This window comes from Vibrio sp. 10N.247.311.12, assembly GCF_041467515.1.
Lineage (GTDB): Bacteria > Pseudomonadota > Gammaproteobacteria > Enterobacterales > Vibrionaceae > Vibrio > Vibrio crassostreae_C.
In genome coordinates, this window is sequence record NZ_JBFSUV010000042.1 from 1 (window position 1) to 48,157 (window position 48,157).

Annotated in this window: 38 protein-coding genes and 4 pseudogenes; 21 read left to right on the forward strand and 21 right to left on the reverse strand. The window is 43.8% G+C overall.

Annotated elements, in window-relative coordinates; all coding sequences use genetic code 11:
* Positions 1 to 85: 85 nt before the first annotated feature.
* The 3 genes from AB6E30_RS17295 to AB6E30_RS17305 form a co-directional block, all read right to left on the reverse strand.
* Positions 86 to 535: a TerB family tellurite resistance protein gene (locus tag AB6E30_RS17295; RefSeq protein WP_102428587.1), complete on the reverse strand. Its 450-nt coding sequence runs from the start codon at positions 533 to 535 to the stop codon at positions 86 to 88.
* Between the two features lie 153 nt (positions 536 to 688).
* The gene (locus AB6E30_RS17300) at positions 689 to 2,716 is read right to left on the reverse strand and encodes an alkaline phosphatase family protein (RefSeq protein WP_372104584.1); all 2,028 of its coding nucleotides are present in this window, start codon (positions 2,714 to 2,716) and stop codon (positions 689 to 691) included.
* A gap of 24 nt (positions 2,717 to 2,740) precedes the next feature.
* On the reverse strand, positions 2,741 to 3,271 hold the full coding sequence (locus tag AB6E30_RS17305) for a hypothetical protein (RefSeq protein WP_029235374.1): 531 nt from the start codon (positions 3,269 to 3,271) through the stop codon (positions 2,741 to 2,743).
* Between the two features lie 80 nt (positions 3,272 to 3,351).
* Here AB6E30_RS17305 and AB6E30_RS17310 point away from each other — a divergent pair, with 80 nt between their 5' ends.
* From AB6E30_RS17310 to AB6E30_RS17320, 3 genes are all read left to right on the forward strand, one after another.
* Entirely contained in the window at positions 3,352 to 4,680 is a 1,329-nt protein-coding gene (locus AB6E30_RS17310; protein WP_372083127.1) for a MipA/OmpV family protein, read from the forward strand.
* A 198-nt stretch (positions 4,681 to 4,878) separates the two neighbouring features.
* Positions 4,879 to 8,946 carry an ATP-dependent RNA helicase HrpA gene (gene hrpA / locus AB6E30_RS17315; RefSeq protein ID WP_050648750.1) on the forward strand — a complete coding sequence of 1,356 codons (4,068 nt, stop codon included), beginning with the start codon at positions 4,879 to 4,881 and terminating at the stop codon, positions 8,944 to 8,946.
* A gap of 143 nt (positions 8,947 to 9,089) precedes the next feature.
* Positions 9,090 to 9,584 carry an outer membrane beta-barrel protein gene (locus tag AB6E30_RS17320; protein WP_274134781.1) on the forward strand — a complete coding sequence of 165 codons (495 nt, stop codon included), beginning with the start codon at positions 9,090 to 9,092 and terminating at the stop codon, positions 9,582 to 9,584.
* A 153-nt stretch (positions 9,585 to 9,737) separates the two neighbouring features.
* On the opposite strand, the gene AB6E30_RS17325 is transcribed toward AB6E30_RS17320, so the two are convergent.
* Positions 9,738 to 10,520 (reverse strand): hypothetical protein, encoded by a 783-nt coding sequence (locus tag AB6E30_RS17325; protein WP_102321035.1) that lies wholly within the window; start codon positions 10,518 to 10,520, stop codon positions 9,738 to 9,740.
* Positions 10,441 to 11,232: a hypothetical protein gene (locus AB6E30_RS17330; protein WP_372104587.1), complete on the reverse strand. Its 792-nt coding sequence runs from the start codon at positions 11,230 to 11,232 to the stop codon at positions 10,441 to 10,443. The genes AB6E30_RS17325 and AB6E30_RS17330 overlap by 80 nt, the downstream gene beginning before the upstream one ends.
* A 545-nt stretch (positions 11,233 to 11,777) precedes the next feature.
* On the opposite strand from AB6E30_RS17330, the gene AB6E30_RS17335 reads away from it, so the two are divergent.
* The 7 genes from AB6E30_RS17335 to pheT all read left to right on the forward strand — a co-directional run bounded on the left by AB6E30_RS17335 (position 11,778) and on the right by pheT (position 22,154).
* Positions 11,778 to 12,563 carry a TetR/AcrR family transcriptional regulator gene (locus AB6E30_RS17335; RefSeq protein WP_372104590.1) on the forward strand — a complete coding sequence of 262 codons (786 nt, stop codon included), beginning with the start codon at positions 11,778 to 11,780 and terminating at the stop codon, positions 12,561 to 12,563.
* 171 nt (positions 12,564 to 12,734) lie between these two features.
* Positions 12,735 to 15,179: an RND family transporter gene (locus AB6E30_RS17340; RefSeq protein WP_372104593.1), complete on the forward strand. Its 2,445-nt coding sequence runs from the start codon at positions 12,735 to 12,737 to the stop codon at positions 15,177 to 15,179.
* Positions 15,180 to 15,223: 44 nt separating this feature from the next.
* Positions 15,224 to 16,015, forward strand: coding sequence for an outer membrane lipoprotein-sorting protein (locus AB6E30_RS17345; RefSeq protein WP_372104596.1), 792 nt, complete (start codon positions 15,224 to 15,226; stop codon positions 16,013 to 16,015).
* Positions 16,016 to 16,024: 9 nt separating this feature from the next.
* The gene (locus AB6E30_RS17350; RefSeq protein ID WP_372104599.1) at positions 16,025 to 17,233 is read left to right on the forward strand and encodes a hypothetical protein; all 1,209 of its coding nucleotides are present in this window, start codon (positions 16,025 to 16,027) and stop codon (positions 17,231 to 17,233) included.
* 203 nt (positions 17,234 to 17,436) lie between these two features.
* Positions 17,437 to 18,546: a GGDEF domain-containing protein gene (locus tag AB6E30_RS17355; RefSeq protein ID WP_372104602.1), complete on the forward strand. Its 1,110-nt coding sequence runs from the start codon at positions 17,437 to 17,439 to the stop codon at positions 18,544 to 18,546.
* Between the two features lie 218 nt (positions 18,547 to 18,764).
* The gene (gene pheS / locus AB6E30_RS17360; protein ID WP_004734764.1) at positions 18,765 to 19,748 is read left to right on the forward strand and encodes a phenylalanine--tRNA ligase subunit alpha; all 984 of its coding nucleotides are present in this window, start codon (positions 18,765 to 18,767) and stop codon (positions 19,746 to 19,748) included.
* 18 nt (positions 19,749 to 19,766) lie between these two features.
* Positions 19,767 to 22,154: a phenylalanine--tRNA ligase subunit beta gene (gene pheT, locus AB6E30_RS17365; RefSeq protein ID WP_372104604.1), complete on the forward strand. Its 2,388-nt coding sequence runs from the start codon at positions 19,767 to 19,769 to the stop codon at positions 22,152 to 22,154.
* A 182-nt stretch (positions 22,155 to 22,336) separates the two neighbouring features.
* Here pheT and AB6E30_RS17370 read toward each other — a convergent pair whose 3' ends face one another.
* Together AB6E30_RS17370 and AB6E30_RS17375 are read right to left on the reverse strand one after the other, a co-directional pair.
* Entirely contained in the window at positions 22,337 to 23,959 is a 1,623-nt protein-coding gene (locus tag AB6E30_RS17370; protein ID WP_372104607.1) for a UvrD-helicase domain-containing protein, read from the reverse strand.
* A 3-nt stretch (positions 23,960 to 23,962) separates the two neighbouring features.
* Complete coding sequence (locus tag AB6E30_RS17375; protein ID WP_372104610.1) at positions 23,963 to 25,663, reverse strand: ATP-dependent endonuclease; 1,701 nt, start codon at positions 25,661 to 25,663, stop codon at positions 23,963 to 23,965.
* A 344-nt stretch (positions 25,664 to 26,007) separates the two neighbouring features.
* Between AB6E30_RS17375 and AB6E30_RS17380 the strand changes: the two genes are divergently transcribed.
* Together AB6E30_RS17380 and AB6E30_RS17385 are read left to right on the forward strand one after the other, a co-directional pair.
* Complete coding sequence (locus AB6E30_RS17380) at positions 26,008 to 26,217, forward strand: hypothetical protein (protein WP_372104613.1); 210 nt, start codon at positions 26,008 to 26,010, stop codon at positions 26,215 to 26,217.
* A 305-nt stretch (positions 26,218 to 26,522) separates the two neighbouring features.
* Positions 26,523 to 27,449 (forward strand): hypothetical protein, encoded by a 927-nt coding sequence (locus tag AB6E30_RS17385; RefSeq protein ID WP_372104615.1) that lies wholly within the window; start codon positions 26,523 to 26,525, stop codon positions 27,447 to 27,449.
* Positions 27,450 to 27,651: 202 nt separating this feature from the next.
* Here AB6E30_RS17385 and AB6E30_RS17390 read toward each other — a convergent pair whose 3' ends face one another.
* Positions 27,652 to 28,215 (reverse strand): hypothetical protein, encoded by a 564-nt coding sequence (locus AB6E30_RS17390; RefSeq protein ID WP_050645430.1) that lies wholly within the window; start codon positions 28,213 to 28,215, stop codon positions 27,652 to 27,654.
* 70 nt (positions 28,216 to 28,285) lie between these two features.
* Positions 28,286 to 29,794, reverse strand: coding sequence for a DUF3360 domain-containing protein (locus AB6E30_RS17395; RefSeq protein WP_102321477.1), 1,509 nt, complete (start codon positions 29,792 to 29,794; stop codon positions 28,286 to 28,288).
* A gap of 317 nt (positions 29,795 to 30,111) precedes the next feature.
* On the opposite strand from AB6E30_RS17395, the gene AB6E30_RS17400 reads away from it, so the two are divergent.
* From AB6E30_RS17400 to AB6E30_RS17410, 3 genes are all read left to right on the forward strand, one after another.
* A complete protein-coding gene (locus AB6E30_RS17400; RefSeq protein ID WP_017059071.1) occupies positions 30,112 to 30,450 on the forward strand; it encodes a hypothetical protein in 339 nt (112 codons plus the stop codon).
* Positions 30,451 to 30,533: 83 nt separating this feature from the next.
* Positions 30,534 to 31,406 carry a patatin-like phospholipase family protein gene (locus tag AB6E30_RS17405; protein WP_102321478.1) on the forward strand — a complete coding sequence of 291 codons (873 nt, stop codon included), beginning with the start codon at positions 30,534 to 30,536 and terminating at the stop codon, positions 31,404 to 31,406.
* 15 nt (positions 31,407 to 31,421) lie between these two features.
* Complete coding sequence (locus AB6E30_RS17410) at positions 31,422 to 31,790, forward strand: hypothetical protein (protein ID WP_372104618.1); 369 nt, start codon at positions 31,422 to 31,424, stop codon at positions 31,788 to 31,790.
* Positions 31,791 to 31,957: 167 nt separating this feature from the next.
* Here AB6E30_RS17410 and AB6E30_RS17415 read toward each other — a convergent pair whose 3' ends face one another.
* The 3 genes from AB6E30_RS17415 to AB6E30_RS17425 all read right to left on the reverse strand — a co-directional run bounded on the left by AB6E30_RS17415 (position 31,958) and on the right by AB6E30_RS17425 (position 34,879).
* Positions 31,958 to 32,638 (reverse strand): haloacid dehalogenase type II, encoded by a 681-nt coding sequence (locus tag AB6E30_RS17415; RefSeq protein WP_017065459.1) that lies wholly within the window; start codon positions 32,636 to 32,638, stop codon positions 31,958 to 31,960.
* Between the two features lie 197 nt (positions 32,639 to 32,835).
* Complete coding sequence (locus AB6E30_RS17420) at positions 32,836 to 33,639, reverse strand: MetQ/NlpA family ABC transporter substrate-binding protein (RefSeq protein WP_076646636.1); 804 nt, start codon at positions 33,637 to 33,639, stop codon at positions 32,836 to 32,838.
* 331 nt (positions 33,640 to 33,970) lie between these two features.
* Positions 33,971 to 34,879: a dienelactone hydrolase family protein gene (locus AB6E30_RS17425; protein ID WP_017059076.1), complete on the reverse strand. Its 909-nt coding sequence runs from the start codon at positions 34,877 to 34,879 to the stop codon at positions 33,971 to 33,973.
* Positions 34,880 to 35,287: 408 nt separating this feature from the next.
* On the opposite strand from AB6E30_RS17425, the pseudogene AB6E30_RS17430 reads away from it, so the two are divergent.
* Positions 35,288 to 35,888: pseudogene (locus AB6E30_RS17430) on the forward strand (type II secretion system protein).
* Between the two features lie 11 nt (positions 35,889 to 35,899).
* Here AB6E30_RS17430 and AB6E30_RS17435 read toward each other — a convergent pair.
* Positions 35,900 to 36,355, reverse strand: a complete 456-nt coding sequence (locus AB6E30_RS17435; RefSeq protein WP_017059083.1) for an Lrp/AsnC family transcriptional regulator — start codon at positions 36,353 to 36,355, stop codon at positions 35,900 to 35,902.
* A gap of 142 nt (positions 36,356 to 36,497) precedes the next feature.
* Here AB6E30_RS17435 and AB6E30_RS17440 point away from each other — a divergent pair, with 142 nt between their 5' ends.
* Positions 36,498 to 38,309 (forward strand): PLP-dependent transferase, encoded by a 1,812-nt coding sequence (locus tag AB6E30_RS17440; RefSeq protein WP_372104621.1) that lies wholly within the window; start codon positions 36,498 to 36,500, stop codon positions 38,307 to 38,309.
* Positions 38,310 to 38,425: 116 nt separating this feature from the next.
* On the opposite strand, the gene AB6E30_RS17445 is transcribed toward AB6E30_RS17440, so the two are convergent.
* Positions 38,426 to 38,668 carry a hypothetical protein gene (locus AB6E30_RS17445; RefSeq protein WP_017059085.1) on the reverse strand — a complete coding sequence of 81 codons (243 nt, stop codon included), beginning with the start codon at positions 38,666 to 38,668 and terminating at the stop codon, positions 38,426 to 38,428.
* Positions 38,669 to 39,075: 407 nt separating this feature from the next.
* Between AB6E30_RS17445 and AB6E30_RS17450 the strand changes: the two are divergent.
* A pseudogene (locus AB6E30_RS17450) lies at positions 39,076 to 39,387 on the forward strand (biotin/lipoyl-binding protein); the annotation flags it as partial.
* Positions 39,375 to 40,190: pseudogene (locus AB6E30_RS17455) on the forward strand (DUF2955 domain-containing protein); the annotation flags it as partial. The pseudogenes AB6E30_RS17450 and AB6E30_RS17455, both read left to right, overlap by 13 nt.
* Here AB6E30_RS17455 and AB6E30_RS17460 read toward each other — a convergent pair.
* Positions 40,187 to 41,071, reverse strand: a complete 885-nt coding sequence (locus AB6E30_RS17460; RefSeq protein WP_017059087.1) for a LysR family transcriptional regulator — start codon at positions 41,069 to 41,071, stop codon at positions 40,187 to 40,189. The pseudogene AB6E30_RS17455 and the gene AB6E30_RS17460 overlap by 4 nt on opposite strands.
* 164 nt (positions 41,072 to 41,235) lie before the next feature.
* Between AB6E30_RS17460 and AB6E30_RS17465 the strand changes: the two genes are divergently transcribed.
* Complete coding sequence (locus AB6E30_RS17465) at positions 41,236 to 41,736, forward strand: nuclear transport factor 2 family protein (RefSeq protein ID WP_372104623.1); 501 nt, start codon at positions 41,236 to 41,238, stop codon at positions 41,734 to 41,736.
* 197 nt (positions 41,737 to 41,933) lie between these two features.
* The gene (locus AB6E30_RS17470; RefSeq protein WP_017059089.1) at positions 41,934 to 42,680 is read left to right on the forward strand and encodes a nuclear transport factor 2 family protein; all 747 of its coding nucleotides are present in this window, start codon (positions 41,934 to 41,936) and stop codon (positions 42,678 to 42,680) included.
* 156 nt (positions 42,681 to 42,836) lie between these two features.
* On the opposite strand, the gene AB6E30_RS17475 is transcribed toward AB6E30_RS17470, so the two are convergent.
* The 6 genes and pseudogenes from AB6E30_RS17475 to AB6E30_RS17500 form a co-directional block, all read right to left on the reverse strand.
* Positions 42,837 to 43,811 carry a GGDEF domain-containing protein gene (locus AB6E30_RS17475; protein WP_136982574.1) on the reverse strand — a complete coding sequence of 325 codons (975 nt, stop codon included), beginning with the start codon at positions 43,809 to 43,811 and terminating at the stop codon, positions 42,837 to 42,839.
* A 330-nt stretch (positions 43,812 to 44,141) separates the two neighbouring features.
* On the reverse strand, positions 44,142 to 44,390 hold the full coding sequence (locus tag AB6E30_RS17480) for a hypothetical protein (RefSeq protein ID WP_372104626.1): 249 nt from the start codon (positions 44,388 to 44,390) through the stop codon (positions 44,142 to 44,144).
* Positions 44,391 to 44,768: 378 nt separating this feature from the next.
* Complete coding sequence (locus tag AB6E30_RS17485) at positions 44,769 to 45,938, reverse strand: MFS transporter (protein ID WP_372104628.1); 1,170 nt, start codon at positions 45,936 to 45,938, stop codon at positions 44,769 to 44,771.
* Between the two features lie 128 nt (positions 45,939 to 46,066).
* Positions 46,067 to 46,405: pseudogene (locus AB6E30_RS17490) on the reverse strand (LysR substrate-binding domain-containing protein); the annotation flags it as partial.
* Positions 46,406 to 46,493: 88 nt separating this feature from the next.
* On the reverse strand, positions 46,494 to 47,219 hold the full coding sequence (locus AB6E30_RS17495) for a metallophosphoesterase (RefSeq protein WP_372104631.1): 726 nt from the start codon (positions 47,217 to 47,219) through the stop codon (positions 46,494 to 46,496).
* 79 nt (positions 47,220 to 47,298) lie between these two features.
* Positions 47,299 to 47,793: a YcxB family protein gene (locus AB6E30_RS17500; protein ID WP_017059097.1), complete on the reverse strand. Its 495-nt coding sequence runs from the start codon at positions 47,791 to 47,793 to the stop codon at positions 47,299 to 47,301.
* Between the last annotated feature and the right edge of the window lie 364 nt (positions 47,794 to 48,157).

Consider the following 48,157-nt stretch of genomic DNA (forward strand, 5'->3'; position numbering starts at 1 on the left):
CGCTTGTACGGTGGTGTGAGAGGACGGAGGCCGTGAGGCCTCCTCCTACTCGATTATTTCAGTTTCCAATTCATTATTTCAGGCACTAATTTTCGCCTAAAACACTTAACTTACTCTTGATGAAGTCACTGTGGTCGACGTAGAGCAGTTCTGCTGTTTTACGGATCACAGAATCTTCGATAGGGTCAATTTCCCCGTCGGCATGCGCTACTTCCCACATCGCTTTGATTAAGTCGATTCGCACTGGCTGAGATAGGTCTCTGAGTTGCGATGTAAAGTCATACAGCGATACTGATTGCTCTACTTTCGGCTCTGCTTGCGCGAGCAGTACCTTTGCTTGTTCTTCATCTAAATCCAGCAAACGCTGCAGAAGCTGTAGCTTAGCGACTCTTTCTGATTCATTGATCTGATGGTCGGCACCCGCGACTTCACACAACAAACTCGCGATGGCGATATTAGGTGATGTGCCTTGGTTTTTGCTTAGGTCCTGGCCTTCAATCAATTGTTTAAACATTGATGTGAGAGAATTGAACATAACGAGCTCCAGTTAAAATTTGTATCGAGTTCCGTAACGCTGATAGCTATCAACTATAACCATAAGCATAACTATTGGGTCTACAGAGTGTGATCGCAAGCGTCTTTACTAAAAACTGACATTACGGATACGCGAGCGATAAGGAGCATTTTATCAATCGGGCTCTGGGAAACGGGTAATTTTACCGTCGCCACTGAGTGTCGTGATCGATTGCGGTTTCCCATCAGTGTCTAGCCTCAATTCTCCAATCGCACTGCGGTTTGAAAGGCGATAGAAGGTCTGATTGTCAGGGCTTCGCTTTTCGATCTTCAAGCGTTTACGCTTAGTGAAGTAGTTCAAAACTGAGCGAGGGCTGTATAACAGGCGGTCCCATACATCGCAGAATTTAAGCAGCGGAGCAGGGAACTGATTTTTAATACCACTGCAGGTGATTTGATAGATGTTCGGGCTGTTGCGACGATACCTAAGCTTGATGTCATAAGCGAAGGAGTAGTGAACATCGCCAGAAAGTACCACGAAGTTGGTCGGTGTTTTGGTATGGGTAAAGATGCTAATCAGCGTATTAGCACTGCCCGGATGTGCCATCCAGTTTTCAGCGTCAATCACTAATGGCTTGCCGATTGTGGTCGCCATCTTTTGCAGTGTTTCAATAAACTTCACGCCAAACATCGGTGCAGCAGAAACGATCACCACTTTATCTTGATTCATTAACTGATGTTGAAACTCAATCAAGGCTTCCCAGTCCATTAAACCTGAAGGCTTGTTCATGCGTGACTCTGAACGCCAACGACGCGTACGAGTATCCAACACAATGACTTTGGGTGAGGTATCTATTGTGTAATGCCACTCTTCAAAGCGACTCAGCATCTCAATAAAGGCTTGATGCTTGTCTGGCTCGATGTTGCCAATAGAGTGAGTAGTCGCTGCATTGCCGGCTTCATTATGAGTTTGTTTACTAATGCGCGGTTGTTTAGTAATGAGCGGTTGAGCGACAAAAAGCTGTTTTGCTTGCACGATAAACGTTTCATCGAAGCTCTCCGGTTTGTTACCCCAACCTTGACACATCCAGTAAGCCGCAAGGCCGTTACCAATGACTTGGGTCGCGAACTGGTTTTGGTCGACGGCATGCTCCCAACCCACGGTAAGGTTCCAATCATCCGTCACATCGTGATCATCGAAGATCATGTACGTTGGAATATGCGCGAACAGACGTTGCACTTGCGGTAAGCCAGCAATGAAATCATCCATGATGACGCTTTCATCACGCCATTGTTGCTGCTCAGTCGGTGTTAATTGGCGTCCACCTTGAGTGAAGTTATTCTCAATTAAACGCTCTCGATTGACGCATTGCCACAGTGTCGGAGACCAAACCAATAAGTACATCGCGATAAACTCAGACAGCGTGACCAAGTGGTTTTCACAATCGGTAGAGCTAAAAATCGGCACGCCACGGTTCGGGAATAACTTATCGAGCATGGATTCTGAAGCTGTGTGGTGCGGCAAATAGTGATGACGCTGGTATAAGTGGTATTCACTGTTATACAGAGCGTCACTGTTGTTGATTTGTTTAATTTGCGAGTCAGTCGGTAAGCTTTCGCCTACAAGGCCAAGCAGGTGAATCACTTGTTGAATAGCATCAAGTGTTGGGCCTGCCACATGGTCGGCGTAGATCTGATCGCCGCTCATCATCAGCATGTCGGGTCTTTCAGCGACGGTTTGATCGGCCATCTTGTTATCGGCTGCAACTAGGCTGTCTTTGCTTGGATGATGCGGGTTGCGGCAAGAGCCATGAAGAATGTAATCAGCTGAGGTCGATATCTTAAACTCAACGCGAGATTTACCGTTGTAAACAAGGTGAGGGGCGAGCTCTTTTAGTGAACCTGACTCTGTGTGAATGTCATATTCAAGCAGCGTATTAGTCGGAAACTCACCTTGTAAGCGAATTAGCGTTATCCACGCATGTGTACCGATTTGAATCGAATCATGTTCTTCAAGCGATGAGGTATAAAACGGCTGGTCTTGTGCTGCTTCAGAATCGTCTATTTCTTGAGTATGAAGCTCGGCTCTGCCTGTAAGAGGCGAGCTGGTGGCTAACCAAAGTACCACTTCAGTCGCGGTGGTTTTTCTTAAAATGGGTCCGGCGAGTAACAGGGGAAGAGATGATGTCGTAGAGGGTTTCAATACGGTACCTAAAATCGTTGGTGGCTAGTCGTCGTGGTGTTCTTTTGTTTCGATCTTATTTGTGTCTGGCTTTGTGGTTTCAAGCGTTGATGCTTCAAGTTCTACTGAGTCAGATTCTGTTGTTTTAAACTCTGCAATCTCAGGCTCTGCCATTTCAGATTCTGTTGATTCAAGAACTTCGATAACTTCTGAGCTAGAAAGTTCATGGCCCATTAGAAATATTGCCAATAGGGCATCGGCTTTGGTCTTGGTATCGGAAGGCTCGTCTAATAACAGTTCGAGCTTTTCTCGAATCATAGCAATCTCGTGCTCAACAAAGCCACGGCCTTCTTCATCCCCTTGATTGTCTTCAGGGGCATTATCGAATTCAAGAAATAGCATGTCACCGTCTAGGTTGGTATCCACCAAACGCTCAGGCAACCACGCCTCACCCATAACAATATCTGGATCGGAATCTTTGGGTAAGTGATCTATAATGTTTTGTAATTCGGAGACTTTCACAATACTTTCATTTAACCGAGAATATTCTACATTGTAACGGTCAATGCCGAGCAAACCTAAAAATAGTTAGCCGTCATGGTTAATAAATGTCTAATCAGTAACACAATATTTTTTCAAAGAGTAATTACACAAGAATGAAGCTCAAATATTTACCGACTCTTCCTTCATCTGGATTGGTTTTACTAGGTAGCGCTTTCCTAAGTGGCATTTTCGTAAGTGCTAATGCGTGGGCCGCTGAAGAGCAAGAGTGGGGCATCGCTGCAATGTTCCGTACAGCAAGCATCCCTTATGACACGTCTGGTGGCGACCAATCGGTTAGCTCATTCGTACCGATGCTGTTTTTCAAGAACGATTATGTGTTTATTGACGGTACTGAGATGGGGGCATACCTCTATCAAACTGACGATGAGAAGTGGTCTTTCAATGCTATCTCTCGCATGCGCTTTATTGATATTCCTGCATCTGAGCAGAACGCGATTGAAGGCGATACGGCGGACTTTGGTGCTCAACTGACCTACCAACTTGATGATTCTTGGTCTGTCGAGACGGAGTTAATGAGCGACAGCGAATACAACTTCCACGGTAACTTACGAGCTAAAGCCAAGTATGAAACTGGAGATTGGGAGTTTTACCCGAGCGCGACGCTGCGTTATAAAAGTGCTGATTTCAACAGTGAGTATTACTCCGCATCTAATGAAACCATTGGTGCTGGTGTTGACTTAAATGTTGGTGTTGAAACGCGTTACCATGTGGTTTCTAACTTGTACTTATTGGGTTCAACCAGTGTGACTCGATTGGACGATAACGCTTACGATTCTTCGATTGTTGAAGACCGTTATCAGGGGGAATTGTACCTTGGCTTTGGTTTCTTTAACGACAAAGAGAAAGCGCCAAAACCTAAACTGAGCAATGCGCCGTACTTACGTGTCGCACACGGCTGGGGAACGCCATCCAATATTGGCGACATCATGAAGTTCAATAGAGAAAAAGACGAATACAACAACCAGTTGACCTCGTTCTTCTATGGACACCCATTAACTGATGAGATCTTCGGCTTGCCATTGGATATCTATTTGACCCCAGGTATTGCCCACCACTGGAGCTCAGACGTTCAATCAAGCAGCACCGAATACATTATCGCAATCAAAGCGTATTACACCTTTGATTGGCCAACTCAGTGGCGTTTTGGTGTGGCAGAAGGTATGTCTTACATCGATTCGATTACCTACATCGAAGGCTCTGAGATGGACCGTAAAGGTTACACCGCAAGCCATCTATTGAACTACTTAGACTTCTCATTCGATGTCAACGTTGGCGACTTGATTGGTAAGAATGACTTGAACAACTTATGGTTCGGTTATTCATTGCATCACCGTTCTGCAATCTTTGAAAAATCCTCTCAGTATGGTCGTATCAAAGGCGGTAGTAACTACAACACGGTTTACTTCCAATATGAGTTTTAAGCGCAGTTTTTAACGTTAGCTTTAAACCAGAGTTGACTAAGTACGAATTACATTTGACCGCGCTTTCATAGCTCCTGCGAGTGTTATCGAGATTAATCAGCCTGATAGCTAAAGGTTTTCCCTTTGCTGTCAGGCTTTTTTGTTTGAGACTTGTGATATAATCGCGCGAGTTTAATAAGTACAAGAATAGGACACGCTTTGACTTCGTCTCCGGAAAAAGCAGATAACAACAAGAATGCAGCACAGCCAAGTTCTTCACAGAGCAAAGCCAAGCCAAACCAAGCGGCATCGAAAAAGTCTGCTGAACAATCAAATACCAAAAAAGCTGATCAATCAGCGACAAACAACAAATCATCTCAGAATAGCCCAGCCTCTCTTCGTAAAGCGCTCAACGAATGTATGATGCGCGATCGCTTCCGTTTGAGTAAGCGAATTGCTGGTGCGAGCAAAATTAAGAACGAACAAGCTAAGCACGCTGTCTTTGATGAGATTGCGTTAGACATTGCTAAGTCGATGATGACGGCAACTCAGCGTGCGGCACAGAAACCAACGATTGAATACCCAGAAATTCTCCCGGTTAGCCAAAAGCGCGAAGACATCGCGAAAGCCATCGCTGAAAACCAAGTGGTTATCGTGGCGGGTGAAACGGGTTCGGGTAAAACCACTCAGTTACCGAAAATCTGTTCTGAGCTTGGCCGCGGCCGCTTTGGCTTAATTGGTCACACTCAGCCTCGTCGTCTTGCGGCACGTTCGGTTGCGAACCGTATTGCTGAAGAGATGGAAACACAGCTGGGTGAGTTCGTTGGTTATAAGGTTCGATTCAACGACCAGATTTCTGACAATACCCAAATCAAACTGATGACCGACGGTATTCTACTGGCGGAGATTCAACACGACCGTTTCTTAAATCAGTACGACACCATCATTATCGATGAAGCGCACGAACGTAGCCTGAACATCGATTTCATCATGGGTTACCTGAAAGAGTTACTGCCAAAGCGTCCTGATCTGAAAGTGATCATCACGTCGGCAACCATCGATCCAGAGCGTTTCTCTAAGCACTTTAACAATGCACCGATCATTGAAGTGTCTGGTCGTACTTACCCAGTTGATACGCGTTACCGCCCATTAGGTGGTGATGAAAGTGATTCAGACCGCGACCAAATCGAAGGCATCTTTGAAGCCGTTGATGAGCTGTGTGATGAAGGCCTTGGCGATATCTTGATCTTCATGAACGGTGAGCGAGAAATTCGTGATACCGCAGATGCATTAAGTAAACGCAACCTTCGTGATACCGAAATTGTCCCGCTTTACGCGCGTCTATCGGCGGGTGAGCAGAACCGTATCTTCCAGTCTCATACTGGTCGACGCATCGTTCTGGCAACCAACGTGGCAGAAACCTCGTTAACCGTTCCGGGCATCAAGTATGTTATCGACCCGGGTACGGCGCGTATTAGCCGCTACAGCTATCGTACTAAAGTACAACGTCTACCGATTGAGCCAGTGTCTCAAGCGAGTGCAAACCAGCGTAAAGGTCGTTGTGGTCGTGTTGCAGAAGGTATCTGTATTCGTTTGTACTCTGAGGAAGATTTCGAGTCACGCCCAGAGTTTACTGACCCAGAGATTCTTCGTACTAACCTAGCATCGGTTATCCTTCAGATGACAGCGCTAGGCCTAGGCGATATTCAAGCGTTCCCATTTGTTGAAGCGCCTGATAAGCGCAACATTCAAGACGGTGTAAGGCTGCTTGAAGAGCTTGGTGCGATCGCCACCGTTGAACCGTCAGCGAACAAAAACAAGAACCACGGCGACGACAAGAAGAAGCTAACCGCGATTGGTCGTAAGCTGGCAAAACTGCCTATCGATCCACGTTTAGCGCGTATGGTAATTGAAGCGCCACGTAACCGATGCCTACACGAAGTGATGGTGATCGCGTCTGCGTTGTCGATTCAAGATCCGCGTGAGCGTCCATCAGATAAGCAACAATCGTCTGATGACAAGCACAAGCGTTTCTTCGATAAAGAGTCTGACTTCATCACGTTTGTGAACTTATGGGATTACATCAAGCAGCAGCAAAAAGCATTGTCGAGTAACCAGTTCCGCAAACAGTGTAAGCAAGATTACCTCAACTATTTACGTATCCGCGAATGGCAAGATGTGTACTTCCAAATTCACCAAGCAATGCGTGAGCTAGATACTAAGTTGAATACAGAACCGGGCAGCTACGATGGCATTCACATGTCACTGCTATCAGGTCTGCTTTCGCACATTGGTATGAAAGACCAAGAGAAGAATGAGTATCAAGGTGCACGTAATGCACGCTTCCACATCTTCCCTGCGTCTGGCCTATTTAAGAAACAGCCTAAGTGGATCATGTCTGCGGAGCTGGTAGAAACCTCAAAACTTTGGGGCCGTGTTATCGCGAAGATTCAACCTGAATGGATTGAACCGCTAGCGAAACACCTGATTAAACGCAGTTACAGCGAACCACATTGGTCGAAGAAACAAGCAGCGGTAATGGCACACGAAAAAGTGATGCTTTACGGAATCCCAATCGTACCTAAGCGCCTTGTGAACTACGGCGCGATTGATGCCACCGTCAGCCGTGAGTTGTTTGTACGTAGTGCATTAGTAGAAGGTGAGTGGGAAACCAAACACGCTTTCTTCAAGCAGAACCGTAAGCTTCTACAAGAAGTCGAAGAGCTAGAGCATAAATCGCGTCGTCGCGACATCTTGATCGATGATGATGAACTGTTCGACTTCTATGATCAACGTGTTGGCGAAGAGGCAGTGTCAGGCCGTCATTTTGATACGTGGTGGAAGAAGACCAGTCAGAAAACTCCTGAGCTGCTTAACTTTGAAAAGTCGATGCTGTTCCGAGGCGATGCTAGCCACGTTACTGATTTGGATTATCCGAACTTCTGGCACCAAAACGGTATTAAGTTGAAACTGAGCTACCAATTTGAGCCGGGTGACGACAACGATGGTGTAACGGTACACATTCCGCTGCCTATCTTGAACCAAATTGACCAAAACGGTTTTGATTGGCAGATCCCGGGTCTACGTCAAGAGCTAGTAATTAGCTTGATTAAGTCGTTACCTAAAACGCTACGCCGTAACTTTGTACCTGCGCCAAACTACGCAGATGCATTCTTGGCACGTGTGACACCGCTTGAAGCACCGTTACTGGATTCTCTTGAGAAAGAGCTACGCCGCATGACGGGTGTGGAAGTGGTACGTGATGACTGGAAGTTAGACCAGATTCCAGAGCACTTAAAGGTAACATTCCGCGCTGTAGATCATCGCAAGCGTAAGCTGAAAGAACAGAAAGATCTGCATGAGTTGAAAGAGAGCCTGAAAGACAAGGTTCAAGAAACGCTTTCTAAAGTGGCAGACGACGATATCGAGCAGCAGAACCTGCACACGTGGAGCTTTGGTGAATTACCAAAAGTCTACCAACAGAAACGTGGTGGCTACGATGTTAAAGCCTTCCCTGCGCTGGTGGATACCAAAGACAGCGTAGAGATCAAACTGTTCGAAACCGAGCAAGAGCAAATCTCGGCAATGAAATCGGGTCAGCGTCGTTTAATCTTGTTGAACGTGCCATCACCGATCAAATACTTGCACTCGAACCTGCCGAACAAATCGAAACTTGGCTTGTACTTCAACCCATACGGACAGGTACTCGATCTTATCGATGACTGTATCGCTTGTGGTATTGATAAGCTGATTGAAGAGAAGGGCGGTTTGGTTTGGGAACCAGAGCAGTTTGAAGCTCTGAAAGAACACGTACGTGCAGAGCTGGGTGATACCGTAGTAGAGATTGCTCAACAGGTTGAAACCATCCTAACCACGGCATTCAGCATCAGTAAAAAGCTGAAAGGACGCGTGGATCTTTCTATGGCATTCGCACTTTCTGACATAAAAGCTCAAGTAGAAGGTTTGATTTTTAAGGGTTTTGCCACAGAATGTGGGTGGAAACGCTTGCCGGATATTCTACGCTATATGAGAGCGATTGAACGCCGCATGGAAAAACTGCCAATTGACCCGAACAAAGATCGTCTTCACATGATCAAAGTTGAGTCAGTAATGAATGATTACAAAGAACTGCTGAATAAAATTCCAAAAGGGATCGCGGTTCCAGAAAATGTAAAAGAGGTGCGTTGGATGATAGAAGAGCTTCGTGTAAGCTTCTTCGCACAGCAGCTCGGTACGCCTTACCCAGTATCAGATAAGCGTGTTAAAAACGCGATTGATGCTTGCTAAAGGAATAAAGCTAGACGCAATGGCAAGGTTTGGGTATAAATCTTGCTTATTGCATTACTAATTGAATAGTTATTACATACAGGGCGACTTGGTGGCAATTTATTACCACTCAAGGCCTGCCACTAGGACGAAAAAGGTCGAATATGAAAAAAACGTTATTGGCACTAGCACTACTAGGTGCATCTTCAACAGCAATGGCTGATTCTTGGTTGTACGGCGGTGTAATGGGTGGTCAAAACTCATTCGCTGGTGAAGATGAAAACGCGGTGGGCATCCACGTAGGTACAGGTATCCTTCCACTAATCGGTGTTGAAGCGGGTTACTGGGATCTAGGTTCTTTCGACAACGTTAGCTACGGCAACCGTGCTAAACAAGGTGTTGACGTAAGCACTGCTTACCTAGCGATCAAACCAAGCATCGACTTCGGTCCTCTTCACGTATACGCGAAGGGTGGTCTTCACTCATACGAAGTGAAAGGCGATAACTTCAAGCAAGACGATGTAGACGTAATGTACGCTGTAGGCGCTGAATACTTTATCTTTGGTCCACTATCTGTAGGCGCTAGCTACCAAAACTTCAAAATGAAAGATGACGACGCAGGCGTTTTCTCTCTAAACGCAACTATTCACCTACTGTAATCAATCAGTAAAACGATCGTAAATAACGGTCGGATAGTCGTTAAAGAGTTCGTTAGAATTCATAAAAAATGCCAGCTTGATAGCTGGCATTTTTGTATCTGTTAACCGTGTAATCGCTACTCTGTTTTCTTATAACAGATAGCAAGCGGATGGTTACTTTTTACTGTTCAGAATACGCTGAATTCTTGGGTTAATCGCTTTACCGTGTTTACTTTCGTACTCTTCACGTTTTAAATCGTTCAGGTTCTTTACAGAGTTAGCGGCAAGAAGGAATTCTGGTAACTCAGTTTCAAGCATGCCTTTCTCATCTAAACGTTTCGCTTCCAAGTAATACTTCTTGAACAGGCCATCGAGTTTGTTTTCAGCCGTGCGCTTTAAATCGTACAGTTTATTCTGGATTAACCATTGTTCAATCTTATTATCTGCAGAGCGTGACAACACTCGAATACGGCTATCCAACAACTCCTCTTCAGTCAAAGAATCTTTCAGGATCCAAAGCTCACCCATTTGCGGCGGCCAACTGTTGCCAAGTTGAATACGTTCATGACAGTGCATTAGCACGCGGTTAAGGCCGTCTGAATCGACTGAGTTAGCAAATTCAATAAACTTACCGCTCGGCTCGCTCCCGTATTGGTATTCCCATTGTGTTTCGTACACGCTTAAGAAAGAACCAAATACATGGATACACCAATCGGTTAGTTCCAGCTCTGCAGGATCTTGATCAACAACAGGTACTTGTTGAGACGCACCAGAATCCGCAGCTTGTGCAGCCGCTACTTTCACTTCGGTACTTTGCGCTTCAATCACTTCAGGTACTAATGGACCTGTAGCGTCAGGTACAACAGGTTGAGCTGGCTCAGAAGGTTGGCTTTTTGCCTTTTTGAATGAGCTGCTGCCTGAAGCGTTCAGATGGGCTAAGCTTTTGTCTATACCCATTTCCTTGAGCTTGTCCTGCATTTCCTGAATATTGAGCGGTCTTCTGCTGTTGTTGTCTTTCATTTTGCTTCTCGTTAACTAGCCAGTACTGCAGCTTGGATTCAATCCGAGATAATGGCATTAATTCATTGGCTTTGGCTTTATACCAGAGGACAAATTTCTTCCATACTAAACTATGGTCACCGGTCAAACCGGAGAATTTAAACGCACGTTCTGCCCATGATGGTATCTCTTCTTCGTTGAGATCATGAGTAGAGACGGTGTTGCTGTTCATTGAGCCTCGACCTTGTGGGCGAGGGGCCTGCTGCATATGTTGCATTGGTGCCGGAGCAGGCTGAAACTTAGGTGCAGGTGCAGGTGCAGGTGCAGGTGCAGGTGCAGGTGCCGTAGAGTAGACCGGAATACTATTGGTCGGTTGAACCTCAACGTGCGCCGCAGTTTGCTCTTGCTCAATGAGCATTTTGAAAACGTGAATCTCTTTTTTATCCCGATAATCTACTTTTACCTTATCGAGAAAACCTTGGTCGACTAAACACTTAAGACAGTCGGCTAAACCAAACGTAGAGAGAGCACAAAGTTGACCTGCTGTTTGTAGGCACACATTGGTGTAGCCGAATTCGTCAGCACCGTCTGCAAGCATCAATAAAACCAGCTTTTCTGCAGGGCTAGAAGTATTCACTTGCCAAGCTAAATAAGAATATTTGGCGCTCAATATCGTGTTCTCAAAAAAGGTAAGTCGTTGTCACTATTGTAAGTCACCCCTTACCGAATTTATAGCAACTTAACAGAAAACGGCATTAGTAAGCCAAATATTGACCATAAGGAGACGTCTGCCCCATAAAGTAAGCCTACAGTCATTCATTCTTGTGGTTTAAGCTAGGAATCATTGGGCATGAATACGCATAGCAGCTTAAAGTGCCTACATTCTTTGTTAGATTAAGAATGCCCAATTCGCGTCCACATTCTGTTGGTCACAATACAGGTCTTCTTTTAAAGTCTTCTCTTTAGGTCAACTATTGATGATTTTCTTAGCTATATCCCATTTATTCTCTTTCCATTCACAAAATGTATTTAATTTATAAAATCCCTTGATATGATAAATACTTGCGCTATTATGACGATAAGTCAGAAATGACGAAGCGTCACAAAATGGTTAACTACATGAATTTACTATTCGTGTTAATATATTGGATAGGAGTGTTTTAAATACTGGCGAAGCTTAGATAACGGCTAAGCTCATATACGGACTAAAAAATTATGTTTGGCTTTGGTTGTAAAGGCGATAAACAAGGTATCTTTGGTTGCAAAGGCGTGTTGTCTAAAAAGCAGCAGTCTATTGCAGACCGAGAAGTAGAGTTGATGTTGTTAGCAAAAGATCTGGTTCGAGAACAAGGGTTCGGAAACCTCACGATGGACAAGCTAACGGCAGCGAGCTCTTATTCTAAAGGTACGATATACAATCACTTTTGCAGCAAAGAAGACGTCGTTTTAGCGTTATGTATTCACTCTCTCAAGACAGAAGCAATGATGTTTGCTCGCTCTGGAGAGTTTGAAGGCAACACACGTGAAAAGATCGTCGCATTGCACGTTGCTTACCGAATCTATGCTCGCATGGAACCGGTACTATCAACCTGTGCGATCATGGCTAAAAGCCCGTGGGTACTAGAGAAAGCGTCTAGTGTACGCGTCGCCGAGATGAATGAACTGGAAGAGTTGGTGATTGAACAATGCGACTCTATGGTTAACCAAGCGGTAGAAGCGGGTGACCTAAAGTTCTCTTCTGGCGTTGGCTCAGATGCCATCGTTTTTGCTAACTGGTCAATCGCATTTGGTTCAAATGCCTTGTCACAGAACGCATCAAACAGTCATTGTATTAAGCGGTTACAAGACCCGTATTCAGTATTACACAACGCGAACATGATTCTAGACGGCCTAAATTGGCAGCCCCTTTCTAGTGACTGGGATTACCGCAAAACTTGGCGTCGTGTAGAACAAGAACTGTTCAGTGAAGAGATCGCTTACTTAGAGTCTGTAGGTCGATAGCTTCCGTTAAGCCCACACATGTGGGTTTATTAATAACCATTTTTGACGATTCGTCACAAACTTGAGACTGACCGACTGTGGTTGCTGTTTTCTTGAGTGTTTGACTAAGCATTGTGTCTTTTGTCAGCTTCGGCTGGCTTTTTATGACACAAATATGACGAATCGTCACAAATGGAGACTGTGATGAAACATGACAGCCAGAAGCCCACGTTCGATCAGCAAAACCGAGATAACCCTAATGCTGATAGCGCAAACACAGATCTAAACAGTTGGCACTCAATACCTACCAAGCGTTCGTTTATCGTTCTGCTGGTGGTGTTTTCAATCATCATTCTCTCTGCATTAGGGGCTAAGAACCTCTACTTTAGAGGGGACTACAACATCTTCTTCGAAGGCACCAACAAGCAGTTGATGGCGTTCGATGAAATCCAAACCACCTTTGCAAAAACCGACAACCTTGCGATTGTTGTCGCACCTGAAGATGGCAATGTCTTCACCCCTGAAACTCTCACCCTGATTCAAAATCTCACGGTTGATGCGTGGCAGATCCCGTATTCAAGCCGTGTCGATTCCCTTGCTAATTATCAGCACACCGAAGCCATTGAAGATGATCTTTTGGTAGAAGACTTGCTGTATGAAGAGTACGAACACACACCAGAACGCATCGCCAAAGTAAAACAGATCGCCCTTAACGAGCCGTTGCTTAAGAATGCCTTGGTGTCGGCCTCTGGCGATGTGACGATTGTGAACGTCACCGTGCAACTGCCAGAAGTGGACAAAACCGCAGAAGTGCAAGAGGTGATTGCGGCAATCAATACCATGATCGGCAAGTACCAAGCTCAGTATCCTAATGTCGAATTCCATAAAGCGGGCATCATAGCCATGAACAACGCATTTATGACTTCGGCTCAACAAGACAGCTCAACGCTCGTTCCCTTGATGCTGTTGGTGGTACTGGTGTTCCTGACCTTTATGCTGCGCTCGTTCTTTAGTGTGGTGGCGACGCTCATTGTGATCATCTCTTCGATTGTTGCCACCATGGGATTGTCTGGTTGGGCAGGGATGTTCTTGAGTACCGCAACCGTGAATGTGCCAACCTTGGTTTTAACTTTGGCGGTGGCCGATTGTGTTCACGTGATTGTGACCATGAGACAAGCGATGCAGCGCGGTATGGAGAAAGCACAAGCCATTCAATACAGCATCAAGCTCAATGCGATGCCGATTCTGATCACCTCGGTGACCACTGCGATTGGTTTCCTGATGATGAACATGTCGGACTCACCAGTGCTGCGTGATTTCGGTAACTTATCGGCACTGGGTGTACTTATTGCGTGCTTCTTGTCTGTGACTATGTTGCCAGCGTTGCTAAAACTGCTGCCAGTCAAACGTCTACCTGCCAACCCTAAGGCGGCAGACAAAGTCACCTTCATGGATAAGCTGGGCGATTTTGTCGTAACTAACCGTAAAGCACTGCTGCCGATTTCTACGCTAGTGATTGTTGGCGCTGCCGCGTTAATTCCGCTCAACAAAGTCAACGATGAATCGGTGAAATATTTCGATACCTCAAGTGAATTCAGACAAGCGGCTGACTTCATGGAAGAGACCGTAAGCGGCATGACAACCCTCAGTATCGCAGTGAAAACCAACGAGTCTCAAGCGATTGCCGATCCTGTGTTCTTGCAAGCGATTGGCGACTTTACTGAGTGGCTACGCGTTCAACCAGAAACTGACCATGTGGCAACGCTTTCAGATGTTTACATGCGTTTGAATAAGAACATGCATGGCGATGACGACAGTTATTACCAATTACCGCTTAACCGTGAACTTGCCGCGCAATATCTGCTGCTTTATGAGATGTCTCTGCCGTATGGCCTGGACTTAAACAACCAGATCAACGTCGATAAGTCATCGATCAAAATGGTACTCACCGTCGACAACCTCGGCAGTGTCGAGCTAGTGGAACTCGAAGAGCGCATCTACTCATGGTTTGCAGCTAATGCACCTCAGTATGAAGTAGTCGCGTCCAGTCCATCGTTGATGTTTGCTCACATTGGCGAAACCAACATGGCGAGCATGCTCTCGACTCTACCTATTACCTTAGTGCTTATCTCTGGCTTGATGATCTTTGCATTGCGCTCGGTTCGCTTAGGCATGATCAGCCTAGTACCAAACATTGCGCCTGCGATTATTGGCTTTGGTTTATGGGCGCTTATCTCTGGTGAAATCAACCTTGGTTTGTCAGTCGTGGTGACGCTCACTCTGGGTATCGTGGTCGATGACGCGGTGCACTTCTTAAGTAAATACCAGCGCGCACGATTAGAAGGGAAATCAGCGGAAGAAGCGGTTCGATACGCCTTCCACACAGTCGGCCGCGCATTGTGGATCACCACAGTCGTGCTTGTGGCTGGTTTCTCAGTACTGGCGATGTCGAGCTTCAGACTCAATTCCGATATGGGTTTACTCAGCGCGATAGTGATTTTCATTGCGCTGGTGGTCGACTTCATCTTGCTACCAAGCTTACTGATGATCTTCGACAAACAAACTCACTACTCAAACAAGCATGACACTCAGTCACAGACTAATCCAACAGCCGAACTGACTACATCGATCAAATAAGGAATCGTCAGCCTGCTGCGGTGGGCTGACTCAAGGAGAAATTTATGAAAAGCGTTAAACAATCACTCGTTACTACATTATTCACACTGAGCACATTCGCCGCTTTCCCAGCGTTAGCAGACCCAGCGAAAGGCTTAGAAATTGCCGAGCAACGTAAAGCCGTTGATGTCGGGTGGGGCGACTCTGTCGCGACCATGGAAATGCTACTTCGCAACAAACAAGGCGAAAGCAGCACAAGACTAATGCGATTGAAATCATTAGAAGTCGATGACGATGGCGACAAAGGCTTAACTATTTTTGATGAACCGCGCGACGTAAAAGGCACGGCTTTTTTAAACCATTCACACATCACCAAATCCGATGACCAATGGTTGTATCTGCCTGCATTAAAACGTGTAAAACGCATCTCTTCACGCAACAAATCAGGCCCGTTTATGGGCAGTGAATTTGCTTACGAAGACTTAAGCTCATTCGAGCTAGAAAAGTACACCTTTAACTACATTGAAGACGCGAAGCTGGAAGGCGTAGACACCTTTGTTTTAGAGCAAGTACCGACTGACAAAAACTCTGGTTACACCATGCAGAAAGTATGGCTAGACCAACAATACTACCGCCCAATTCAAGTTGAGTTTTATGACCGTAAAGGCGCACTGCTGAAAACCTTGTCGTTCCAAGATTACAAACAGTACCTAAACCAATACTGGCGCGCTCACACCATGGCGATGCAGAACCATCAAACAGGCAAGAGCACCGTATTAACCACAACAGATTTGGCGTTCCAGACGGGTCTTAAAGACAAGGACTTTCAAAAAAACACACTAAAACGTGCGAAATAAGGCAAGAATATGAAAAGGATTGTGGCAACAGGAACCCAGTTATCCTTAACCTTGGCAGCGACCGTCGGGCTTATGCAGGTGTCGTTGCCATGCGTAGCTGCCGGCTTTAGTCCGGATCTCGCAGGGCAGGTTAATATTGAACATAGGCAGTTTTTTAGTGACGGTTTGCAAGGGCAGGATAAAGGACAAAGCTCACTGGTATTACAGCCAGAGTTATACTGGGAACAAGAAGAGGGCAATGGCAGCTTTACCTTCACGCCGTTTTATCGCCTAGATAGTCAAGACGATGAGCGAACTCATGGAGACATTCGAGAAGCCTTATACCTAACCTATTGGGATGATTACGAACTGCGAGCGGGTGTTGGAAAGGTATTTTGGGGCGTAACCGAATCGGCGCATTTAGTTGATGTGGTAAACCAGACCGATGCCATTGAATCGGTCGATGGCGAATCCAAGTTAGGTCAGCCTATGGTGCACTTCACCTCGATAAAAGAGTGGGGCACCATAGACGCCATGTTACTGCCGTATTTTCGTGAGCGTACCTTCGCAGGCGAAGACGGTCGATTAAGGCCAACCCTGCCAGTATCGGACGATGCGCTTTACGAATCTTCACGAGAAGAAAAACACGTTGATGTGGTATTGCGTTACAGCCAAATGTACGGTGATTGGGATGTCGGTTTAAGCTACTTAGGCGGCACAAACCGCGACCCTTATTACCGTGTGGAAGGCAATCAACTCAAGCCATACTACGCCCAAATGCAACACTTCGGATTGGATGTTCAAGGCATTATCGGCGACTGGTTATGGAAGCTGGAAAGCATTTATCGCGACAGCTACGACAACCATACCGGCGTGGCGACAGGCTTTGAATACACTTGGGTAGGGGCGCTTGAATCGTACTGGGACATCGGCTTCATCGCTGAATACCTGTATGACAGCCGAGGCAACAATGCCCAAACCATCGGCCAAAATGATGTGTTCCTTGGGGCACGTTTCGCTTTGAACGATGAAGACGGCACCGAAGTGCTTACTGGTATCACTCAAGACTTAGATAACAGTGATGTCTACAGTGCGAAGCTAGAGGCATCGAGCCGTATTAACAACAATCTCAAGTGGCGACTGAATGCTTGGTTGTTTGAGAACGAAACCCCAGAGGACTTGTTGTTCTTCGCACGCAAGGATGACTTTGTTGAGATGGCGTTGGAATATTATTTCTAATGTTAGCTTCGTGGGGCGTTCCTGTTTGGGGGGGACGTCTCAAATTTAAGATGAGCCATATTTAGAATGTTCAAAGTCGTCTTTTTATAAAGTGGATCAAACAATCGAATAAACCTACAGGTAAAATGGTTATATTTTTTCAGTATCTATAACCTCCGAATATGCATGTAAATCGTGCTGGTGGTATCGGCCTTAAGGGATCTATGAATTCATTTAATTGGGATAAAAACTTTGAAACAGGCATTGGTGTTGTAGATGAACAGCATCAATATCTTGTTGGTATTATCAACCACTACGGAAATCTGTTGTCAGAGAACACTATCTCTATCGACAACATAAACGTCGCTTTACTCGATCTCACATGCTATGCCGAATTTCACTTTAAAGAAGAAGAATCTTTGATGAGAGATTGCGGTGTGTATGAGCGACACATTGAAGAGCATATCAAAGTGCATCGTGTATTTATGCAAGATATCTACAGTATGCAAGCTTTCATCATGGAAGAAGATCAGTCGTCAGCACGGCAGTTACTTGATTTCTTGATCCACTGGCTTGCTTACCACATCCTCGGCATCGACCAAAACATGGCGCGACAAATGACCGCGATAGAAGAGGGCGCGACACCTCTGCAAGCCTTTGAAGCGGAAGAAAAGCAGCAAGATTCTGCGACTGTCCCGCTGTTGGCTGCGCTTAACGGCCTGTTTGAACAAGTCTCTGAACGAAACAAACAGTTGTTACGCTTCAGCCAGTTACTCGAAGATAAAGTTGAGGAACGTACGGCAGAATTAAAACGAGCGAATAAGAGACTTGAAGAACTGTCATTAACCGACTCTCTTACTAATTTGCATAACCGTCGTAGTGCTTTTAAACAGTTAGCGCTGCATTGGCAAGACTCCAAAGAACTGGGCATGCCTTTAGTGTGTATTATGATTGATGCCGACCACTTCAAGCGCATTAATGACACCAGCGGCCATGATGCAGGCGACTTGGTGCTACAAACCCTCTCGCGTGAACTGAAAAACACGTTCCGTAATGATGATATTGTTTGCCGGTTAGGTGGCGATGAGTTCTTGGTTATTTGCCCAAACACCGACCTTAAAGGTGGGATGTACATCGCGGAAACCGCTCGACAGAAAGTGTCTGAATTAGAGGTTGAAACCAGTCATCAAGTTTGGATTGGCAGTATTAGTGTCGGTGTCGCTGAAATGACCCAAGAATTCGAAACCATGAACGAATTGATTAAAGCGGCGGATGAGTCCGTCTATTTAGCAAAAAACGCAGGGAAGAACAGCGTTTGTTCTATTCAGATCTAGCCTTCAGGTCATTTCCAAATTAAGAAGTGGAACCTGTAATTGTTCCACTTCTTCCTACTCCTCATTAATATCCTGTTAAATTTGCCGTGTTTTTAGGCAATAACTTGTTCTTTTAGCGATTCAATTTGGCATTGGTTGCGTGTTTGATTACTATGTGTAGCTATCTAAAAAAACTAATCATCCGATACGGACACTACCAACTGGTAGATGAGGAAATGATGCAACATCTAGAAGAGATCATTGCTAATGCAACGACTGCTATTGATACAGCAGATTCGTTAGTCGCACTTGATGAAGTGCGAGTTCAGTATTTAGGTAAGAAGGGTGAACTAACTCTTCAACTACAAAGCCTAGGTAAACTTCCACCTGAAGAGCGTCGCACTGCTGGTCAAGAGATCAACAAAGCGAAAGGTGCTGTTCAACAAGCGATCGCAGCTCGCAAAGACGCACTACAACGTGCAGAGCTTGAAGCGAAACTAGCTGAAGAAACTATCGATGTGAGCCTACCTGGTCGTCGCATTGAGAACGGTGGTCTTCACCCAGTTACTCGCACTGTTGAGCGTATCGAACAGTTCTTTGGTGAGCTTGGCTTTAGCACTGAGTCTGGCCCTGAGATCGAAGATGCATTCCACAACTTTGATGCACTAAACATCGCAGACGATCACCCAGCTCGTACTGATCACGATACTTTCTTCTTCAACCCTGATCTAATGCTACGTACGCACACTTCTGGTGTTCAAATCCGTACGATGGAAAACGGCAAACCGCCATTCCGCTTCATTGCTCCGGGTCGTGTTTACCGTAACGACTACGATCAAACTCACACACCAATGTTCCACCAAGTGGAAGGTATGTTAGTTGATGAGAACGTAAACTTCGCACAACTTAAAGGCATTCTTAACGATTTCCTTTGTAACTTCTTTGAAGAAGAAGTTGAAGTGCGTTTCCGTCCTTCATTCTTCCCGTTCACAGAGCCTTCAGCTGAAGTTGACGTGAAACGTAAAGATGGCAAATGGCTAGAAGTTCTAGGCTGTGGCATGGTTCACCCTAACGTACTTCGCTCTGTTGGCATCGACCCTGAGAAATACTCTGGTTTTGCATTCGGTATGGGTGTAGAGCGTCTAACGATGCTTCGTTACGGCGTAAATGACCTTCGTGCGTTCTTCGAGAACGACCTTCGTTTCCTTAAACAATTCAAGTAATCCGGGGCAGTCGAAACTATGAAATTCAGTGAATCTTGGCTACGCGAGTGGGTTAAACCTGCAATTAACAGCGAAGAGCTAGCTCACCAAATCACTATGGCTGGTTTGGAAGTTGACGATGTAGAACCTGTTGCTGGTGAATTCACCGGCGTTAAAGTAGGTAAAGTGGTTGAGTGCGGTCAGCACCCAGACGCAGACAAACTACAAGTAACTAAAATTGATATCGGCGAAGAAGAGCTGTTAGACATCGTATGTGGTGCATCTAACTGTCGTCTTGGCCTAACTGTAGCAGTAGCAACAGTTGGCGCAGTACTGCCTGGTAACTTCAAAATCAAGAAAGCAAAACTACGTGGCGTTCCATCGCACGGCATGCTTTGTTCTTTCTCTGAGCTAGGTATCGACGTAGAGTCTGACGGCATCCTTGAGCTACCAGAAGGCACAACGCTAGGCATGGACGTACGTGAGCTTCTTGAGCTTAACGACGTAACTATCGACGTAGACCTAACAGCAAACCGCGCAGACTGCTTCAGCATCCGTGGCCTTGCTCGTGAAGTTGGCGTACTAAACCGCGCAGACGTTACAGAGCCAACAGTTGAAACTGTTGCAACAAGCATTGAAGACACAGTATCTGTTGAAATCAAAGCAGCTGATGCTTGTCCACGTTACCTTGGCCGTGTGGTTAAGAACGTAAACGTGAAAGCGGACACTCCAATCTGGATGCAAGAAAAACTGCGCCGTTGTGGTATCCGTTCAATCGACCCAGTTGTAGACATCACAAACTACGTGATGCTAGAGCAAGGCCAACCAATGCACGCATTTGATCTCGCTAAGATCGAAGGCGGTATCGTGGTTCGTCTAGCAGAGCAGGGCGAAAAGCTAACACTTCTAGATGGCAACGAAGCTGAACTAAACAGCAACACGCTTGTTATCGCTGACCAAAACAAAGCACTAGCAATCGCTGGTATCTTTGGCGGTCAAGATTCAGGTGTTACTACTGAAACGACAGACGTACTTTTTGAAGCAGCATTCTTCGCACCGGATCACATCCGTGGTCGCGCACGTGCTTACGGCCTTCACACTGATTCTTCTCTACGTTTCGAACGTGGTGTTGATTCAACACTTCAAGCAGCAGCAATGGAGCGTGCAACACAGCTTCTAGTTGAAATCTGTGGTGGTGAAGTTGCGCCAGTAAACGGCAGCGAATCTGAAGCTGATCTTCCTAAAGCAAACGTAGTTGCTCTACGTCGCGCTAAGCTAGATAGCCTACTAGGTCACGAAATCCCATCTACAGACGTAGTGGAAATTCTTACTCGCCTAGGTTGTAACGTTGAAACGACAGACGCTGGCTGGACGGCAACGTCTCCATCTTGGCGTTTTGATATCGCAATCGAGCAAGACCTAATTGAAGAAGTAGGTCGTATCTACGGTTACGATAACATTCCAAACCAAGCGCCTAAAGCGGCACTTAAAATGAATGACCACAAAGAAGCTGACCAACCGCTTAAGCGCGTTCGTGACCTTCTTGTAGACCGTGGCTACCACGAAGCAATCACATACAGCTTCGTAGAACCAGAGCAGCAAAAACTTGTTGTACCTGGTGTTGAGCCGCTAATCCTGCCATTCCCAATCTCTGCGGACATGTCAGCAATGCGTCTTGGCCTAATCCAAGGTCTACTAAACACAGTTGTTCACAACCAGAAGCGTCAACAGTCTCGCGTTCGTCTATTCGAATCAGGCCTACGTTTCATCCCTGAAGCAACGGCTGAAAACGGCATGCGCCAAGAAATGATGCTTGCGGGCGTTATCTCTGGTACTCGTGGCGAAGAGCACTGGGACATGGCAACGAACACTGTAGATTTCTTCGATCTTAAAGGTGACCTAGAAGCAGTTCTTGAGCTTTCAGCAAACGAAATCGCATACAGCTTCAAAGCAGCGAAGCACCCAGCACTTCACCCAGGTCAAACTGCGGCTATCGTAGTAGACGGTAAAGAAGTGGGTATCATTGGTACTGTTCACCCAGAACTAGAGCGTAAGTTTGGTCTTAACGGGCGTACTATCGTATTCGAAATCGAATGGGCAGCTATCAACACTCGCGTGCTTCCAGAAGCAGTAGCCGTATCTAAGTTCCCTGCAAACCGTCGTGATATCGCAGTAGTTGTTGACGAAGCAGTAGCTTCTGGCGACATCGTAGAAGCGTGTATCGCTGCTGGTGGCGAATTCCTAACAGGCGCTAAACTGTTCGACGTATACGTTGGTCAAGGCGTTGAAGAAGGTAAGAAGAGCCTAGCTATCGCACTTAGCCTACAGTCTGTAGAGCGCACACTAGAAGATGCAGACATCGCTGGTTCAGTAGATGCTATCGTAGCTTCAATCTCAGAGAAATTCGGCGCAGCACTTCGCGACTAATCTCTTCTGATAGATAGAAAACCAAAGGCCTCGCAATTGCGAGGCCTTTTTTGTAGCCTAAGAAGTAGGGGTAATTCATAGCTGAAAAAATCAAGTCAACCACGCGACCAGTTTAATTGTAACTCTTAAAGAAGAATGCTCAACACAACTACTCGTGAAGATTATTTATCGAAGTAAATAAGCTATCTTCTTAGATTTGCTAATGTTGGTAACGAGATAAACTGAGAGGGTTGTCCATTAACAACTTTGCCCTGATACCCAAATCGTAAGTTACTTGTAACTAAAACACACCACTCTATAGCTCTAGTTATACCGACATAATGTAAATTTAAGCACTGTTCATAGTTTTCATAGATAACATCATAATTACCTTTAATGAAAACTCTTTTTGGCATAACCCAGTCGTATAAGTCCAAGTGGTAGACAACTTTAAACTCTAAGCCTTTAGCTTTATGAAGAGTCATAACTTGAACTTCATTATCATCAATAGGTTTGTACTGTTTCATCAAGTAATCATCAGTTAGAATTTTTGATACTTCCCTTTCTTCAATATTACTTAATGGCTGTATTCTTAGAAGGTGAAATAAGCTGTTTATATATTGGATAATATTATTAGGAACCTCTTTTCGACAGTCTCTTATTTTATTTGAAATTAGGGGAAAATTAATGTCATTTTCATTAATATTCTTCAGTATTGTATTCATAACATCAGTAATCAGAGAAGAATGATCAAAGTAGAATCTAAGTAATGAGTTGGCAATTATCGCAGGTGTTGAGTTAATTTTTTCTAGAGTAACATCCTCGTAGATACGCAAAGGCAAGTTGAAGTTATTCTTTATTACATCTAAAGATGAGTTATTTCTGACTAGAACTGCAATATCCTTGAGAACCAAACTTTTGTTATTTTCAATCAATTTTTCTATAGAGTTATTAACTGTAATTGCACACTGTGCTGGGGTGCCATCCAAGTTCCAATAAATTACCCTATTATCATCTGTATCTAATAGATGGCATTTCTCATTATAAAGTCTACTAGCATAATTAATTATAGAAGGATGGCATCTATGATTGATCGTAATCGAAAGAGCTTTGAATTCTTCATTATTTATCAGGTCATTTAGATACTTTGGATTACTTCCTCTAAATGCATAGATTGACTGTTGTATATCGCCGACAGAGATACACTTCAAATCTAGGGAGTGTAAATAGAGAAACAATGCATGTTGTGATTCAGAGGAATCTTGATATTCATCTACATATACGGCTGTATATCTAGATTTAATATATCTTCTGCATGACTTTGAAGATTCAAGAACTTTGAGTGCGATAATACCATTAGCTTCTAATAACAAAATACCTTTAGATATTAGGTTGTAAATAGCCTCGGAATATCCTTTAAAGTTGTCGATGGTAATTAAGTTACCAGCAATACTTAGATCTGGTAAACCTAGTTTATCATCATCACTTAGATCAAAATAAGACATCGTATCTAAGTTTTTAGGTATATTATTATGAATACTATATAAGAATGGATAAACTATTTCGATTAGGCAGAAACTATCAATTGTCCCAAAAAAACTAGACTTTGTGTTAAAGCCATCTGATTTGCATTTCTTCTTTAGCTCTGAACTTGCTTTAACAGTAAAGGTGATACCAATAATACCCTTATAGTCTGCTAATTGATTTAGCTCCTTTCTTATTTTTTCGACCATAACTGTAGTTTTTCCGCTACCAGGACAAGCGGTTAGCACCATGCTACCATCAAAAACGATAGCGGCATTTTGTTCATCGGTGAAAGTGAGCATATGTTATTCCGTCGCCAGTTTTTCAGCAAGCAAGAGAGGTTTTACAATATTTTTCGCTCTCAGGCTATCGAAGTCAATATTATCTTTTCTCAAAAACTCACTCATCCTAAGAGCTTTTTTTGATTGTAAGTATGAAACAATATTGGCCGTTCCAACCGAATCGGCAAAGGAATCGAGATCTGTCTTCAATTCACTATATAAGTCGTTTTCTAAATCTACTTTAGATAAGAATATTCCTTCTGGGTTTAGTATATTTGACGCATTCTGCCATGTGCCATTGGTAATGGTGTCTTGATGAGAAGTACCCAGTGGTACATTTTCATAATGGTTTAATCCTAGTATTGATAAACCTCTATTAATACCAGCTAATGACATCTCACCTTTATAAGGAACTTTTGAAATGTCGTTATCCGTTCTTAGAGTCCACTTTATGCCCATTGCATCTAATATACGAGTGTAAACTCCGAAATCGACTCCATCTACGCTCAATATTGAGATGTTATTATAGTCTAAATCAACTCCGATTTTTGATGCTAACGAATTATAGAAAAGTACTTCGGATGGTCCTTCGACTAAAAATACACATTTAGCGAAAAATGCCTCGGCAGGAAGAATACTCATTCGATAACCCATACCAACAAAAGTATCTTTGATTAATTCTGAACAACCGCTACTTGCAGCCTTAGTACCATTATTAGTAGGGACAAGACTAATTATAGAGTTTGGACTAAATTTGGACGCTATTTGAGGTGAATGACTTGTAATTATCGATTGACCAATCAGAGAATCAGAAAGGTAACTTGCTAATTTTCTCTGTTGATGCGGATGTAAATGAGCTTCAGGTTCTTCAATGCAATAAAATACAACCTCATGTTCGGGAACTATTTCTCTTTCGCTTTTTGCTTTCCATAATGATAATAGGATCTGATTATTTCTCCCATCTCCTCCTAGCATCAAGTTAGAACCCGATACCTTCGCCCCTAGTTCTAAGTTGTCGATGAATTGATTTACTTTTATAGCTCCAGAATCTAAATGTACCGAATATTCGGCGTTGTGGTGAGAAAGGTTCGTTAATTCATTATTTACAGACTGTGTTGCATCTTTCACGTAATTAAGCTTTCTAACTCTTTGGTTAATATTTTCTAATCCAATAGATATCTTTTTTGAAAGCTTCTCATCGTGTTCAATTTCTACGTCAGTTCTGCTATTTTGAGCTGATTTTAGTAGGCTTTTCTTCTCTTTATCAATAAATGATTTTAAATTTCTACTAGATTGAATGTACTTAAGGTTTATATGTCGTAAATAAAATCTTGAATTCTTAGCTTCTAAATTTTCGATAGTAGAACCAACAAATATTTTATAATCTAATGTATTACGATATGCTTTGTATACAAAATATGACTCCTCACTATCTGAAACATGCTCTTTAAGAATTGAAAGCGCTGCATCTTCTTTAATGTCAGAAAATTTTATAGTTATCGAAATTTCATCTGATTGCTCGCCGTTATCGCTAATACGAAAATCCGTTTCACTAGGCTCGATGTCTCTTTCAGATAAGGACTTATCAAGTAGAAGCCGTATGGCATAGACTAGGTTAGTTTTTCCTATGTCATTGCTACCTATAATCAATGTTTGTTTATTGAAGTTAATATTTGCATCGCTAAAGTTTCTAAACCCTTGAATACTAACGCTTTCAATTTTCATTAAAGAACACTCTGTTAACTTTTAAGAAGTTTGCATTGTAATTGATATCGGCAATGTTGCAATGTGATCAGTTACACATGATGTACTTATATTTTTTCAGCTAAGGTGAGTTTTAATGGTATGTAAATAGCTTATCTAACTGATGTTTCATTGTGTTGTTAATATGTATTGGGTTTAATGTTGGATCATTGACGACGTAAGATTTACAGACCCGATATTTAACTCTATTTAAGTTGCCCCCATTTTTTAACACTTGACCTGTCTAAAGCTTCACACTTTATAGTGACTATATTGATTGAGAGGGGCGCTTTCTGTGTTCCCTCTAAAGTAAGTAGAGAGACACTATGAAACGTTTAATTCTAAACATCACACTCTTGGTATTCATGGCGCTTGGTAGCTTTAATGCCATGGCTCATGATTTAACGGTTAAGTACGGTATTGCGATATCTCACGATGGTGAGCAAATTGCGTATGGCAAAAGTGGGAGTGAGGAGACAGCGCTGATCTTCATTCACGGCTGGAGCTTAGACAGCAGTTCAACACAACATCAATGAAAGCGGTTAAGTCAGTGAAGTAGGGCAGTTGTAATCATTCTATAGATAAAACTAAGGCTTCGCGTTTGCGGGGCCTTTTTGTGAGTTGGAGGTTTTTGCTAGATACATTCATTTCAATTTGCGAGTCATACCCGCGTCTTTCACTCGTTTATGGTCCTTAAACGACGGCCTCATAGTTATATAAATGCTCTACCAACCACCCCTAGATACGTAATTAGCACCACTTTTATTAGCAAGGGCTGACCGAATCTAGGAGGTGCTTTCTGCTGATAATCACTTTAACTATGTGTTTAGGACGTCCTGCTATGGCTAAGAAAATCATATTCATTCATGGTCGCGCTCAAAAGCCCGATAAAGCTCCCCTTCAAGCACTCTGGTACGAGGCTATAGAACATGGCTTGCAGCGAGATTGTGGAGACTCAAGTTCATTACAAGCTTTTAAAGATGTCGATAAACGGTTTGTCTATTACGGTGAACTATCAAACACATTGTTAGAGAAACCAACGGAAGACCCTGCAAGTCGACAACAAGCGTTGTCTGAACTCAAAAAGTACAAGACAAGCCAGTTCAATAAAACAACGTATAACAAGGTATCTAAAATTGGTTTTCTGAAAGAGGCGCTAGCAGATACTTTTTCATCGCTATTTGGAACGCTAGGTGTGGCTGAGACACTCATAACGAAGGTCGCACCGGACATGGCGCATTATTGGAATGAAGATACCTATTTTGGCAGTGATGTCAGGCATAGGCTAATGGTTGAACTTAAGGAAGCGCTTGATAATCAAGATGATGTGATGATTGTATCGCATAGCCTTGGGTCGATGATCAGTTATGACGTGCTGTGGAAGTTGTCTCATTACGGAGAGTATAGACACGACTATGGTGCAGACAAGAAGGTCAACTTATTGCTGACGCTCGGGTCACCGTTAGGCGATGAAAACGTAAAAGATAGGCTGAAAGGGAGTCGCTTGAAAGATGAGAAGAAGTACCCTTTAAACATTCAGCAATGGATAAACATATCGGCAGAAGATGACTTTATCTCTCATGACAGCAAAATTAGAAATGACTTTAAGGATATGGTCAAACTGGATCTGATACCCGGCGGAATGAAAGATATCCACCCGATTTATAACCTCAATATTCGCAACGGAAAAAGCAATCCGCATGCTTCCATCGGCTATCTCATTAACCCTAAATTCATCACAGTACTGGATGAATGGCTCTCGAGTTGATTTGGTTTACCATCGTAGATTGCTTCGGTGCTCGTTCATTGAAACTTAGATAAAACAAGGCCTCGCGTGTGCGAGGCCTTAGTTGTTTGTGGGGGAATTGAAAGTAGGGGTGTGAACACAGAATTGGACAAAAATGGCGAGGTTAAATGTACTCATGATTCAGAAAAAAATAACGAAGTCTAACCTATCCATTACTACGAAATTACAGCTTTACGATGCCACGAGTCACTTTAATGCCACCAATTAAAGTAGAACCACCGTAGTCTTTCGCTAATCTTAATAAAGTGTCATGAAATCCATGATTTGGGAAAGCTTGTTCTACTTCTGCAATCATGGACTTAGGGAGCCCTTTTTTAACCATTCCTTTTGATGCATCAATCCAGTCCGCTTTTCGACAAGCTTCTATAACTTTTTCATGTGGACCTTTATACGGTGTGATTTTGTGATGCCAGTGAATAGCGCCTTTTAGAGCATCAGGGTCTAATCCCCAATTTTCCTTTTCATTGTCATTTAATGCCACTGCTTCTGATGGCTCAAGGTAAGCGAGTTCATGGTCAGTCCACAGGCCAATATCATGATAGACAAATGCGGTTTCGACTAACTTTTCAAATTGTTCATCATAATCTAGAAAGTGCATTGCATAAGTGATTGTTCTATAAACATGATTACGATAGCCAAGATAATCTTCCCCAATCAGCTCTTTATAACGCTCAAGTAGTAACTCTACCCGTGGTCTCTCTAGCTTTATTTGAATCTTACTGCCCATGATTATTTCCTTATTAAATCATTCTGTTGTTCATTGAGGAGTTTAGACCAAAAATCGATATTAATTGATATTAACGAAAACTCGGGATAATCGCTGGTATGCCCGGTAGAAGGCCAACCAGCGCCATTACACCACTTAGCACAATAAACATAATGCCAGGCAATACCCAGCGGCTCATTTTACTCAGTTCACTACTACGTTCTTTACAACCGACTAAGCCTAAGTTATCTAACAGCATGGTGAGAGCCCAGCCAAATGCAGGGTTAACGAGCGCTGAAGAGAACACAACAATCGCTGCCGACTGTGTGGTTTTTCCTTCACGCGTCATTTCCATTCCAGCTTCTAGCAATGGAACAAATACCCCAACAATTAGCGCGACACAAAGTACCGGTTGCCAGATAGCTAAATCCATCGGGTAACCCCAAACTGCGGCGATGATACAGAACAGAGCTGTAAGCAATGCACCAGCAGGAATAGGGCGTTTAGCTATCGCCGCTGGTACGATGTAAGTCCCCCATGAAGACGTAAAGTTAGTACCGCCAAGCAGAGAACCGAACGTTTGACGAATTGATGCCGTGGTCATGGTGTCGTCGATGTTCATGTGTACTTTTTCGGTACGTTCTGGGTAGCTGATCTTTTGGAATACTTGATGCCCTAAGAAATCCGGTGACCACATCGCTACGGCTAGAATCGCAAACGGCAATACCACCATGAAGTGTTCAATCGTCGGTAGGCCTAGCATCCAACCTGTATTTTCTCCCCACCAATACATAGGGTTCATGTTGGGCAAGCCTGGCTCAGTGTGGAAAGCAAATGGGGCGCCCATGGCAAATGCAATCGTACCACCCAACAAGCAGCTAAGAGGTACTGCTAACCAACGTTTGCGGAAGTGTTCCAGTAGCGCGTACAAGATAATGGTGCAAAAGATCACCACAAACGCGATGTGGCTCATACCGATTCCTTCAGCCCAAGCGAAAAGCTTTTTCACTTGAGAGGCGGTTCCAACAAAGCCGAGGTAGAGCAATAAGCCGCCACACACGCCTTTACTGGTGAGGTTGGCCAACATGCTGCCACCTTTACTGATGGCTAAGATGAGGCCAAAAGCGCCAATCAACAGGCCAAACGCCATCGGGTGTCCACCTGCTGCAACCACAATCGGAATCAAAGGGATAAGTGGGCCGTGGGTCCCTGCGAGGTTTGCAGTCGGCAATAAAAAGCCAGAGAAAATAATAATGAAAACAGAGGCGATGAGCAGTTCATAACGAACGTTTTCTAGAATGAAGTCTTCATTTAATCCGAGAGCCCCAGCAAAGGTGGCTGCAATCGCGCCCACCATAACCACTTTACCAATGGTCGCCGCCATCGCTGGGATGGTGTCTTCTATCTCAAATCGATAATCTTTAAACGGCAAATTTGGACGCCAGCGCTTAGGCGACATGATTTGCAATTCGTGTTCTAGATACTGTTCTCGGGATTCAAACTCTGAGCTTGGTTTATGTTGTTGTTCATAGGTGAGTTCATCCTCATTGGCTTGAGGCTTCTCTGTTTGTATATGTGCGGACTCTAAAGTAGTGCTCATTTTGATTCCTTTCGTTCACACTCTTAGGTGTGTTATTCCAACAAACGTTGTTGACTCACGGTATGAAGTGCAAACAATGCGTCAACTTATAATCAAAAACCCATTAACATTTAGTTGTTAGTACCTTATACCAAACCAAAAAAAACAAATAGACTCAGTCGGTTAGACATTAGTCGTAGAGTCGGACGACGAGTATTAGACCCTGTAGATAGTATGTGTCTGGTTATTTGTAGTCCCTTAATTTCTCCCACGTTCTGCACTTGATAGTGATAGAATCTCCGCATTAGAGTTATCGAGAAACTAGGTATTTATAAACAATGTTTATCCATCACGTAAATGGCATCGACTGGCTGGTAATTACAGCCTTTGAAGAACTGAAAACTATGTTTATCGAAGATGCAGGCCCAATCCCAGCTTGCTTTTCTACCGCCAGCGAGTTGAGCCTGATTGATCAAGCCAAACGCAGTTATGGATTTTTGCCTAAACTCCGCGGTGTGATCACCGATACCGGCACTTTTCAAAGTAGAGATATTGAAGAAGATTTGAACCCACAGCTTGCGTGTATCGTTGAAGGGCGTGGTCGGGTTTTTATCTATCACGGCGACTACGTGGCTTTTGTCGATGACGAGCAAACCTTCATTACCCGTATGGACTGAGAGTGATTCAGTGAGTTGAGATCGGCGAATTGGTAAATCGGCGAGTTAGCCCACCTAGAATTTAAAACTAAAGGATTAATATGATGGCAAAAACGATCTCATTGGTACTTGGCAGTGGTGGCGCAAGAGGCTTGGTTCACGTTGGAGTCATCCGCTGGTTAATTGAGCATGGCTATCAGATAAAATCCATTTCTGGCTGTTCAATTGGCGCACTTATCGGTGGTGTCTACGCTGCGGGCAAGTTGGATGAATTTGAAGAGTGGGTCACCAGTATCGATCAAGGTGATATGGCGATGTTGTTGGACTTTTCATGGCAGTCGAGTGGTATGTTCAAAGGGGACAAGATCATCGACACACTGCGTGGGCTGATCGGCGAGATTTCAATTGAAGATCTGCCTATCCCTTATACCGCAGTTGCTGCCAACGTCGCCGAAGAAAAAGAGGTTTGGCTGCAATCCGGTTCTCTGTTTGATGCCATTCGCGCCTCCATCTCTTTGCCACTGTTCTTCACTCCACATGTCATTAATGGTGAAGTGCTGATTGATGGCGGAGTGCTCAATCCCGTACCGATTGCGCCTACCTTTAGTGATAAGACAGACTTTACTCTGGCTGTGAACTTAGGTGGTGAACCCGAAATGCTTCAAAAGGAAGTGATACCGGTTTCCCTACCAACAAAAGAGAGTAACCTGCATGAGAAGGTTGTTCACTTTATCGATAATCTCGGTAACAGTGTAAAAAGTAAAATGAGCTTCAATTTTGCTGCTTACGACATTGCCAACCAAGCGTTTGATGCGATGCAATCGACCATTGCTCGCCAGAAGCTGGCCGCTTATCCCGCCGATATTACGCTTGAGATCCCACGTAATGCTTGTGGCACCTTAGAGTTCGATCGCTCACAAGAGATGATAGACAGAGGTTACCATTTGGCACAGGCTAAACTGGGCAACCGACTTTAATGTATTTTCAGCTGAATGAGGGTATTTATGGAAACTGAACTCAAACTATCTGAACTCAAAGAATTGGTCACAACAAAAGATGTCATCGTGCTCACCAGCATAGAAGAGCCTGCTGTATCTTGGTTGATAGATTGCTATCAAGAGAATGCTGATATCCAAATTATCGAGAACGCACACCAACTAGATACTGAAGCGGTTTTGGCGCAATGTCGAAGCAGCCTGAGTGAAAGTAAAAAGGTAATACTTACCGCGCAGTTTCGTAGCCAACTGCCTATCATCAATATCGCTTCACTGTGTAACGAGAAGCGCAAGTCATTGACCAATATTGAGTTATTAGGCTGGGATGAAGACAAACGCGTTCCTCATTCTTACAGTAGTTTCTAGCTTATATTTGTTGCTAGGTAACTGCAGTTTTTAGGTAACCGACAGCGTCTCTATAACCAGAGCAGTTCAACACAAGGTTGATCAAAGCGGTTAAGTCAGTGTCCGGAATTTGTTGACCACTACAGGGTGGTTGTATCGAATCAGGAGTAGAAAAGTCTCTTGAGATTTTACTTGTCTAAATTGTGCTTAATTATTTGTTCCACCACACCATTCATCGTCCTTGAGCTAATCTCCGGTTTCAAATACAAGGAATGATACTCAACTCCTGTTCGGTCTATATAGGCTGCTTGTAAGCCAGCGGATAGCGCACCATGAGTGTCCCAATCATGAGTAGCGACAAGACGAAGGTTTTCGACAGGCTCTTTTAAAGTTTCGGCTGCAAAGTTATACACATCTGAATTGGGTTTGAAACTGCCTGTTTCTTCAACGGAAATGACGGTGTCGAAATAATCTTCTAAGCCTGAGTTCTTGATTTGAGAAGTGATGAGATCGAGGGATGAGTTGGAAAAAGCGACGGTTTTAAACCCGTTCTCGCGCAATTTGAGCAAAGACGCTTTGATATCTGTGTGCGGTGGTAGATTGGCAAAAGAAGTTAACAAGGCTCCTTTGCTTTCCGCCGTTAAATCACACTTGTACCGTTGTGCAATAGCGTTGAGCGCTGCATTCGCTAATTCAGAAAAAGTAGATTTTACGTTTGTTGCGATGCAAACCGTTGAAGAGTGTAAAAGCTTTGAAAACCAAAGTGATAATGCATCCTCCTTTCCAAACACCGCTTTAAATTTAGGCTGTAATGACTCCAAATTTAAAACCGTTTCGTTTATATCAAAAAGTATCACTTCTTTTTTCATGCAAAGCCCCCAGATTTAATTGAATTTTATGCTTACATAATCTGCTCTGACGATATGGTTTTCAACCTCCATTCAAGTAACTAAAGCTTTGCTCTCTAATTTGAAAAGAAGCTGGAATGCGTCAACGACAACCCGCCAACTCAAATCTGGCGTTGCTTTATGAGTATCATGCAACGCCAAATCTGAAACGATTTAGCTTAATTTGCGGCTTCGATGGTGCCTTTGAAAGTGCTGTCTAAAAAGTCATTGATCTCTTGTGAGTGGTAAATTGAGATAATCTTTTTATACGTTTCATTATTTTTGTCTTCTTCTCGCGCCGCAACAACCATCACTGCTAAAGGTGCGTCTTTTTTCTCTAAGTAAATGCCTTGTTTCTTAGGATCGAGTCCAGCCGACATTACATAGTTCATGGTGATTGCAGCAGCATCTACATCGTCAAGAGAGCGGGGTAACTGCGCGGCATCCACTTCAACAAATCGAATGTTCTTCGGGTTGCTAACAATATCGTTTAAAGATGCGTTGAAACCAGCGTTGTCTTTTAATGAAATCAGCCCGGCATCTTCAAGCAGTAATAGTCCACGCCCGCCATTCGTTGGGTCGTTTGGAATCGCGATTCGTGCGTTATCAGGGATAGAGTCAAGCGAAGTGTACTTGTTAGAGTAAACGCCCATACGCATCAAAATTGAACGTCCGATAGAAACTAACTTGCTATCGTGATTGTCGTTAAAGTTGTCGAGAAATGGCTGATGTTGGTAGCTATTGAGTTGGATACTTCCATCATCTAATGCTGCGTTAGGGGTGATGTAGTCTGAGAATTCAACTAGCTCAATGTTAATCCCTTGCTTTGCTGCTTCTTTGGCGACTGCCTGTACAACTTGTGCATGTGGGCCAACTGTCGCCCCAATCTTGATGACAGCCTCGTCTTTTTTTCCACATCCTGTTACACCGAATACGAAAGCTAATGCCAACAGGGATGCTGTGATTTTTTTGTAGCTGTTCATGATAACTCCATTTAATAAATAAAAGACATGTAGACGTCTAGCTATCTATATTATCTATTTGCGCGATCGGGTCAATAGGTTTGTTTGAAGCGAAGTTACATTGATGAGCGGTTAAGTCAGTGAATCAACGAGGCTTCTGTACGTGAGACTCGACCGACAATCCCCTTCTAACCCCCTTGGTTTACATCTCAAACCTATTGTTGGTAATGGGAAAAGGGAGGAACTGATTACCGACCAACAAAGGCCTCGCGAGTGCGAGGCCTTTTGGGTTTTGTAGGGAATAGGGCAGTCACTCGGAATCTAAAGAAAACGGGTTCAGTAAAGCTAACTATTAAGAAAGCTTTTGGTTAAAGAACTCAAGTGTACGTTTCCAAGCTAACTCTGCTTCTTCTTCAGCATAGCGGCCAGTTGAATCGTTATGGAAGCCATGGTTCACGCCGTCATAGATGTAAGCTGTGTAGTCTGCTTCGTTCTCTTTGAGTTCGGCTTCATAATCTGGCCAAGTCGCATTCACGCGTTTATCGATTCCCGCAAATTGGATGAGCAAGGGGCCTTTTACATTTTTTCTTAAATCTGGTGCGGCAGGAGTACCATAAAATGGAACGCCTGCATCGAGTTGCTCTGGCATGACAGCGGCCAACATATTCACGATATAGCCACCGAAGCAGAAACCGACTGCGCCTAGCTTACCGTTACTTTTTTCATGGGACTTCAAGAAGTTTGCCGCTGCGATAAAGTCTTCTTCGATTTTCTCTTTTGATAGCGACTTCTGCATCGTTCGACCTTCATCATCATTACCTGGATACCCGCCAAGCGAATAGAGTGCATCAGGTGCAAACGCAATAAACCCCGCCGCTGCGAGTCGTCTTGCCACATCCTTTATGTATGGATTGAGGCCTCTATTTTCATGAATGACCAATACAACAGGCGCATTGCCCTCTAACTCTTTGGGTACAACCAAGTAACCATAGCCTTCGCCGTGTCCTTTAGGTGAAGGAAACTTCTCGTAGGTTGCTTTGATGGAAGGGTCATTGAAAGAGACTTGCTCTGCCTGCGCATAATTAGGAATCAGTGCAGAAGTTAGCGTCGTCATGGTTAAGCCAAGTACAGCTAGCCCAGATAGACGAGCCATAAACTCTCTGCGATCAATCAGGCCGTGTGCATATTCGTCGTACCAATCAAATGCTTCTTGAGGGATAGATCGAGTCGGCGTTGATTGAGATTCGGTATTTGGATTCATAACTTTTCCTTGTTGTGAGTTGTTTGACCAATCAACTATAGTGGAAAATTTGATATAATTGAACGATCGCTCAATAATTTTTGAGCTATTTGTTATATCAAAGTACAAAAATTAGATGACAGTCCGATAAAACGATCACTTCGAATCGATTTCCATCGCTTTGGTTTGTTTTACGGAGCAATTCAATACAAGGTTGATTTGAGGGTTACGTCAGTGAAGTCGGGTGTGATGATTGTTTGTTTTTAGGGAGGCTCTAAATCGAAGTTGGGCACATTAGAGCTAGGCTTATTTTCCGCAGACATGGACAAGTAAGTTTCAATGCAAAACGCTTGATTTTACTCTGGTATAATCTTTCTCATAGGGACGACCTTAGCGTTATCAGAACCTTCTTGATGAGAGATAAAATAGATGTTGAAACTTCTGCGTCAGATAAAAAAATGGAAACTTGTAACGTTTTTTTATCTACAACCAGTTCGGGAACCGTATGTCCCGTGTCGACGAGGCAAAATTTCTAATCGGCCAACTGAATACTGTTTTGGATGCCGCTGAGCAATATTCTCGTGATAATGGCTCTCTGCCTCCTATTGCTTCCGATACCGATACGAACTTCGGCTACTTAAACATCAATCACTTAATTGTAAATCCGGGCTTATCCACATGGAAAGGGCCGTACCTACCTTATGAAGATACATGGATAGGTGGCGATCAGTACATCGACCACCCAGATTACATAGCAACGCAATTACTGCTTAAGGAAAAGGATAGTCTTTGGATAAGAGGAAGCTCCGAGACAGGTTGCGAATCGTCATCATCCACTTGCTCTGTTGCAGCTTGTATCTGGTTGGTACCAACAAAAGTCGCACAAGAAATTAATAAGATTGTGGACGGCAGTTCGAGTATAGAAAGCTCAGATGCGACAGGAAAAATACGTTACGAAAAAGCTTTTGGTGGCGCTCTTATCTGTATGATTGGAGATGATTATCCAATGCCTTCAGCACAGACAAATTAAGTCGTTTCTAATTACCTCACTGGCAACTTGGTCTTAGTTTTTACCTGACCGAAGGCGAAGCTGGATTCAATAGAAGCAATATTAGGCAGGCGAGTTAGTTGTTTACGGATGAACTGCTCGTAGCTTTTTAGCGATTCACTGACTACATGCAATAGGTAGTCGTGATTGCCCGTCATCAGAAAACACTCTAACACCTCGTCAATCACTTCAATGTGCTGCTCAAAGTCTCGCATGTTCTCTTCTGTCGGCTTTTCAAGTTTCACCAACACAAACACATTGACTGGCAGGCCACACGCTTCTTGGTCGACACTGGCGTGGTAACCACGAATTATCCCTTGTTTCTCTAATGCTCGAACTCGGCGTAAGCAAGGAGAGGGCGACAGTGCTACTCGATCGGCCAACTCTTGATTAGACAGCCGAGCGTTGTTTTGCAGTTCAGCCAGTATTTTCTTGTCGATCTCGTCCATTGGCATAATCCATCAATATTGAATTTAGTTTGGCAATATTATTGCTCAAAGTGTATGTCTTACTTCGCAAATAGCAATTTTTAACATCTGCCCAAAACTAAAATTAAAGAAGGAACAACAAGCATGGAATGACTTAGGAATTATGAATACTTCAACTCAACTTAGCCCGCTGCGTAAAACCACCAAACACGAACAAGCAGAAGCTCTTGCCGTTGAGCAAGCAAAGCATTTTGGTATCGACCCAAATAGCGATTACGGCATCACGCTGATTGAACTGGCGACGACACTGTACCAAGCCAATACCAAGACACACGATCTTTGGGCATTGACGGTTGATGGACTTTCAGAGCTCGATAAAAGTGACCGAATCGCTTGGTTTAACGCCAAACGTTTTTTGTCATTCCAGATCGCTAAGATCCTCGATAATCTGCAAAACCCAATGCGCGCCACTTACCAGTCTATTGCCACCAATAATGGTAATTTTGCGTCTAAAGGTGCGTATCCAATTTTCGATAATGTCGCTGCTATATTTTCTGCAAGCCCTGTGATTACACGTACCGCGACCTATTTGTTTGCGTGTACAGAATGGATTGAAGATGCGTTTAACGGTAAAGAGCCGTTGCACGATATATATTCTCGACTGCTTAACCCTACATCGATTTCACTGGCTAACCATATGGTTGATATCGAGGCAGGCTCTAGAGCCAACGAATACCTCGCATGGAACTTTAATTCGGGTATGGCGGCCATTGATGGATTGTTGAGCCATTTACTTGGACATGAAGACATAGTCTTGGCTTCACGTAATATCTATGGCGGTTCTTACCAGTTGTTGGAAGATTGGTTTGGGAAACCGTCTAACCTAAATGTCGCGGTAGAGTGGGTGGATGGTTACTCCGGTGATGAGTTTGCGACGCGCCTTGATGAGGTTGCTGATAAATACGCAGATCGCATCGCTGCAGGTAAGAAAATCTACGTTTACCTAGAGTCACCGTGTAACCCGCATGGATACGTGTTGGATGTTGCTAGCATCAGTAAAGCTGGTCACTCTCGTGGTTGGGATGTGATTGTTGACTCAACAGTGGGTACACCATTGTTGCACCCAGTACTAAAACGTGACGATGTGATGGAAAGACCAGATTATGTGATTCACTCCTACACCAAAGAACTGGCGGGTTCTGGCACCACAACCGCTGGAGTTGTGATTGGCCGCAACGAGACCATGTTTATTCCAAAAGGAGAGGAGGTCACTTTCACCAAGTCCAACGGCGATGAGGTCACCATTCCATGGGACGAAACGCTGTTTTGGAATGTGTACTACATTAAGGGCGCATTCCTAGACGCAGACAAAGCGTTTGAAGTGCTCAATGGTATGAAAACGTATGAGATGCGAGTGGTGCAAAAAACGATTAATACACTGACTCTCGCGAAGATCTTTGATGCTCACCCAGACATCAATGTGTCGTGTCCTGCTTTGCCAGATAGTGATAACTATGAACACTGCCAGAACAACATGTACTTGGGGCTACCAGCGGCGCTTTTCACTATCGATATGGAAGGCAATGGCGACCGTGCGCCAATCAATCGAGATGGCTTCAAACAGTTCTTCGACATGCTTGAGCCCGCTATCGGCATGCAAGTAAGTTTAGGGCAAACCAATACAGTGGCGCTGTGTCCAGCACTGACTACGCACTCAGAACTCAGTGATGAAGCGCTCAATGAAGCCGGTATCAAACCGACGACAATGCGTATCTCTATCGGCTTGGAAGATCCTCGAATGTTCATTGCTCATATTGTCGAGGCGGCTAAATTTTCGATTGACCGCAACCACGTAGATTTCTCATCCAGCTTCCCGAGTGGTGACAATATCGATGAAATCTATATGCAAACTTATATGGATGTACACCAGAAGTTTGTGAAAAGCTTGCCGAAGTTCAGTCAGCTGAGTCAGTAACTTAGGTCAGTTAACAAGATTAGTCAGTTAAAGGCCGTCAATAAAAAAGCACCCAGCTGACTCAATAGTCGGTAGGGTGCTTTCTCGATGATCATATTGGTTTACCAAGTCACTTACTATTTAGGCTGGTGGCCTGTCTTCTTCGCAAGTTCTTGCATAGCCTCGGCAAACGTAGTTGTTCCGCCTTTCGCTTTAACCTGAACCACCTTATATCCTTGGCTTTCCAGCGCTTGGCGCTCTTCTAAAACGGCTTTGTCATCTGGTTGACTGCCTTGCACAGGCTGATGAATGTAATACCCTTCTAATTGACCATCTTCGACCAGTTGGTGGTGTTTCAGTGCATTGATATCAAAATTCATAGTAAGTCTTTTCGCTTTAAATGGAGAGTCTCTGTGGCAAAGGCCGCGAGTCTTTATAATTTTATGGTTTGTACAATAGGCATTTTAACCATAAGAAGCTAGTTCAAATTCAGTAATCTAATGGAATGTAACTGGGTACGGCTTACTTCTTCAATCTTTTATTGAGCGTAGGGAAGGAAAGGGGATGAACGGAATTCTAACGTTTCAATACACCCTTATCTGACCTTTTCGCTCAACCACTGAGCGAAATCGGTACAAATCATCAACCTTTCCAAATGTGGAATCCATACTTCTTTTATTGGCTATATTTTCCAATTGTGAATGGTTATAACCTAGTTTTCGTAGAAAAGAGAATCGAATAAGCCGTGAGCGCGGCGCTTTATAACGAATGAAAACTAGGCACAAGCATGAACGAAAATTTTTATAGATACGCGATTTACACTGTTTTTTCAGCGGCAGCATTGTTCTCCGCTTTTTTAGTCACCTCAGATAATGTTTCCCCTTTCACCACTCAAGCGACTTTGTATCGTAACGTGGCGACCATTGCGCCAGAAGTGTCCGGTGTGATTACCGATGTCATGGTTAGTAATGGCGAGTTGGTTGAAAAAGGTCAGCCATTATTTGCTATCGATGCCAGTAGCTACCAATTGAAAGTGGCACAAGCGCAAGCCGAACTGCATCAAGCGCGTGACTCTGATTCAGCAAAATGGCAGCAAGTACAGCGCTGGTGGTGACTGAGGTATTTTTACAGCATCCGTTTGTGGTGTGGACCATTAGCCTGTTCTTCTTCGATTTTATGCGTCGTCGAGCTACTACACCGGCAAAGAAAGGTCAAATGTTGATGCCAACTTTCAACTGGATTTTGATTGTCGTGTTTGCTCAGCACACCACCATGGATATGCCGATGCGTATTCATGAAATTTTGTTATCCATGTTGATTACCATGGTAGTAGCAAAAACCATGGTGGCTCTGTTCCCTGTTGAGCAAGGAAGCAAGCCTCCTGTATTTAAAGAACAGCCTGTCACATTTGAGAACAGAGCAATTTCACTCGCGTTGATTGGTCTTGGTTTGGCATTCTTGATGATTGTCGACATCATCTCTGCAACGTTCTGCATGGTGCCAGTGATTGCTGCTGCAACCCAAACCACACACAAAAGCTTTATCGACGTGGTTGACCGCCGTTTTCAAACTCAAGTAGGCGGCTGTGCAGTAGCCGCGGTGTTCACCTTGTTGATGGCAGGGCATCAGTCTACATTCGGTTACTACACCATAGTGTTGGGTTTATTTGCCTTTATGATCACCGCATCAATGGCCAAAGCGAAAGGTTCAGCCAGAGACGTTCATGCCGATGCGTTATTGGCGACTATGCTGCCGATTCAGTTGTACATGACCAGTAGTAATTTGGGGTTGGAAAGTACCTTCCTACGCGCTTGGGAGCTGACTGTGACTTTGTTTGTGCTGTGGGCTTTGTGTCATTTTGTTCGTAAGCCTAATGGTGAAGAGCCGGCACTCGTTCGCTAATAATCAAATCCGGCCAACCGATTATGGTCTGATTTGATTGCGCCTTTCATAAAATTAAAAAATGCTTTTACTTTGGCTGAATCTTCTAAATCTTTATGAGTCATCATCCATAGGTCTGTATTTTGGTGCATCACTTCCATATCTACTCTTTGCAGAGTTCCCTTACTGTTACCTAAAAAGCAGGGTAAGTAGGCTAACCCCATCTGATTTTCAGCCGCGATGATCAGGGGCTCAAAAGAGTCGGCTTTCATGACAATTTTGTCTTCCGAAATCAGTTCAGAAACCTGTAGCGAAGCACTGCCTCTATGCATCATTAACCAAGATGCAGACTTTAAGGGGTGCTTACTCTTAAGGCCATTTATATATTCTGGCGATCCGTAAACACCAAAGGCAATTTTACTTAACTTGGTCCCAACTAAATGGGCTGGCAACTCATTTGCCGGGCGAATCGCGATATCTGCATCTAGGTGTGAAATATCCAATTGACGAGATGTGAGGCTGAGTTCTAACTGAATTTTTGGATAAAGCCGATGAAAAGCAGCCAAATGAGTACCCAGAATGAGGCGAGATAACGCATCGGTCGTCGTTATTCTTAGCGTACCTTCTAGCTTCAATTCCTGTCCAAAAACCTTGTGCTCCAATTCTCTTACTGTGGATTCGATAGCGAGAGCTGACTCCAGAAGCTTTTGCCCTTCAACCGTTAGTTTGTATCCGGTAGGAAGTTTATGGAAAATTCGTAATTTGTGACGATACTCAAAGGTGTCAATACGACGTAAAACGGTGCTGTGGTTTACACCAAGTGCTCTTGCCGCGGCCGACAGGGATCCTTCATTCGCCACTGTTAGAACATATTGCAGGTCATCCCATCTTATGTTGTGCATTTGCGCATATCCAACGTGTTCAATTAGTGAGTTTACCAAAAATTTAGCACAGCTATAGTTATCTCAACAAGGCAACAAACAGAACTGAAGTTCAAAGCATGCACTGATGGCACTTTTAATCTCCCACGCATTGAGCTTCAAAATTGACAATCAGGAGAAAGAAAATGTTAAAGAAAAATCTACTTATCGGTCTAGCGAGTCTTCTGGCTTTCTTTCAATTCACTCCAGCCCTTGCAGATGAAACAAAAGCAGTCGATTCAGCAAAGACACTAGAAACGGCTCAAGCATTCTTATGGGCGGCAGGCTCAGGTGATATGGCAAAACTCGAGTCATTAATGGCCGATGATTTTGTCTGGCACAACGAAGGTGACGCCGACATCCCTTGGATCGGTAACTGGGAGTCAAAAGAAAAAGTGCTCAACACTTTCTTTCCTCTATTTGGCGTAGGTTTGAAAGTCACAAGCTGGTCAACAGACTATAGTTTTGTAAACGGCGACCAAGCAGTATTCATGGGCAGCATGAGTGCCATTGCGAATGAATCTGGTGTAGACACGGGTAAATTCAGCTGGGCGGTTCGAGTTCAGGTTGAAGATGGCAAAGTGAAGAGTTGGAACTGGTTTGAGGATAGCTACGCAGTATCTAAAGCTTATCACGCCAAACAGTAACCACAGTGACCAATTAGGTTGTAAAGGCTCGATATGCTGTAGACGTATATCGAGCTTAACTTGGTTTTGAATAGCGACGCGAAGAGCCTATTCAACAATCCGACAGTTAAAAGGACACCTGAGACAATCTAGTTCTGAGTTTCAGTGTACGAGCCAAATAACGTACTTTGGCACTATTAAGTTTGGAGAAACTATCTATGAGCAATAAGCTAGCGAATGCGACTAATCTGTATATGGAAGGTATCCGAGATGGTCATGCATTAGAGGCGGTAACGAAGTACACCGGTCAACGTTATACTCAACATAGCACTGGGGTTCGCAACGGTATTGATGGTTTTGTTGAGTTCTTCGAACCGTTCTTAAAACGCTGCCCTGTTAGAGACATAAAGATCATACGTTCAATCGTCGATGGCCAATTCGTGTTTGTTCAAGCATTCCAAGATATTAATAATGGCGAATATAAGTGGGTGACTACGGATCTATTCGATACCGATAATGACGATAAAATTATTGAACATTGGGATGTGATTTCTGCCTTCGAAGCTCAACCGACGGAAGGGGAAGGTCGACTGCAAGGGCCAATCAATCATACTGACTTAGATAAAACAGAGGAGAATAAGAACCTTATCCGTGATTTTTTATGTGATGTCATGGTACTAGGGCAGAAAGACAAGCTATCAAAGTATCTCCAGCACGAAGAGCTAGCCGTTTATCAAGCCTCAGATGTGAGCCCTTTAGATAGCTATATTGGTGGCTATGACCAAGTGTTCAAGATTGTCGGTCAAGGTAACTTCGTAGCAGCTTACAGCCGAGTTATTGATAATGGTCTCGAGGTTGCGCGTTTTGATCTATTCCGAGTTGAGGGAGGTCAAATTAAAGAGATATGGGTAAACCAAGAGCCCGTGCCACCAAAAGCAGAATGGGTAAATGGCGGGAAGTTCTAGAGTCGCTTTAAGGGAGTTACGCCAATAATGCTATCGCTAAAACAAACCGAAAAAGCGCATCCTTGCTAACCTTACTGGTTGTGTGTGTTTAACCTCTTGAATCTTAGCCAACATGTTTTGTGATGGAAGAATATTTACACTGTTTTACAACTCGGCTTAACGCTCCACAATGCAATCGCGCCCTTGAGATTTTGCGTCGTATAGGGCGTTATCCGCTCTTTTAATTAATGAATTCCAGTCATCGTTTATGAGGGCTTGAGTCACTCCAATGCTGACAGTATACGTGCCAGAAGAGAGCTCTTGATTGGAGTTGTGTTTTGCGTGGTTTCTTATTCTTTCTGCTATCTGCATTGCTTGAACTTTATTCGCTCTAGGTAACATGACAACAAACTCTTCTCCACCATAGCGAAAACAGAAATCGCTTGTGCGGCATGTATCTTCAAGAATTTGACCAAAGTGCTTAATCACATCATCTCCCTTGTCATGACCATAGGTATCATTAATTTTTTTGAAGTGATCTAGGTCGGCAATCAGTACAGAAATGTCACTCTCTCGGCCTGGTTGAACAAGCTTGGGTATCAGTTCTGCTAGGCCTCTACGGTTATAAAGGCCGGTTTGTTCATCAGTGATCGATGAACGATAGGTCTGCTTCAACAAACGATCAGTTAAGATCCAAAACACTGAAAATGCGAGGCTAACAATTGTGATTGTCATGATAACGAAAGACAATTTATGAATATCTGATATCAGGTAATAGTTCGAGTTCGTTCCTTTGGTATGAGCAAGTACGCCCCGAATTGCCATATAGAGAATGTTGATGAACAGGGTCAGGTTCAACAGGCACTTTGCTTCTCTGTTATCGTGCTTTTCCCCTGAATTGTTTGCACAGAGGGCTAAGATACAGATTGTCACAACGAGAATACTTCGAGCCTCGATCCTAGAAGTAACAGAAGGCGCAATTATGGCGCTATAAAGGAAGAAACTAATGCCAAGGGAGCTAATGATGATTGATATTACGAGAAAAGATCGACTTGCTCCTCGTAACACGGTTATGCCGACGAGTAGTAAACCAAAAGCCGTTGCGTATGCACCCTGAAGATTGAGTAACGCCGAACGAAAGTGGGGTAACACTGTCTCCTAACAGCAAAGCAGCATAAGCAATATAATTCACCCCTAACGTGGTGCCTGCGAGTATATATTTATGCGTTAACAACATAGCGCTCGCAACCGTGGCTGCTAACAAAGAGGTATATATAGCTAAGGTGTGAACATCCATGAAATCACCAACAACGTAAAAAATGAACTCCTCAATTCAGTATTGCGCAATTTGTATTATGAATGTTTAGTAGTTAATCATTATTAAACCATATGCTGATGCAGATCAATTTATGCTCAGGTGTGTTTGTAAGTGTCGGCAAGGTACGAGTTATTCCAGACCCCAACTTTGGCTTTGTTATACCTTTATTTTAAATTCTCTAAGCCTGATGTATCGACGCCTTTTAAGGTGTCTTTTGCTACTTCACCTAAATCCGTCGTTGTAGATTTTTGAGGATAACCAGCAGCGGCACCTTTACCGATCGCTGTTGCTTCTGCTTGTAGTTTTTTCCCCTCAGATTCACCCGCGATCCAGCCTTGTTTGTAGTCACTGTCTGATTCAAAACGCTTTCCATCTTTTATGTAGTTTTCGAAGCTATTGCCGCTTTCTTGCATGCCGCTATGCCTACCGTCATGAAAACCTTGTATCTAAGAGGTGTTGTGACCACTCTCAATCAAAGCACTATCACTTGTTCCGCATCCGGACAAAAGAAAAACCAATAAGATTAAAAACAGTTTATTCATACTCAAAGCCTCGGAACTCAGTCGTCTAAATGATAAGAATAGACCAAGATCATCTCGCAAAGGCATAACAGCGCTCTAGGCGGGAAAGCTTGTTTGAGAATCATGATATTCAAAACTTGAGAGAGTAGAGTTACTACTGCCTTATTAGATCTAGAACGATAGCAAATCACTGGGTGGTAATTTGCTATCAATTACAGAGTGAATATCCGTTGTGCATATTGGTAAGTTCAAGAATTAAGACGAGGTGACTTATTGCTTATTTGAACGGTTAACGATAAAACTCAATATCACGACTGCAATACTAAAGCCCACAACACCAATCCAACCCGCACGTTCAAATACCTGAATTCCCACAAATGAACCAAACGCACCACCGAGATAGTAGCCAAGCATATAGATTCCGTTGATACGACTTTGAGCTTGTGGGTCAATTGAGAATACGCGTACTTGGTTCGATACTTGAGCGCTAAATACCCCAAGGTCGATGAGAATGATACCGACGATCAATCCAGCCAATGTGTCAGCGAAAAGCCCCGATATAATAAAACCAGCAGTAATAATAACTAACGCCATACTGATCATGTTTCGAGAGTCAAACTTGCTCACCAGTGACCCTGAAACTTTTGCTCCAATGACTCCAGCAAGAGCAATAACACCAAACATTCCTGCCTGTTGTGCATTGTAGTTAAACGGAGATTCACTGACATGCAGAGCTAACGTCGCCCACAGCGCATTGAACGAAGCAAACCAAAGCGCGCCAGTTAAAGCGGAAGTACGCAGTGTCGCATGCTGCTTGATTAACGTGGCCATGCTCGCAACCAGTTTAAGGTAAGGTATTTTCGTTGTCGGCGTGTTCGTCGGTAAAAAGGCATACAGCAACACACCAAAGACCATCGCAATAATTGCTGACATCATAAATACCGCGCGCCACCCAAACTGCTCACCGATGAACCCACTGAGTGTACGCGAAAGCAAGATGCCCACAGTTAGGCCTGTCATTAATGTGCCAATGACTTTTCCTTTCGTTTCTGGAGTACTTAGTGACGCTGCAAATGGAATCAGCTGCTGAGTGATGTTGGCACTCAAACCAATCGCAAAACACGCAACAACCAGAGCCACTAAGCTAGATGCAGTAAACGCGACAAAAGATGACAACACCAACATGACAGACAAGATCGCTATTAGGCGTCTGCGGGGTAACGTGTCTCCTAAGGGCGATAAGAATAGCAATGCCACGGCATAACCAATCTGACCGGCAGCTGGCACTGCGCCTAGCTGTTCGCTTGTTAACCCTAGCTCTGCGCCGATCTTAGGTAAGATGGGTTGGTTATAATAAAGGTTTGCAGCAGTTGCCGAGACTGCGCTCGACATCAGTAATAAACGTCCTGTGCTCAACACTTCTGTAGTCAATTTTGACATGGTGACACCTTAACTTTGGTTCATCGTTTTAATGAATGATTTCGATGAGCTAAGTCTAAGGTTAGCGATTGAATAACAAAAATAACCATTTGATTTAAATTCTATACGAATATGGTATAGATAACTTTCTAAGCCATGTTTTGTTGAATCGCCTCAATTTCACTCTGTACGACAGCAACAAAGACACTGGCTGTAGGGGATAGAGTATGCGAATGGTGTGTCATCACTAATGGCATTTGTACGTCCACAGATTCAAGATTAACAAATACACATCCCTCACTGCGTAAATCACGAATTGCATGCGGTGCGATAGATACACCTAAGCCAGAAGAGACTTGGGTTAACACGGTTTGCATGTTGTTGGGTTGTTTTTTTATATTTGGAGAGAATCCAGATAGGTCACATTGAGTAATGATGGAGTCAAATAATCCTACCGCTTGTTCACGTTCAAATAAGATAAATTGAATCGCCGCAAGCCTCTTCTATTGGCATAGCTCTATATAGTTTGGTTTATTTGAAAGCTAATCTATGAGGTTTAAGACAGTAAGATAGGGTTCAAAAATAGACAGCTTGGTAGTTGATGGAATCAGTACAGAACGAGATTCGACTTAATCCTATCTTCTCGCTGCGATTGTATTCATTGATCGAGTGGTCAAAGCCATAGGCTGTCGACGGGGCCATATATTGAGTTATGCCTTGCTGTGTCGCTGTTATTTCATCATGGCCATGACCGCAGAACACGTCACGAACGCGATATTTTCGAAGCACTTTCATCACATCAGTATCGTTCTCTAGGCGGATCGCTTTCATCCAATCTGCACCGACTGGAATGACAGGGTGGTGAACAACCACGATAGGATCATTGGCCTTTCTCAATTGTTGTTTTAGCTGAGCCATGCCGCGGTTATCAATACGCCCTGAACCAAGTGGGTGGCGGCTGTCTAGCGGCTTGAAGCTTGAGTCTAGGAACACAAACTCTCGTTCACCGATGGTGGCTTTGTCGGTGACATAAATCGTCGAGCCTTTTAGCTCTGTGCGCATTAAGCGAGAGTCATCATGATTACCCGCAATCACGTAAATGGATTGGTCGCTAATGTGTTGCCTAATGAATGCCTCTAATCGAACGTAGTCGCCAGACTTTGGGTTACAACAAATATCACCAGTCAGAAAGATGGTCTTGCATGCCGTGTTTTTGTTGACGTATTCCAGTGCTCTGCGCAGGTTCTCATAGCTGGATTCATCGGAAAGGTGGCAATCACTGATTTGGTACACGGTATTCATTGTTATTGCCCGGTAATTCGATACGTAGAATTAAAAGTGATAGAAAAATGCCTGCTAAATCAGCAGGCATTTATTGGTGTTATTTCGCTTTTGATGCGGCGTGGTGTTCAATCATGAAGGCAATAGCTTCATCGTTTAAACAAGATTTACTCACATATTGGCGCTGTTTACCGATATGCAGGATAAAACCAAGATCGGTCTGCTCAAGTTGGTCGATGTCACTCCACGCGATGGTGTTGGTCGCTTTGTGGTTTTTGTAACTTACTCCGTTAGCGTCACCTTGAAAGACAATTTTGCTGCCTGCGCCTGAGCTGATTTTTTGTCGCCATAACCACCAGGTTCTTTTGCAGTACACACTGAATGCTTCAATCACACTCAAAACAATAAAGAACCAGCCAACATAGCCGTTAGGTAATAGTTCAAACTCCAGCAAAACCACACCAAAAATAAGAAACAGTATTCCTTTTAAGTAGGCTTTTGGAAATTGAGTCGGAAGGCTAGTTTGATCATAACACTCCGCGAAAAACGTCTTGTCGAGTTTGTATTCTGTAGTGAAACCGGGTTCTTTAGACATGTGAGGCTACTTTATGGTTCTCTGTGAATGGGCTGTCAGTGGGCAGGTGTCCCACGCTGCAATTTTGCAACTTGATTATTGTATCGCTTCTCACTGTTTTTATTTAGATATTTTGGCTCTGTTTTGTAAATCGATGATACTTAACGGGTCTATTCTAACTTTAGCTATCAGACTAGTGTAGGGGCATCTTTAAAGTCACCTAAAAAATTGGTGATGGGATGGATAGACCTGTGGAGTCACCCGGTTGTTGGGACTACTGGCATTTTTGGATAAAACTTCGATCTCATTTTGTTGGTTGATGGAGTCTATTGTAGTGGTACGCTGAATTTGGTCACTTAGTTAGAGGTGATATCATCACCTCATA

Excerpts from the sequence above, each read along its gene's own strand:
- AB6E30_RS17295 (WP_102428587.1), bottom strand. The coding sequence starts at position 535 with ATGTTCAATTCTCTCACATCAATGTTTAAACAATTGATTGAAGGCCAG.
- AB6E30_RS17310 (WP_372083127.1), top strand. The coding sequence starts at position 3,352 with ATGAAGCTCAAATATTTACCGACTCTTCCTTCATCTGGATTGGTTTTA.
- AB6E30_RS17320 (WP_274134781.1), top strand. The coding sequence starts at position 9,090 with ATGAAAAAAACGTTATTGGCACTAGCACTACTAGGTGCATCTTCAACA.
- AB6E30_RS17325 (WP_102321035.1), bottom strand. The coding sequence starts at position 10,520 with ATGGGTATAGACAAAAGCTTAGCCCATCTGAACGCTTCAGGCAGCAGC.
- AB6E30_RS17335 (WP_372104590.1), top strand. The coding sequence starts at position 11,778 with ATGTTTGGCTTTGGTTGTAAAGGCGATAAACAAGGTATCTTTGGTTGC.
- AB6E30_RS17340 (WP_372104593.1), top strand. The coding sequence starts at position 12,735 with ATGGAGACTGTGATGAAACATGACAGCCAGAAGCCCACGTTCGATCAG.
- AB6E30_RS17345 (WP_372104596.1), top strand. The coding sequence starts at position 15,224 with ATGAAAAGCGTTAAACAATCACTCGTTACTACATTATTCACACTGAGC.
- AB6E30_RS17350 (WP_372104599.1), top strand. The coding sequence starts at position 16,025 with ATGAAAAGGATTGTGGCAACAGGAACCCAGTTATCCTTAACCTTGGCA.
- AB6E30_RS17355 (WP_372104602.1), top strand. The coding sequence starts at position 17,437 with ATGAATTCATTTAATTGGGATAAAAACTTTGAAACAGGCATTGGTGTT.
- pheS (WP_004734764.1), top strand. The coding sequence starts at position 18,765 with ATGCAACATCTAGAAGAGATCATTGCTAATGCAACGACTGCTATTGAT.
- pheT (WP_372104604.1), top strand. The coding sequence starts at position 19,767 with ATGAAATTCAGTGAATCTTGGCTACGCGAGTGGGTTAAACCTGCAATT.
- AB6E30_RS17370 (WP_372104607.1), bottom strand. The coding sequence starts at position 23,959 with ATGCTCACTTTCACCGATGAACAAAATGCCGCTATCGTTTTTGATGGT.
- AB6E30_RS17375 (WP_372104610.1), bottom strand. The coding sequence starts at position 25,663 with ATGAAAATTGAAAGCGTTAGTATTCAAGGGTTTAGAAACTTTAGCGAT.
- AB6E30_RS17380 (WP_372104613.1), top strand. The coding sequence starts at position 26,008 with ATGAAACGTTTAATTCTAAACATCACACTCTTGGTATTCATGGCGCTT.
- AB6E30_RS17385 (WP_372104615.1), top strand. The coding sequence starts at position 26,523 with ATGGCTAAGAAAATCATATTCATTCATGGTCGCGCTCAAAAGCCCGAT.
- AB6E30_RS17390 (WP_050645430.1), bottom strand. The coding sequence starts at position 28,215 with ATGGGCAGTAAGATTCAAATAAAGCTAGAGAGACCACGGGTAGAGTTA.
- AB6E30_RS17395 (WP_102321477.1), bottom strand. The coding sequence starts at position 29,794 with ATGAGCACTACTTTAGAGTCCGCACATATACAAACAGAGAAGCCTCAA.
- AB6E30_RS17400 (WP_017059071.1), top strand. The coding sequence starts at position 30,112 with ATGTTTATCCATCACGTAAATGGCATCGACTGGCTGGTAATTACAGCC.
- AB6E30_RS17405 (WP_102321478.1), top strand. The coding sequence starts at position 30,534 with ATGGCAAAAACGATCTCATTGGTACTTGGCAGTGGTGGCGCAAGAGGC.
- AB6E30_RS17410 (WP_372104618.1), top strand. The coding sequence starts at position 31,422 with ATGAGGGTATTTATGGAAACTGAACTCAAACTATCTGAACTCAAAGAA.
- AB6E30_RS17415 (WP_017065459.1), bottom strand. The coding sequence starts at position 32,638 with ATGAAAAAAGAAGTGATACTTTTTGATATAAACGAAACGGTTTTAAAT.
- AB6E30_RS17420 (WP_076646636.1), bottom strand. The coding sequence starts at position 33,639 with ATGAACAGCTACAAAAAAATCACAGCATCCCTGTTGGCATTAGCTTTC.
- AB6E30_RS17425 (WP_017059076.1), bottom strand. The coding sequence starts at position 34,879 with ATGAATCCAAATACCGAATCTCAATCAACGCCGACTCGATCTATCCCT.
- AB6E30_RS17435 (WP_017059083.1), bottom strand. The coding sequence starts at position 36,355 with ATGGACGAGATCGACAAGAAAATACTGGCTGAACTGCAAAACAACGCT.
- AB6E30_RS17440 (WP_372104621.1), top strand. The coding sequence starts at position 36,498 with ATGAATACTTCAACTCAACTTAGCCCGCTGCGTAAAACCACCAAACAC.
- AB6E30_RS17445 (WP_017059085.1), bottom strand. The coding sequence starts at position 38,668 with ATGAATTTTGATATCAATGCACTGAAACACCACCAACTGGTCGAAGAT.
- AB6E30_RS17460 (WP_017059087.1), bottom strand. The coding sequence starts at position 41,071 with ATGCACAACATAAGATGGGATGACCTGCAATATGTTCTAACAGTGGCG.
- AB6E30_RS17465 (WP_372104623.1), top strand. The coding sequence starts at position 41,236 with ATGTTAAAGAAAAATCTACTTATCGGTCTAGCGAGTCTTCTGGCTTTC.
- AB6E30_RS17470 (WP_017059089.1), top strand. The coding sequence starts at position 41,934 with ATGAGCAATAAGCTAGCGAATGCGACTAATCTGTATATGGAAGGTATC.
- AB6E30_RS17480 (WP_372104626.1), bottom strand. The coding sequence starts at position 44,390 with ATGCAAGAAAGCGGCAATAGCTTCGAAAACTACATAAAAGATGGAAAG.
- AB6E30_RS17485 (WP_372104628.1), bottom strand. The coding sequence starts at position 45,938 with ATGTCAAAATTGACTACAGAAGTGTTGAGCACAGGACGTTTATTACTG.
- AB6E30_RS17495 (WP_372104631.1), bottom strand. The coding sequence starts at position 47,219 with ATGAATACCGTGTACCAAATCAGTGATTGCCACCTTTCCGATGAATCC.
- AB6E30_RS17500 (WP_017059097.1), bottom strand. The coding sequence starts at position 47,793 with ATGTCTAAAGAACCCGGTTTCACTACAGAATACAAACTCGACAAGACG.